The sequence below is a fragment of the Streptococcus infantis genome (assembly GCF_019929665.1).
In the GTDB taxonomy this organism is placed as follows: Bacteria; Bacillota; Bacilli; order Lactobacillales; family Streptococcaceae; genus Streptococcus; species Streptococcus infantis_H.
This window is the reverse complement of record NZ_JAHZPZ010000005.1, coordinates 1-57,671: the sequence shown is the minus strand read 5'-3', so window position 1 is coordinate 57,671 and position 57,671 is coordinate 1. Positions and strand designations below refer to the sequence as shown.

The 57,671-nt window shown below is 39.5% G+C and carries 50 protein-coding genes and 1 pseudogene (1 of these 51 running past the window's edge); 6 read left to right on the top strand and 45 right to left on the bottom strand.

The window, feature by feature from the left end; genetic code table 11:
- The 10 genes from K1I61_RS07930 to K1I61_RS07885 all read right to left on the bottom strand — a co-directional run.
- On the bottom strand, positions 1–530 hold the 5' portion of the coding sequence (locus K1I61_RS07930) for a WecB/TagA/CpsF family glycosyltransferase (RefSeq protein WP_223334654.1). 193 nt of this gene lie to the left of the window's left edge; 530 of the gene's 723 nt are visible here — the first part of the coding sequence; its start codon is at positions 528–530; its stop codon lies off the left edge, out of view.
- A 19-nt stretch (positions 531–549) separates the two neighbouring features.
- Entirely contained in the window at positions 550–1,335 is a 786-nt protein-coding gene (locus tag K1I61_RS07925) for a LicD family protein (RefSeq protein ID WP_223334541.1), read from the bottom strand.
- Positions 1,336–1,339: 4 nt separating this feature from the next.
- On the bottom strand, positions 1,340–2,710 hold the full coding sequence (locus tag K1I61_RS07920; RefSeq protein ID WP_223334543.1) for a sugar transferase: 1,371 nt from the start codon (positions 2,708–2,710) through the stop codon (positions 1,340–1,342).
- 23 nt (positions 2,711–2,733) lie between these two features.
- Complete coding sequence (locus tag K1I61_RS07915; protein WP_223334545.1) at positions 2,734–3,426, bottom strand: tyrosine-protein kinase; 693 nt, start codon at positions 3,424–3,426, stop codon at positions 2,734–2,736.
- 10 nt (positions 3,427–3,436) lie between these two features.
- Complete coding sequence (locus K1I61_RS07910) at positions 3,437–4,129, bottom strand: CspC family polysaccharide chain length determinant protein (RefSeq protein ID WP_223334547.1); 693 nt, start codon at positions 4,127–4,129, stop codon at positions 3,437–3,439.
- Positions 4,130–4,137: 8 nt separating this feature from the next.
- Positions 4,138–4,869, bottom strand: a complete 732-nt coding sequence (gene cps4B / locus K1I61_RS07905; RefSeq protein WP_223334549.1) for a capsular polysaccharide biosynthesis protein Cps4B — start codon at positions 4,867–4,869, stop codon at positions 4,138–4,140.
- Between the two features lies 1 nt (position 4,870).
- Positions 4,871–6,319 carry an LCP family glycopolymer transferase CpsA gene (gene cpsA, locus K1I61_RS07900; RefSeq protein WP_223334551.1) on the bottom strand — a complete coding sequence of 483 codons (1,449 nt, stop codon included), beginning with the start codon at positions 6,317–6,319 and terminating at the stop codon, positions 4,871–4,873.
- Positions 6,320–6,516: 197 nt separating this feature from the next.
- Positions 6,517–8,475, bottom strand: a complete 1,959-nt coding sequence (locus K1I61_RS07895) for a peptide ABC transporter substrate-binding protein (protein ID WP_223334553.1) — start codon at positions 8,473–8,475, stop codon at positions 6,517–6,519.
- Between the two features lie 160 nt (positions 8,476–8,635).
- Positions 8,636–10,603: a peptide ABC transporter substrate-binding protein gene (locus tag K1I61_RS07890; protein WP_223334555.1), complete on the bottom strand. Its 1,968-nt coding sequence runs from the start codon at positions 10,601–10,603 to the stop codon at positions 8,636–8,638.
- 168 nt (positions 10,604–10,771) lie between these two features.
- Positions 10,772–12,382, bottom strand: coding sequence for a glycoside hydrolase family 13 protein (locus K1I61_RS07885; RefSeq protein ID WP_223334601.1), 1,611 nt, complete (start codon positions 12,380–12,382; stop codon positions 10,772–10,774).
- A 152-nt stretch (positions 12,383–12,534) separates the two neighbouring features.
- Between K1I61_RS07885 and K1I61_RS07880 the strand changes: the two genes are divergently transcribed.
- Together K1I61_RS07880 and K1I61_RS07875 are read left to right on the top strand one after the other, a co-directional pair.
- The gene (locus tag K1I61_RS07880) at positions 12,535–14,019 is read left to right on the top strand and encodes a DUF1846 domain-containing protein (protein ID WP_223334603.1); all 1,485 of its coding nucleotides are present in this window, start codon (positions 12,535–12,537) and stop codon (positions 14,017–14,019) included.
- 156 nt (positions 14,020–14,175) lie between these two features.
- Positions 14,176–15,651 carry an AcpB/EbpR/MafR family transcriptional regulator gene (locus K1I61_RS07875; RefSeq protein WP_223334604.1) on the top strand — a complete coding sequence of 492 codons (1,476 nt, stop codon included), beginning with the start codon at positions 14,176–14,178 and terminating at the stop codon, positions 15,649–15,651.
- Positions 15,652–15,729: 78 nt separating this feature from the next.
- Here K1I61_RS07875 and K1I61_RS07870 read toward each other — a convergent pair whose 3' ends face one another.
- The 10 genes from K1I61_RS07870 to K1I61_RS07825 form a co-directional block, all read right to left on the bottom strand.
- Positions 15,730–16,257, bottom strand: a complete 528-nt coding sequence (locus tag K1I61_RS07870) for a hypothetical protein (RefSeq protein WP_223334607.1) — start codon at positions 16,255–16,257, stop codon at positions 15,730–15,732.
- A gap of 104 nt (positions 16,258–16,361) precedes the next feature.
- Positions 16,362–18,170, bottom strand: coding sequence for a glutamine--fructose-6-phosphate transaminase (isomerizing) (glmS, locus tag K1I61_RS07865; protein ID WP_223334609.1), 1,809 nt, complete (start codon positions 18,168–18,170; stop codon positions 16,362–16,364).
- A 273-nt stretch (positions 18,171–18,443) separates the two neighbouring features.
- Entirely contained in the window at positions 18,444–19,244 is an 801-nt protein-coding gene (locus tag K1I61_RS07860) for an ADP-ribosylglycohydrolase family protein (protein ID WP_223334611.1), read from the bottom strand.
- Positions 19,245–19,292: 48 nt separating this feature from the next.
- On the bottom strand, positions 19,293–20,801 hold the full coding sequence (locus K1I61_RS07855; RefSeq protein WP_223334614.1) for a hypothetical protein: 1,509 nt from the start codon (positions 20,799–20,801) through the stop codon (positions 19,293–19,295).
- 3 nt (positions 20,802–20,804) lie between these two features.
- The gene (locus K1I61_RS07850; protein ID WP_223334616.1) at positions 20,805–21,479 is read right to left on the bottom strand and encodes a hypothetical protein; all 675 of its coding nucleotides are present in this window, start codon (positions 21,477–21,479) and stop codon (positions 20,805–20,807) included.
- Between the two features lie 128 nt (positions 21,480–21,607).
- Complete coding sequence (locus K1I61_RS07845) at positions 21,608–21,886, bottom strand: DUF5960 family protein (RefSeq protein WP_223334618.1); 279 nt, start codon at positions 21,884–21,886, stop codon at positions 21,608–21,610.
- Positions 21,879–22,241 carry a hypothetical protein gene (locus tag K1I61_RS07840; protein WP_223334619.1) on the bottom strand — a complete coding sequence of 121 codons (363 nt, stop codon included), beginning with the start codon at positions 22,239–22,241 and terminating at the stop codon, positions 21,879–21,881. The genes K1I61_RS07845 and K1I61_RS07840 overlap by 8 nt, the downstream gene beginning before the upstream one ends.
- Positions 22,238–23,653: a Y-family DNA polymerase gene (locus K1I61_RS07835; RefSeq protein ID WP_223334621.1), complete on the bottom strand. Its 1,416-nt coding sequence runs from the start codon at positions 23,651–23,653 to the stop codon at positions 22,238–22,240. The genes K1I61_RS07840 and K1I61_RS07835 overlap by 4 nt, the downstream gene beginning before the upstream one ends.
- Positions 23,654–23,656: 3 nt before the next feature.
- A complete protein-coding gene (locus K1I61_RS07830) occupies positions 23,657–24,343 on the bottom strand; it encodes an XRE family transcriptional regulator (protein ID WP_223334624.1) in 687 nt (228 codons plus the stop codon).
- A 146-nt stretch (positions 24,344–24,489) separates the two neighbouring features.
- Positions 24,490–25,002 (bottom strand): GNAT family N-acetyltransferase, encoded by a 513-nt coding sequence (locus K1I61_RS07825; protein ID WP_223334626.1) that lies wholly within the window; start codon positions 25,000–25,002, stop codon positions 24,490–24,492.
- 125 nt (positions 25,003–25,127) lie between these two features.
- Here K1I61_RS07825 and K1I61_RS09000 point away from each other — a divergent pair, with 125 nt between their 5' ends.
- The gene (locus tag K1I61_RS09000; RefSeq protein ID WP_263284888.1) at positions 25,128–25,259 is read left to right on the top strand and encodes a hypothetical protein; all 132 of its coding nucleotides are present in this window, start codon (positions 25,128–25,130) and stop codon (positions 25,257–25,259) included.
- 40 nt (positions 25,260–25,299) lie between these two features.
- Here K1I61_RS09000 and K1I61_RS07820 read toward each other — a convergent pair whose 3' ends face one another.
- The 3 genes and pseudogenes from K1I61_RS07820 to K1I61_RS07810 form a co-directional block, all read right to left on the bottom strand.
- Positions 25,300–25,872 carry a DUF6287 domain-containing protein gene (locus K1I61_RS07820; protein ID WP_223334628.1) on the bottom strand — a complete coding sequence of 191 codons (573 nt, stop codon included), beginning with the start codon at positions 25,870–25,872 and terminating at the stop codon, positions 25,300–25,302.
- Between the two features lie 370 nt (positions 25,873–26,242).
- Positions 26,243–27,190, bottom strand: a pseudogene (locus K1I61_RS07815) (AEC family transporter).
- A 77-nt stretch (positions 27,191–27,267) separates the two neighbouring features.
- Positions 27,268–28,893 carry a malolactic enzyme gene (locus K1I61_RS07810; protein WP_223334630.1) on the bottom strand — a complete coding sequence of 542 codons (1,626 nt, stop codon included), beginning with the start codon at positions 28,891–28,893 and terminating at the stop codon, positions 27,268–27,270.
- A gap of 359 nt (positions 28,894–29,252) precedes the next feature.
- On the opposite strand from K1I61_RS07810, the gene K1I61_RS07805 reads away from it, so the two are divergent.
- Positions 29,253–29,603, top strand: coding sequence for a helix-turn-helix domain-containing protein (locus K1I61_RS07805; RefSeq protein WP_004250856.1), 351 nt, complete (start codon positions 29,253–29,255; stop codon positions 29,601–29,603).
- Between the two features lie 127 nt (positions 29,604–29,730).
- A complete protein-coding gene (locus K1I61_RS07800; RefSeq protein WP_223334632.1) occupies positions 29,731–30,609 on the top strand; it encodes a LysR family transcriptional regulator in 879 nt (292 codons plus the stop codon).
- Positions 30,610–30,977: 368 nt separating this feature from the next.
- Here K1I61_RS07800 and K1I61_RS07795 read toward each other — a convergent pair whose 3' ends face one another.
- The 12 genes from K1I61_RS07795 to pbp2b all read right to left on the bottom strand — a co-directional run bounded on the left by K1I61_RS07795 (position 30,978) and on the right by pbp2b (position 41,012).
- Positions 30,978–32,027, bottom strand: coding sequence for a DUF389 domain-containing protein (locus K1I61_RS07795; RefSeq protein ID WP_223334635.1), 1,050 nt, complete (start codon positions 32,025–32,027; stop codon positions 30,978–30,980).
- Complete coding sequence (locus tag K1I61_RS07790; protein WP_001253404.1) at positions 32,024–32,347, bottom strand: potassium channel family protein; 324 nt, start codon at positions 32,345–32,347, stop codon at positions 32,024–32,026. Before K1I61_RS07790 ends, K1I61_RS07795 begins: the two co-directional genes overlap by 4 nt.
- Before the next feature lie 13 nt (positions 32,348–32,360).
- A complete protein-coding gene (locus K1I61_RS07785) occupies positions 32,361–32,702 on the bottom strand; it encodes a hypothetical protein (RefSeq protein ID WP_000397556.1) in 342 nt (113 codons plus the stop codon).
- Positions 32,627–32,929 (bottom strand): TMEM175 family protein, encoded by a 303-nt coding sequence (locus tag K1I61_RS07780; protein WP_004240734.1) that lies wholly within the window; start codon positions 32,927–32,929, stop codon positions 32,627–32,629. The genes K1I61_RS07785 and K1I61_RS07780 overlap by 76 nt, the downstream gene beginning before the upstream one ends.
- Positions 32,930–33,282: 353 nt before the next feature.
- Positions 33,283–33,675 (bottom strand): 30S ribosomal protein S9, encoded by a 393-nt coding sequence (rpsI, locus tag K1I61_RS07775; RefSeq protein WP_002893764.1) that lies wholly within the window; start codon positions 33,673–33,675, stop codon positions 33,283–33,285.
- Between the two features lie 18 nt (positions 33,676–33,693).
- Positions 33,694–34,140 (bottom strand): 50S ribosomal protein L13, encoded by a 447-nt coding sequence (gene rplM / locus K1I61_RS07770; RefSeq protein WP_002876943.1) that lies wholly within the window; start codon positions 34,138–34,140, stop codon positions 33,694–33,696.
- Between the two features lie 158 nt (positions 34,141–34,298).
- A complete protein-coding gene (locus K1I61_RS07765) occupies positions 34,299–35,006 on the bottom strand; it encodes a YwaF family protein (protein WP_223334637.1) in 708 nt (235 codons plus the stop codon).
- Between the two features lie 122 nt (positions 35,007–35,128).
- Entirely contained in the window at positions 35,129–35,740 is a 612-nt protein-coding gene (locus K1I61_RS07760; RefSeq protein WP_223334639.1) for an NUDIX hydrolase, read from the bottom strand.
- Positions 35,727–37,100, bottom strand: a complete 1,374-nt coding sequence (locus K1I61_RS07755; protein ID WP_223334641.1) for a UDP-N-acetylmuramoyl-tripeptide--D-alanyl-D-alanine ligase — start codon at positions 37,098–37,100, stop codon at positions 35,727–35,729. The genes K1I61_RS07760 and K1I61_RS07755 overlap by 14 nt, the downstream gene beginning before the upstream one ends.
- A 53-nt stretch (positions 37,101–37,153) precedes the next feature.
- Positions 37,154–38,197 (bottom strand): D-alanine--D-alanine ligase, encoded by a 1,044-nt coding sequence (locus K1I61_RS07750; RefSeq protein WP_223334643.1) that lies wholly within the window; start codon positions 38,195–38,197, stop codon positions 37,154–37,156.
- Positions 38,198–38,362: 165 nt separating this feature from the next.
- Positions 38,363–38,959, bottom strand: coding sequence for a recombination mediator RecR (gene recR, locus K1I61_RS07745; RefSeq protein WP_000966747.1), 597 nt, complete (start codon positions 38,957–38,959; stop codon positions 38,363–38,365).
- 10 nt (positions 38,960–38,969) lie between these two features.
- Positions 38,970–41,012 carry a penicillin-binding protein PBP2B gene (gene pbp2b / locus K1I61_RS07740; protein ID WP_276530038.1) on the bottom strand — a complete coding sequence of 681 codons (2,043 nt, stop codon included), beginning with the start codon at positions 41,010–41,012 and terminating at the stop codon, positions 38,970–38,972.
- 192 nt (positions 41,013–41,204) lie between these two features.
- Here pbp2b and K1I61_RS07735 point away from each other — a divergent pair, with 192 nt between their 5' ends.
- Positions 41,205–42,056: a MurR/RpiR family transcriptional regulator gene (locus tag K1I61_RS07735; protein WP_223334647.1), complete on the top strand. Its 852-nt coding sequence runs from the start codon at positions 41,205–41,207 to the stop codon at positions 42,054–42,056.
- Between the two features lie 113 nt (positions 42,057–42,169).
- Here K1I61_RS07735 and K1I61_RS07730 read toward each other — a convergent pair whose 3' ends face one another.
- The 10 genes from K1I61_RS07730 to K1I61_RS07685 form a co-directional block, all read right to left on the bottom strand.
- Complete coding sequence (locus K1I61_RS07730; protein WP_223335814.1) at positions 42,170–49,312, bottom strand: alpha-L-fucosidase; 7,143 nt, start codon at positions 49,310–49,312, stop codon at positions 42,170–42,172.
- A gap of 312 nt (positions 49,313–49,624) precedes the next feature.
- Positions 49,625–50,509, bottom strand: a complete 885-nt coding sequence (locus K1I61_RS07725) for an ROK family protein (RefSeq protein ID WP_049494263.1) — start codon at positions 50,507–50,509, stop codon at positions 49,625–49,627.
- 15 nt (positions 50,510–50,524) lie between these two features.
- On the bottom strand, positions 50,525–51,442 hold the full coding sequence (locus K1I61_RS07720; protein WP_006149428.1) for a dihydrodipicolinate synthase family protein: 918 nt from the start codon (positions 51,440–51,442) through the stop codon (positions 50,525–50,527).
- Positions 51,443–51,605: 163 nt separating this feature from the next.
- On the bottom strand, positions 51,606–52,256 hold the full coding sequence (locus K1I61_RS07715) for a YesL family protein (protein WP_006152862.1): 651 nt from the start codon (positions 52,254–52,256) through the stop codon (positions 51,606–51,608).
- A gap of 19 nt (positions 52,257–52,275) precedes the next feature.
- The gene (locus K1I61_RS07710; RefSeq protein WP_004250815.1) at positions 52,276–52,728 is read right to left on the bottom strand and encodes a NanQ anomerase/TabA/YiaL family protein; all 453 of its coding nucleotides are present in this window, start codon (positions 52,726–52,728) and stop codon (positions 52,276–52,278) included.
- Positions 52,729–52,984: 256 nt separating this feature from the next.
- Entirely contained in the window at positions 52,985–53,824 is an 840-nt protein-coding gene (locus K1I61_RS07705) for a carbohydrate ABC transporter permease (RefSeq protein WP_004250812.1), read from the bottom strand.
- 16 nt (positions 53,825–53,840) lie between these two features.
- A complete protein-coding gene (locus K1I61_RS07700) occupies positions 53,841–54,707 on the bottom strand; it encodes a carbohydrate ABC transporter permease (RefSeq protein ID WP_053092415.1) in 867 nt (288 codons plus the stop codon).
- 235 nt (positions 54,708–54,942) lie between these two features.
- Positions 54,943–56,262 carry an ABC transporter substrate-binding protein gene (locus K1I61_RS07695; RefSeq protein ID WP_006149425.1) on the bottom strand — a complete coding sequence of 440 codons (1,320 nt, stop codon included), beginning with the start codon at positions 56,260–56,262 and terminating at the stop codon, positions 54,943–54,945.
- A 116-nt stretch (positions 56,263–56,378) separates the two neighbouring features.
- Positions 56,379–57,077, bottom strand: coding sequence for an N-acetylmannosamine-6-phosphate 2-epimerase (locus tag K1I61_RS07690; protein WP_223334651.1), 699 nt, complete (start codon positions 57,075–57,077; stop codon positions 56,379–56,381).
- 291 nt (positions 57,078–57,368) lie between these two features.
- On the bottom strand, positions 57,369–57,671 hold a 303-nt coding region (locus tag K1I61_RS07685; RefSeq protein WP_223335813.1), incomplete at its 5' end, for an SIALI-17 repeat-containing surface protein.

Sequence of the window (57,671 nt, the reverse complement as noted above, 5' to 3'; positions counted from 1 at the left end):
AAGACAGAATTAACACCTTGATCCATAAATTTTTGAATGATGTATTCTTTCTTGGGAGAGGTAATCCCAACAAAAACAAAATCAGGATTTTTCTCTCGGATATCTTCTTGAATACCGTATTCATCTTCTTCAGAAAAATAACCATTACGATATCCAAGGACTCGTAAATTTGGATAGTCTTTCTTAAAGATTTCTAGCATGTCTATTAAAACTTCTTCCTTGGCACCAAAAAAATAAACCGAATAAGACTTTTCATTGGCCAACAAGAGCAATCTTTGCATCAAATCAATCCCAGCAACTCTCTCAGGAACTTGATAACCCAAAAAGCGGGAAGCAAGAACAACTGAAGCTCCATCTGCATTAATAATCTCAGAAGCGTTCACTATCTTTTTAATAGATTCATCTGTTTGACATTGATTAATTTTGTCTGCGTTCACCCCCATTAGATGGAGTGGCCGTTGCTCAAGAACAAATTTTTCAACAGCTTGGACAGTTTCGTCCATTGTTAAGGGGTCAATTCTGACCCCCATTAAATTAAAACTATTCAATTTAATCTCCCCACGTAGACTCAAAATGACCCTTCCGTTCAGCTTCTTTTGGTAGTTGCATGTAATCACCATATATTTTTGTCAAATATTCATCAGGATTTGCATGACAACTAATTTGTAAGTTTTCAAACTCTAGTAATTGCGGTTCCCCGAACACTTCTTTTCTTGCGAGTTCTCGCTCGCGGTAAGAACCTAAGACATTTCCAACCATGGTACTAGTCTCGTAATCATATTGTTTAATGATATTTTGTAATTTTTTATTAATTTTTGAAGTGTTTAAGAGCTTATTTAATTTTAAGGCTTTGGAAACTTTCACAATTGCATTTTCGAACAAGCCTCTATCTCTTTCATGCAAACGATCGATGACAGAAATTTTAGACAAGGCACGATACAATTTTATTTTATTCGTATGCAACCAGTACTGGATCCCATCTTCTGGATAACCATCTAAGGGAAAGATATCAATAAAGGGACTACACCATTCATTGCCAAATTGAATTTGGATTGAAGTATCCATAATCGAAGTATTACCTAGATTATCGTCGTGAAGTCTTAAAATAACACTTTCAGGAAGCTCTTGCTCACAGATTGACAAGAATTTTTCATAATCTTTTCTGGGCATTCCTAAATCCATATCATCATCCCATGGGATAAATCCTTTATGACGAATGGCACCGAGTAATGTCCCACCCAAGGCGTAATAACGCAAATTATGTCTTTTACAAAGATCGATATAACTTTCTAAAAGAGTTAACTCTCCTAATTGAATTTCTCTCACTTTATTCATAGAATCATTTTGCTCCATCTCTCATCAGCACTACTTTTATTGTTTTTAATAAAATTTCAAAATCTTTCCAGATTGTCCAATCATCGATATAGGCCACATCTAGTTTGACAACATCATCAAAGTTGGTAATTTCACTACGACCACTAATTTGCCACAAGCCAGTAATTCCTGGTTTGAAACTCAAACGACGTTTTTGTTCAGGTGTGTATTTTTCGTATTCGTCCACTGTTGGAGGTCGAGTTCCTACTAGGCTCATATCACCAATCAACACATTCCAAAATTGGGGCAGTTCATCCAAACTTGTCTTTCGAATAAAGTGTCCAATTTTGGTAACACGAGGGTCATTGTCCATCTTAAACATACCACCCTGCATGGTATTTTGATCCATCAATTGCTGCTTGATTTCTTCCGCATCTACTCGCATAGACCGGAATTTATAAAAAGTGAAATGACGACCATTTTTCCCTATTCGAGTTTGAGAAAAGATTGCTGGTCCACCATCTTTTCGAATCATTGGAACAAGGACTATGCTTACTAGTCCACAGATGATTAACCCAACAATTGCCCCTAAAATATCAATAATTCGTTTGGCAACTATGTGGCTTGGTTTATATAAGTTTGTAGAAAAAGTTACTACATTTAATCCAGCCATCTCATGGATCTGTTTATTTCTACCTAAATTCTTATCAAAGGCATTTAAATTTACAGTAACATCAATTCCCATTGTTTCAAATTGTGAAATAATGCTACCGATATCATAATCCTCACTAGGCAGGTTCACAAAAACTTCGTCCACAACCTCATGAGTTGCATAATTAATGAGATTTTCTCGAGGAATAACCGTTACTTTATCATGTTTGAAATCCGGTTTGTCTAGTACACTCACAGCGACAAGTTTCCCACCGACATCAGTTGCACTCAACAACCGATCTATCACCTTTTCAATTCGGGATGTCGCAGTAATCAAAATAATTTTACGACTCCCTTTTAAATTGTGATTAAAATGCACCCAATATTTTTTGATAACAAAACTCAGGATATAATTAAACACTCCGTACAAAGATAGGAAGTAAATCATACCACGCCTTGAAATAACAAATTGGTCTTTCAGGAAAAAACTAGAAAAACTAATCAGCAATGCAAAAAAGATGATGTATTTTACTATCTCTATCAATTCGACGGATTGACTGCGTTTAAAAAAATCCTTTCCGTAGCCACTGATATAGAAGGCTGCAAAATGAAGAAAATACAGAACAAAAACCGTTTTTGCAACAATTTCTGTTTCAGATACAGAGATTAGTATATAAGCCAATATACTGACTAGTATACTCTGCAAAAACGCTAGAGTTACGTTGTAGAAACCCCTTCCTTCCATTTTTTACTCCCTTTTTTTCCTACTTATTTCTTCCCGTATGAACCGTAGTTCCCGTATGAACCATATGAACCATATTTTTCAAGCTGAATATTAAATTTATTCAGAATAACTCCTAAGAATGGTGTTCCTGTTTGCTCTAGCTGATCTTTAGCTTTCTGAACTTCTCTCCGTTTTGTTGCAGAAGCTTCAGTTACCAGGATAGAGGCATCACATTTTTGTACGATAATAGCCGCATCAATGACAACACCGATAGGGGCTGTATCCACAATGATATAGTCAAAGTATTTGCGTAAAGTCTCAATCATTGCTTCAAATTTGTCACTTTGAAGAAGAGCAGTCGGATTTGGTGAAACAGCTCCTGATTGAATGACAAACAAGTTTTCTACGTTTGTTTCACACAAACCATGAGATAAATCTTTGGTTCCTGATAAGTAGTCTGTCAAACCTGTAATTTTTTCTCGAGATTTAAAGACACCTGACATTACCGAATTACGAATATCGGCATCGATAAGGAGTGTCTTATAGCCTGCACGCGCGAATGCCCAAGCTATGTTGGTTGAAGTAGTCGACTTCCCTTCTCCAGGTCTAACTGAAGAAAGGGCAATCACTTTGAGACCATCTCCACTCAACTGGATATTGGTCCGTAGTGCGTTATAATACTCCTCAGCTTTTTTTACAGAGTGTAATCGTTGTTCTGATAATTCTAACTTTACCATATTTCCCTCTTTACTTTAATTTCTCAAGATTTGGAATAACACCTAAAAGTGAGATGTGCATCACTTCTTCGATATCTTCTGGACGCTTCACTCGATCATCCAACAATTCAACTAAAAGCACGATAATCGTGACGAATCCTACACCTGCTATAGTGGCAATCATTGTATTGCGACGAATGTTTGGAGAAGATGGTGATGTTGCTGGTCTTGCTTCTTCAAGTGTCGTTACATCTGACACTCGTGTTACAGAAATAATTTTCTGAGCAGCTTCTTCTCTGAGTGCATTGGCAATACGACTTGCTTCCTCAGGATTGCCATCTCGAACCGAGATAGATACAATACGAGTGTCTGCTGGAACTGTTACTGAAACTTTTCTTCCAAGAGTTTTTGCATCCATAGTTAATTTTTGGTCGGCCACTACTTTTTCAAGAACATCCTGAGAGAGGATGATTTCACGGTAGTCTTTTACCAAGTAAGCACCTGCCTGTAGGTCTTGATTCGTCAAACCTGGCTTATCTGCTTGGTTACGATTAACAACATAGATACGAGTAGTACTAGTATACTGTGGCTTAATCACAAATGAGCTATAAGCAAAAGCTGCTAGACCTGCTACTAGTGCAGCTAAGACAATGAGGAATTTTCGTTTCCATAGCACTTTTACCAATTGAAATACATCGATTTCAAATTTATCTTGTTCTTTCATCATTTCTCCTAAATTAGTTGATCATTTATTATTTTTGATGGGTTTGTTTCAAAAAGTTCACGAGCTTTCTCTGCTCCGTATTTTTTAGCAATGAGATCATAAGCTTCACTCATATAAGGCGGTCGATTATCCAAATTGTGCATATCGCTAGCCACTACATGTACTAAGTCCTTGTCCAAGAAGTACCTAGCACGCTTTTTCATAAACTTGTAGGTGTCTCCGAAAAGCCGCGGTTTTAAGACACTCGAGCTATTAATCTGCATATAGCAGCCCATATTGATGAGCTCTCTTACTTTTTTCTCATCGTTTTCCAAGGTGTGATAGCGCTCAATATGAGCAACCACTGGTGTAATTCCTAACATGAGAACTTTAGTCAAGGCGCTATGAATATCTCTGTAGGGTGTATTCATGCTAAACTCGATTAAAGCATAACGAGTGTCATTGAGTTTTGGGATAATATTCTGTTCAAGTTTTTCTAAAACATCGCTAGAAAAGTAAATCTCAGCTCCGTACACGATATTCAAATCTGGTGCGATTTCTTGAGCCAACTGTTTAACTTCGCTAAAATTAGCTGCAATTTTGTCTTCTGGTGTTTCAAACATTCCTTTTCTACGATGAGAGGTGGAAACAATGGTTCGAACACCTTGTGCGTAAGCTTCCTCTAAGAGAGCCTTGCTCTCAGCTCTATTTTTAGGTCCATCGTCAACATCGAAAACAATATGTGAATGAATATCAATCATCTTATTTTCCTTCCATGGTATCTTTAATAGCCGTTTTAACAGTTTCCAAGCTTGTTGGGTCGATTTCTAACATGTAAAGATTGCTATCTGGCATAGCGTAAGACGGGAGACCCATACGACCAGTTCCTTTCAAATCTTGATTAGTAACGGTATATTTTCCTCCACTTGCCAACTGAGTGTTGACAAGGCCTACCATTGTTTCTGGCGGCATATTGGTCTGAATTGAATCCTGCAAGCTCTGAATAATACTGTCATAGTTTTTCAGGGATTCTGCCGAGGTTAATTTCTGGATAATCGCCGCAATGACTTTTTGTTGGTTACGGCCGCGATCCCCATCACCATCCGCAAGCGAATAACGCTCACGTACAAATCCTAAAGCTTGTTCAGAATCCAGATGGACATTGCCGACCGGGAAGTGGTATTGCCCATGACGCGATGTAAATTCTTGGTCATTATAGACGTCAACGCCTCCAAGAAGGTCAATCAATTTCAAGAACGAAGTAAAATTAAGGCGGGCATAGTAGTTCAAGTCGATACCATAAAGATTTTCTAAGGTATGGATAGAAGCATCTACACCGTAAATCCCCGCATGCGTCAATTTATCGTTTTGGTTGTTTCCACCATCTGCAATAGGGACATAGGCATCTCGAGGAGTTGTCGTCAAAAGAATCTTCTTAGTATCTTGATTCACTGTCATGATGATATTGACATCTGAGCGCGAAACTGAACTAATAGGACCATAGGTGTCAATCCCACTGATGTAGACATTGAAAGAATTTCCTGTAGCCACCTTAGGCGCTTCCACTTTCTTGGTCAAATCCTTGGTGTAGATTTTCTTGATCTTCTTAGCGTGGTCAGGATATTCCTGCTCAATCAGATTTTCAAAAACACTGTTTAAGACGATTGCTTTGGTTTCTCCATCTAACAAGCTCTTATAGGCCGCTAGGTAAGAAGACGCTTCTTCTACTGTCAATTCCTTGTTTTGAGTTGTTTTAATGTCATCTATCAATTTTTGAATATTCTCAGCATCTGATCCTGTTGGAGCAGCTACACTAGAAAGTTGAGAAACGTTATTAATCTCACTGTCTGCTAACACCGCCACACTTATAGAGTAGCTTGAATAATTTGAAGTTGCGTTAAATTGATTGGCAAGTCCTACAAATCGATTTACAGCTACTAAAGCTACAGAGCTAAATAAAATCGAGAGCAATAGGACTATCAAGGTGAACACCTTGGCTTTGCGTTTAACTATCAACAAGAGGGATAATAATGCTATGAGCACTAAAACTACTGCCAAGATAATATTGAAATAGCTGACTGCTAAAATTTGATATTTAAAAATCAAAAACAATAAAAAAGAAGCTAGAACAGCATAGATTAGCAACAAACCAATGTTTAAACTCTGCTGAAACTTGCTAGATTTACTTTTTTTTATGCGTCTACTTTTCATGGAACACCTCTTCAAAACATTTTAATTCAATTATATCACAAAGTACCTCTAAAGGCTATCTACATTAGTCAAGGAAACGTTTTATTTTGAAAATGTATTTAGTTAGTGTATATTTATTAGCGCTTTTACTACATTTTATGTTTTCAAAAAACAGCTAAAATAAAAAAATAGAGCTCTTAAAAAGCTCTATTTTTTTATTATTTAACGTGACTTTCGAATTCTTTTTGACTCTTTTCGACTGAGTTTTTACGTTCTTGTTCCCATTTGGCTTTAGCTTCGTCAAATTGAGCAGTTGTTACGACTTCGGTTTGCAATTTCATGTACTTATAGTTACTTCCAGTACCTTTGATTCCGACAAGTGAGTAAGCTCGTGTAAATGGTGTCACACGTGTTACTGAAGCTCCACCACCGTTTGACACAACTGGGATTAGAAGAGAACTATCAATCAACCAAGCTTGTGCCTCTGCGTAGTTTTCATAGCGTTTAGCTACGTCTGTGTTTTCTGCATCTGCTGCTTTCAATTTTTGAGTATATTGGTCCAATCCTAGACTAGTAATCTTAGCTGTGTCCTTACTTGGATCAAGTCCTAAAATCTTGAGATAGAATCCATCCTCAGCATTGAAAGGATTGAGGTAAGTTGAAGGATCTTGGTAGTCAGCTGACCATCCATCCAAGTTCAAATCATAGTCATGATCTGCAGGAGTTGGTGCTTGAACTGTTGCATTTGTATAATCATCTGTTGACAATTGGATAACATCAACCACTACATTTTCAGAACCGAGCGTTGATTCGATTGATTGTTTGATTGAGTTTGTTCCAGAAAGCAAGGTCTTGTTAACCTGGTCTACAGGCAAGTCCAAATGAATTGGGAAGCTCACACCTTGAGCTTCTAATTCTTTTTTAGCTTCAGCAAACTTAGCTTGCGCTTTTTCTTTGTTGAAATAACCGTCTTGAGCATCTTCAAGATTCATATTTGACCATTGTGTGCCATAGTTGACCAATTTTGAAGCAACTGTTTCACCAAAAGTCTTGTCTCCGACTTGTACGAAAGTTGGTGGCACAAGTGTGTTACGGAGGGTATTTTTCGCTGCTTCTTCACCATTTGATTGTGCTGAGTAGGCAGTACGATCGATGGCAAAGTTGATCGCTTGACGGAAATTTTTATTTAAAATCGCAGCTTGGGTAGCTTGTTTTTGCTCATCACTTGTTTTTGCAGTATGGTTATAAGCACCGCGGTTGACGTTAAAGTTATAGTACCAAGATGTCGCATCTTGCAAGCTATAAACGATATTGTCCTTGTATTTTTCCTTGGTCTTAGCGAAGTTTGAGCTGTTTGGATAAACACCTGCAGATGAATAAGCACCACTTTCAAAGTTACGAATTGTCAAGTCTTGGTCTGAACCATCAAAGTAGGCCAATTTTACCTTTTCAATCGTTACTTTTTCTTGGTCATAGTAATGTGGGTTTTTCACATATTCGATAGAAGACTTAGATGTAAAATCTTTTAACAAATATGGTCCGCTATAAAGAATGCTATCTGGTTTCAGGGTTCCGAAGTCTTTACCTTTAGAAGCAAGGAATTCTTCGTTTACAGGGAACAAGATACTGTTAGTTGTCTTAGAGTTCCAGAATGGTTCTGGTCGTGTCAAGGTATATTGGACAGTATAGTCATCCAAGGCTTTGACACCAACATTTGAAAAGTCAGTATTTGCGCCTGTCACATAATCATCTAATCCCTTGATTGAGTTCTGAATCAAATCGAGAGCTTGACTCTTGTTATTAGCTGCATACTTGATACCTGTGACGAAATCCTGCGCTTTAATTGAAGCATATTCTTCCCCATCAGCAGTGAACCATTTAGCATCCTGACGAAGCTTATAAGTGTAAGTCAAACCATCCTTTGAAACACTCCAATCTTCTGCAAGAGCAGGAATGAGATTTCCATAATTGTCATTTTCAAGCAAACCATCTACCAAGTTGGTTACAACAGCAGTATTATCACCAGCGTAGTCCAACAGGTAGTTAAAGGTTGTTGGGTCAGCACCAAAGGTAGACGAGTAGGTTTTAGCATCTGTCGCTGTTTTACCACATGCCGTCAATAAGACCGCCGCGGCAAGCGTCAACCCCGCTCCAATCAGTCGTTTTTTGAGTTTCATGATTCATTTTCTCCTTGTATGTTAGGTTTTATGACATATAACTATTCTACCAAATTTCGCCCCAAAAGTAAAGTTATTTAATTATTTGCCCTCTCGTCAGTATATGAAAAAAGAAAGAAACCCCGCATAAAATCAGGATTTCTTTCACCGTTGTTTAAAATTATTTAACGTGGTTCGCTAACTCTTTTTGATATTTAGCATTTGTTTCAAGTTTCTCTTTTTGCCATTTCTTGAGAGCTTCTTCGTATTCTTTAGTAGTCACAATATCATTTTGCAACTCTAAACCTTTGAATACAAACGGATCTCCCTTGATACCAACTTGAGAGTAGGCTTTCGAGAATGGTACTGTACGACTAACTGTAGGAGAACCTCCTGAAGACGCTACAGGGATGAGGAGTGAGCTATCAGATACCCAAGCCTGTGCTTTGGCATATTTTTCATAGCGTTTGTTAAGGTCGGTTGTTTCTGATGCTGCATCATCCAAGAGTTTCTTGTACTCATCAAGTCCAACTTGAGCCATGACTTCTGAATCTTTACCTTTTGTGATACCCAAGTGTTTAAGGGCAGAACCCTTCTTAGCATCCAAGATATTTAGATAAGTAGCTGGATCTTGATAGTCTGGTCCCCAACCAGTTCCATTCAAGTCATAGTCTTTTTGAGAAGGAACCTTGGCTTGAGAAGTAATACTCATTTTCTCATTATCTGTCATTTGAAGCACATCGATGACAACATTTTCAGTTCCAAGTGCTGCTTCGACAGATTGTTTGAGGGAGTTGGTTTGTTGAACAGCAATGACATCTGTTTGTTCAACTGGAATATCCAAATGAATTGGGAAGGTTACGCCCTTGGCTTGTAATTCTGACTTGGCTTTTTCAAAGGCAGCTTTTGCTTTTGTTGGATTGTAAATAGTGTCTTTACCATCTGTCAAAGCTACATCTTTCCACTGGTCTCCATATGTTACCAATTGTTCTTGAGCCAATTCACCGAAGGTCTTTTCACCGACCTGAACATAGTCATACGGTACAAGACTGGTACGGATAATCTTGTCCGCTCCTTCTTCACCATTCATCTGAGCAGAATAAGAATGACGGTCAAGAGCAAAGTTGATGGCTTGGCGGAAGTTTTTATTAAGAAGCGCTTCTTTTGTAGAAGTCTTTTGCGCTTCATCTGTCTTAGCTGTTTTATTGTAAGACTGGCGATTCACGTTGAAAGTAAAGTAATAGCTAGTTGCTTCTTGCGGGCTATAGACAATCTTATCCCCGTATTCTTGCTTAGTTGAGTCAAAGTTTGAACTTGTTGGGAAGAGACGAGCTGTTGTATAGGCTCCTGATGAGAAACTACGAATCAACGATTCTTGGTCAGAACCATCGTAGAAAGTAAGTTTGACGTGGTCAATCTTAACATTGTCTTTATCCCAATAATTAGGGTTCTTTTCGTACTCGATCACTGATTTTGAAGTGAAGTTCTTCAAAATATATGGTCCATTATAGAGAATACCTGAAGGTGTTGCTGCACCATAATCTTTACCTTGAGAATTCAGGAATTCTTCATTAACTGGGAGCATAGTCGCTGTTGTTACCTTGGAATTCCAGAAGCTTTCTGGTTTGTTCAAGGTGTATTGAACAGTGTAGTCGTCAATTGCTTTAACTCCAACTGTTGAGAAGTCATTGCTTTCACCACTAACGTATTCTGCCAAGCCTTTGATAGAATCTTGGATAAGAGTTAGACCATCTGACTTACCATCAGCAGCATGCTTCAAACCAGTCACAAAGTCTTGAGCCTTGACCTCAGCGTACTCTTCACCTTCAGAAGTATACCATTTGACACCTTTACGTAGCTTGTAAGTGTAGGTCAAACCGTCTTGCGAAACCGACCAGTCTTCAGCAAGAGATGGAATCAAGTTTCCGTATTTGTCATTTTCCAAGAGTCCGTCGACCAAGTTAGCGATGACGTCTGATGTTGAACTTTTACTTGTAACGCTATAATCCAATGTTGATGGATCGATGGCATATACGTATGAAAATGTTGTTGGAGCGTCTGCTTTTTTCTCTGTCTTTCCACAAGCCGCTAAAAGAAGAGCTGCACTCATCGTTATCCCTGCTACTGCGAGCAACTTTTTCGATTTCATCGGTATTCTCCTTTAAAATACTATTTTTCACCATTATACCCTATTTTTTTATAAAAGCAAGGGTTTTAAGGGTATTTTTTAGAAAATTCAAAATAATATTTTTTTAAGAAATTTCTACACTTATTTTAGAAAAAACTCAAGCATCTTGGATACTTGAGTTTTTTAGGTTTAATTGGTCAATTCGACACAGAATGCATCCCAAGAAGCCAGTGCTAGTTGCTCGAGATTTTCTTGAATCTCGGTGTTAGCAACTAAGATTGATTTGAGAACCCCATTAAAGTGAAATTCTTGTTCTTGATTTGAGAGGTTAGCTACTACTAGGAAACGGCGTTCCCCGTCCTTGCGAATATAGGCAAAGACTTTCTCAGCCGTTTCTAATAATTCAAAGTCAGCTTGAACCAGCCAGCTATTTTCCTTGCGAAGCTGGACTAATTTTTGGTAGGTATAGAAGATAGAGTTTGGATCATCTAAAGCAGACTCAACATTGATAGCATCATAGTTTGGATTGACTCCTAACCATGGCTTCGTGCTTGAAAAGCCAGCATAATCTGTAGCATCCCACTGCATTGGCGTACGAGCATTGTCACGTCCAATCACACGAATACTATCCATAATTTGTTCTAGCGGTACACCTTGTTCTAGCGCCTCTTTGGCATAGTTGATAGATTCAATATCTTCTACTTGCTCCAAACTTTCAAATGGGAAATTGGTCATACCGATTTCTTCACCTTGATAGATATAAGGCGTCCCCCTCATCAAATGAAGTAAAATCGCAAAAGCTTTAGCTGATTTCTCACGGTATTGCTCCTCATCCCCCCAAATGGAAACAATGCGTGGAAGATCATGGTTGTTCCAGAATAGGGAGTTCCAACCATCTTCCACTCCGAGCTCTGTTTGCCACTTGTTGAAAATCTCTTTTAATTTCCCTACATTTAACTCTTTTTGGTAATGCCATTTAGGTTGACCTTCCTGATACTGAAGACAAATATGTTCAAACTGGAAGACCATAGACAACTCTTGACCTTCTGGGTTCGAATAACGCTTAGCCTCTTCTGGATTTGCTCCCCAGGCTTCACCAACAGTCAACAAATCTTTATCCCCAAAGGTTGCCTTGTTCATCTCCTTGAGATAAGGGTGCAACATAGGACCGTTGCTCACGATTTTCTCATCCGGAATCTTTCCAATCATATCGATTACGTCCATGCGGAAACCACCGATCCCCTTATCAATCCAGAAATTGATCATCTCATAGATTTTTTGGCGGAGCTCTTCATTTTCCCAATTGAGGTCTGGTTGTTTCTTACTGAAAAAGTGTAGGTAATATTGACCAGATTTTTCATCGTATTCCCAAGCAGAACCACTAAAAGCAGACGTCAAATCATTGGGCTGGTCTCTCCAGATATAGTAGTCACGTTCGGGACTTTGAGGATTTTCACGCGCTTCGATAAACCAAGCATGCTCATCGGATGTATGATTGACAACCAAGTCCATGATGATTCGAATGTCTCGTTTTTTGGCCTCAGCGATCAGCTGGTCCATGTCTTCCATGGTTCCAAAGATAGAAGCGATGTCTTGGTAGTTGGCAATGTCATAACCATTATCATCCATTGGACTGTCATAAACTGGTGAAAGCCAGATTGCTGTGATTCCTAGCTTAGCTAGATAGTCTAACTTGCTAGTTATTCCGGGTAAATCACCAATTCCATCTCCATTACTATCCTTGAAACTTTTAGGGTAGACTTGATAGACAACTGCATTATGCCACCATTTTTCTTGCATCTTCTTACCTCATTATTTTAATAATCTATAGTCTATGATAGCGCTTTTTCAAACTTAGTGCAAGCGTTTGCCTAATCTTTTTAATTTCTTTTTTGACTCCGTAGTTTCCTATCTTCCAATTTTTTATTATAATAGAAGTCAGAGGTAAAAAAATGAAAAAACAAGCTTTTAGTTCTGAAAAATATCTAAACTTACAACGCGACCATATTTTGGAGCGTATCAACCAATTTGACGGCAAGCTCTACTTAGAGTTTGGGGGAAAAATGTTGGAAGATTTCCACGCTGCCCGCGTCCTTCCTGGATATGAGCCAGATAACAAAATCAAACTCTTGCAAGAGTTGAAAGAACAAGTTGAGGTTGTCATTGCCATTAACGCTAGCAATATCGAGCACTCAAAGGCTCGTGGTGACTTGGGTATTTCGTACGACCAAGAAGTGCTTCGCTTGATTGATAAATTTAACGAATTAGGTATCTTTGTTGGCTCTGTCGTTATCACTCAATATGCTGGTCAACCTGCAGCAGATGCCTTCCGTAATCAATTAGAGAAAAATGGGATCGACTCTTATCTCCACTACCCTATCAAGGGATATCCGACAGATATGGATCACATCATCTCACCTGAAGGTATGGGGAAAAACGACTATATCAAAACTAGTCGTAACTTGATTGTCGTGACAGCTCCTGGACCTGGTTCAGGTAAGTTGGCAACTTGTATGTCCAATATGTACCACGACCAAATCAATGGTATCAAGTCTGGTTACGCTAAATTCGAAACCTTCCCAGTTTGGAACCTGCCCCTTCATCACCCAGTCAATTTAGCCTATGAGGCTGCTACAGCAGACCTGGATGACGTTAACATGATTGACCCTTTCCATCTCCAAACTTACGAAAAAACAACAGTTAACTACAACCGTGATATTGAGATTTTCCCTGTTCTCAAACGTATGCTTGAACGTATCTTGGGCGAGTCTCCTTATGCATCTCCAACCGATATGGGTGTAAATATGGTTGGTTTTGCAATTACTGATAACGATGCGGCAATTGAAGCATCAAAACAAGAGATTATCCGTCGCTACTACCAAACCGTTCTCGACTTTAAAGCTGAAAAAGTTACTGAGTCTGCTGTCAAGAAAATCGAACTTCTCATGAATGATCTCGGCATCACACCAGCCGACCGCAAGGTCGCTGTTGCTGCTCGACAAAAAGCCGAAGAAACAAACGGACCTGCTCTAGCACTTGAGTTACCTTCTGGTGAAATTGTCACTGGTAAAAACTCGGAACTCTTTGGTCCAACAGCTGCTGCCTTGATCAATGCTATCAAAAAGTCAGCGAATATCGATGCTGAAACCAAGTTAATTGAACCAGAAGTGGTGAAACCAATCCAAGGTTTGAAAATCAATCACTTAGGTAGTCGCAATCCACGTCTTCATTCCAATGAGATTCTCATCGCTCTTGCAATCACAGCTATGCAGAATCCGGATGCAGACCGTGCTATGAAAGAACTCGGAAATCTCAAAGGAAGCGAAGCTCATTCTACTGTCATCTTAACGGACGAAGATAAGAATGTTCTCCGTAAATTGGGAATTAACGTAACCTTTGATCCATACTACCAATACGATCGTTTATATCGTAAATAGATTGAAGACTCGTAGAACTTCTTATCAAGTATCACCCCTCTTCGATAGATTTCGACTCTCTCTTAAGGGGTGACTTTCTTTTATGCAAGAATTCTGACAATCTCCGGTTATCTTCTTTTCTAATTATTCTAACATTACTTCGGGAGTTTATTTATAATGAGAGAACTACTCAGCCAAAAAGAGCAGAGACAATTAAAGATTTTAGAATATTTGTTTGAAAATCCTGACTGGATTTACCTAGATGATTTATCTAAGATTATTGGCTACAACGCTCGTATCATCAAGAGTGATATCAAGGATTTACGCGAAGTCTTCCCTGACTTTGATATCAGACATTCAACTGCAGGGATTATGATGGTGAATGTACAAAATAATGGTATCGAGCGAATCTATCAATATTTTTTACAGACATCTGATTATTTCCAAATTTTAAAAGCTTTCTTCCTCTTGGACAGACCTTTTACCTATGAACATCTTGCCGAATCTTTGGATATTTCTCTTCCTTCTTTGCGTAAGAAGGTTGCGGATATCAATAAGATTCTTGATGGAACCTATCGCTTTAAGCTCAAGGTAACCCCTATCTCTATCATTGGCGATGAAAAAGATATTCGATTTTTCTTCTCCCAATATTTCCACGAGGCCTATAGCTTTTTAGAATGGCCCTTCACAGAAATCAAAGAAGCAGACATTGATAATTTTGTTTCTTTCTTTATCAATTTGGCGAAATTCCCTGCAAAATATCAAAATCTTTACCAAATCAGAACGCAGGCTACAGTCGATTTGCACCGAATGAAGAGAGGCTATTTTGTTCGTTTGCCAAAACAAAGTACTTCTTGGTTGAGCCCAATCTACGACCAGCTTGATGATTTCCAACAGCAACTGCAAGAATTGGCCCAAGGCCTCAATGTTGAAATTACACCAGAGAACCTCAATCAGATTTTTAGCCCTTTTGCAGAACCTGCTCTCTTCTTTACAGTTGAAGATTTCCTAGCTGCCCGTCAATCTTACGAACAAGTCGATCGTTCCTATCATGCTGCACGAGACATTCTAGACAACTTGACTCGAAGATTTGGTGTTCAATTTTCAAATACGGATACCTTGATTTGGAACTTACACAATACTGCCTTGCTTGAGAGAAGAGAAATCAACTCCGAATCGATCATTTCACAAAATAAGGATTATACGCTTGGAAAAATTAAAAAATTCTTCCCTAAATTTTATGAAGCAACTGTCTTTGAAATGATGCGATACAAAAACATTATGGGACAAAAGGAGAAGACTCCTGCCCTTTCTCACCTGATTTACACCCTGTTTACCCACGCTGAAGGGCTTACAGATCAATTATTTGAACATAAAAAGAAAGTCAAGGTCTTAGTTCTGAGTGAGTATGACTTTGCCCACCCACAATTCTTGATTTCTCTCTACGAATTCCATACTTCAAATAACATCCAGTATGAAACTTGGGATAAAGAAACCCTTAACATCGAAGAAATCATGGATAGTGACTACGATGCTATTATCACTAATTTTGATATCAAAGGCCTCGAAGACATGCTCGTCATTAATATCAGTCGACTATCTATCCTGCAAGTTGTCAACGAACTCAATAAGATTTCTATGCAAGATTTATAAATTTAAAAACCTCCTAGAAAATATCTAGGAGGTTTTTGTAAATCTATGTTTTCTCTAAAGAATCATGAACCAATCACATTATTCAAAATCAACAGTATTATTCTTAATCACAAGCTTGGTATGAGCTGTTATATATTGTCGGTCAAGGGTTGTTGTAACTTCCCCTTCACCATTTATAATATGCCAAGCTCCATCTTTATGAACAACCATAGCAACTTCTTGTTTGTTTTTATCTTCATTCTTAACAGCCAAGGCATAGGCGTCATCGACCCCTTCTAGCAAGAGTTCTTTGTTGCTACTGAGTGTCAGTAGATAATAGGCTCCGTCTCGAACACCAATATCGTATTGTTGATTCACAAATATGGTTTTGTCGTAGCTAGGTCTTGGTTCAGAAGTTCCTAATCCATTTCCAAGGATACCCTTAAAAGTATCCTTTTGCTTTTCTGCCTCAGCCTGTTCTTGGGATTTGATAAATTCCTGAACTGCAGCAATCTTTTCACTCTCTTGTTTCTTTGAAGCTCTCATTTGATGAATCACTACAGTCCGAATCAAAAATGAACTTGCAAACAAGAGTCCTATGATAGATGAAATTTTCCCCTTTTTCATTTCCGCTCCAATCTCCTTATACTTCACTATTAACTACTTTTCTATAGTATAACAAGATTTTGCTAGGTTGACAAGAAATGTTGGAATTCAGCAACAGGACTTCCTTATTCTACCGTTACAGACTTAGCAAGGTTCCGTGGTTTGTCCACATCAAGTCCACGGTGAAGGGTTGCAAAGTAAGCGACTAGTTGCGTTGGTACGACCATTGAGATTGGTGAGAGGTAAGGGTGAACGGTCGTAAGAACGATATCGTCTGTATCTTTGGCAACATTTTCTTCTGCGATTGTAAGGACCTTAGCGCCACGCGCTGCCACTTCTTGGATATTTCCACGAGTGTGGTTGGCAAGGACTGGGTCTGACAAGAGAGCTAAAACTGGTGTCCCCTCTTCAATCAAGGCAATGGTTCCATGCTTGAGTTCTCCAGCCGCAAAACCTTCACATTGGATGTAAGAAATCTCTTTGAGCTTGAGACTGGCTTCCATGGCTACATAGTAATCTTGGCCACGTCCGATGTAAAAGGCGTTGCGTGTTGTTTCAAGAAGGTCACGAACCTTAGCATCAATGGTTTCTTTTTCTGAAAGAGTTGATTCGATAGACTGGGCTACGATAGACAACTCGTGAACCAGATTAAAAGCTTTGGCTTTTTCGTTGCCATTTGCTTCACCAACTGCTTTTGCAAGGAAGGCAAGGGCTGCGATTTGGGCTGTATAAGCCTTAGTTGACGCTACGGCAATTTCAGGACCTGCGTGAAGCAACATAGTATGGTTGGCTTCACGTGAAAGGGTTGATCCTGGCACGTTTGTCACTGTTAAGCTTGGGATGCCCATTTCATTGGCCTTAACCAAAACCTGACGGCTATCAGCTGTTTCACCAGATTGACTGATAAAGATGAAGAGTGGTTTCTTGCTGAGAAGTGGCATACCATATCCCCACTCAGATGAAATACCAAGTTCAACTGGTGTATCAGTCAATTCTTCAAGCATCTTCTTAGAAGCAAATCCTGCATGGTAAGACGTTCCAGCTGCAAGAATGTAGATACGGTCTGCATCTTGAACAGCCTTGATGATAGCTGGATCAACCACTACTTGACCAGCCTCATCTGTGTAAGCTTGAATCAACTTACGCATAACAGTTGGTTGCTCATCGATTTCCTTGAGCATGTAGTAAGGATAAGTTCCCTTACCGATATCAGACAAATCAAGTTCAGCAGTGTAGCTAGCACGCTCACGACTATTTCCATCATAGTCTTGAACTTCAACGCTATCAGCTTTCACAATTACCAACTCTTGGTCATGGATTTCCATGTATTGGTTGGTCTCACGAATCATGGCCATGGCGTCTGAGCAGACCATGTTATAGCCTTCTCCAAGACCAATCAAAAGTGGTGATTTGTTTTTCGCCACATAAATAACATCTGGATTTTCAGAGTCGATCAAAGCAAAGGCATATGAACCACGGATGATGTGAAGAGCTTTTTTGAAGGCTTCAAGTACTGACAAGCCGTCTTCTTCTACAAATTTCCCAATCAAGTGAACAGCGATTTCTGTATCCGTTTGTCCCTTGAAGTGGTGACCTGCAAGGTATTCTTCCTTGATTTCAAGATAGTTTTCGATCACCCCATTGTGGACCAAGACAAAACGTCCTGTCTCAGAGCGATGTGGGTGAGCGTTATCTTCTGTTGGTTTTCCGTGAGTGGCCCAACGAGTATGTCCGATACCAGTTGTTCCCTCAACCCCAGCTGTCTTGGCAGACAATTCTGCGATACGACCAACAGCCTTGACCAAATGGCTTTCAGGACCACCTAGAACAAAAATTCCCGCAGAATCATAACCACGGTATTCGAGCTTTTCAAGCCCTTGAATCAAAATATCAGTTGCATTTGTGTTTCCAACAACACCAACAATTCCACACATAGTATATACGACACAGGCAAGCTGTGCTTTCTCCTTATCGAAATTGGTATAGTCTGATTTTCTGTTTTTAGAATCAGTGAAAACAGTATATACTTGTTTCTTTCACTTGTCAAGAATAAAAATTGGTATAGCTCAATTGTTTTTAAACAGCAAACAAAAAACCATTCAAGAAATAGCTCTTGAACGGCTTAGAAATATAGCTAATCAATTGATATCCATACCCTGTCTAACACTAGATATCATAGTTTATCTTTTCTCACTCCTCGCAGCCAATTATTTATTAGGGTGGATGGGATAGGTGCTTTCAAAAGTATCCACTATCTCTACTAAATGATCATCCAAATAGGCCATAGCTTGATTTCTGATTGGAGCAGGAATTCCATAGTAGGCTTGCGCAAGACCTCCACAGATAGCAGCGATGGTGTCGCTATCTCCTCCGATGGAAATAGCATTTCTGATAGCATCTTCAAAATCTTGTGACTTGAAAAAGGCTTGGAAAGCCTGAGGAACCGAACCTTGACAAGTCACATCAAAGCTATAGTCCTCACGAATTTGGTCCAGGGTAAAGTCCATGGAATAGTAGTTTTTATCGATGTAGTCTCTGATTTCATGGCGGCTAGAACCAGTTCTAGCCAAGAAGATAGCTACTGCAACTGCTTCTGCACCTTTTAGTCCCTCAGGATGGTCATGACTCACTTCTGTCACTGCTTGGGACAAAGCCTTTGCCTGCTCTATGCTATCTGCCGCGAAACCGACAGGGCTAATTCTCATGGCAGATCCATTCCCATAACTCCCATAGGGTTGAGGATCATCTGAAAAGATCCAGTAGAAAAAATGACCGCCATAGCCACAATTTGGATATTGTCTCCCTATCTCTTGCATGTATTTCACTGCATTTTTCGAGAGTTGACCCCAGTCTTCCCTACTAGCCAATATGGCTTTAGCAACCGCCAAGGTCATGATACTATCGTCGGTCGGACAAGAATCCTGGGTGAACAAATCAAACTCTTTACTTTTATGATTATCCGCCTCAAATCGGGAACCAATAATATCTCCAATAACTGCTCCTAGCATAAGCTACCTCCTAGAAGTTTTTCTAAAGATTTCTATCACGTTAAATAGTTACATATAACCAATACAATTTACACCAATCACTCCTCGTCTTAGGAATATCGTATGAAGCTTCTCATATTCAAATTGTTCATATTCAAATTTCTCATATTCAAACTTCTCGTATTCAAACGGTTCGTATTCAAACTTTTCATATTCGAAAATTTCAATTCCTATTTCTTTTAATACTTCTTCTGGCAACTCGTAATCTTGATCTACTAAACCAAATAGAGTAAAGCCTGAATCGACACAAAATGATAGTACTGGATTGTATATTGAAGAGTAAATTACAGATCCAGCTATCGATCCTACAAAACTACCAATCATGTATCCTAACACAGGAATTTCAATTAGTGATTGACTTGCAGCTCCCATAGATAAAGCACATGTTGTTACAAACATTTCTTTGATTAATTCATTAACCATCTCAGCTCTGCTCATGTTTCCAGTAGTGACTTGATACGAATTTTTCATGGAATTCATCACTAATACAGTCACTGCTCCAACAATTGACGGATCAATAGATTTCATTGCACTACCACATAATCCTGCCTTACAACTTGCTGTAATTGATGCTGACACTGTACCTCTTACAAATCCTTCGCCTGCACCTGTAATCGCTGCAAATCCTATCTTTTTGAATTGACCTTCTTCAACTTCTCCATTTTTAATTAGGTAAGCTACTGCATTCCATATTTCAGGAGCAACTCTCAATGCCATTGATATTGTTGCTGCAGTTAAGCCAGCTTTATATGCCTGTTTCAATATATCGGCATACTTAATCAACTCTTCAGTAGTTAAATGTAAGTTCTCAGGATTTACTCCACCCTCTTTAGACAATCTTGCAAGTTCTCGTGCTTCCTGTTCCGACAAAGCAATCGATTCATTCCCCATATTGTCTGTAACTTTATCATTCAGTAATTTGAGAGTCTCTTCATAGCGATGAACTTGCTCTGGTCGTTTTGCAGCTTCTTCTCTTATTTTTCGTTCTAAAAATAAAGTCGCTTCTTTTAACTGGTCTGATGGAATTACTCTGTACTGCCCTGAGTAAATCGGATCACTCAAAACTGTATCTGCTGAATATCCTCGCTTTTCTAAATATAATTCTAAGCCATCTTTGCCACCCTGAGATTTATATTCACTGAAACGATTAAAAATACTTTTTGATTGCTGGATGGCACTAGATGCCCCATCCTTATAATATTTTAAGCCAAATTTAGCATCGAAGTTTACTCCCGTAATGTCAGCGGAACCAAAATCATGGCTACGATCGACTTGTACTCTGTTTTTTGAGGAATTAATAGCTGCATTAATGTTATACGATCCAGCATGCCAAAATTCAGCAACATCTCCCTTTAATGTATTTACAAGTGCACCACTTGCTTTGAATTCATCTAGATTATTCACCAGCTTCTTTATCTCTGATTCTACAGCGTTTACATAATGTACTCCGGAAGTATGTCCTATAAAATTACCTACGTTCTTTTCAAAGAATTCATATCCCTCTCTAAAACCATCCATTCATCACCCCTCCAAGAACTCTGATAATCCATCCATGTATAATATTAAAGTCAAAGCTCGGAATTGTTGGTCAGTAATTTTTCTCTGCTCCTCTGTTGTTGTAATCCATTTTGTAGCTTCTGCAATCGCATTGACTGCATCCGCTGCAATAGCTGGGGCAGAACCTACTAGGAAAGAAAATAGGGTATTTCCCACATTCGAAATAACATTTGGAATATCCCCCATAGCGCCTACCGCAGCATCTATAGCTTGTTCTGGTAGAGATTTTTTAAATTCGATAAGTTCAAATTCTGTTTTATAATTTCGACAAAGCTCAATAAATTCATTATAGTCTTCCGGATTATCTATAGTTTTTGAAATAATCATCATCCCACGTTTTCCTAACCAACCATATTTCATTCCATATTTGTCAAATTTTACATGCATACTGGATATTTCATTCTTACTTGCCTGATTTTCACCAATAAAAAGCACATGTTCATTAGAAGAAATTGTAGACATATTATCTAAATAGTTTTGTTCTAACCAGACACTCACTTTAATCGCATCATCTTTAGTTCCCACAATTACATCATCCTCGTCGTCGTTAGCGCTTACAAGTTGGCGCAAATAATTAGCATACCCAACTGTATTATCATTACAAACAATGATTAATTTTTTTATATTTTGTTCAAACATAATAATCCTCCATATTAGCTGACATTTTTGTCAATTTGTATAATTTTACAAACCTATTATATCATATATATTATTCAATATTATATAATATAAAAAATCTTCAGTAAAAGATGAAGATTTTTCGTTTTCTAGATACAAAAAGTATAGCTAAAACCTCTAACTGCTTTATTTTCGGACATCTTCACCCTAAAATAAAACCGATGCTCCCTACCGTCCTTGGCATTTTCCTTATTCAAGACAAAATAGTTCTTTTGGTTAATGGCCATGGTTCGCAAAATGTCGTCAATCAAGAAAGTCAGGGGAACATTCATGGCAGAGTATTTTTGGAAATCTTCTTCAAAGCGGATATAATCATCTGAGAAATAATCCATCTGCAGTTTGTTTTCATATAACTCTTTTCTAGTCATAAACTTCCTCCTGATACAGTTGGATGGCGAGAATATCATCTACCCTTATTAATCGATAGCCTTCATCCGTTCTAACAGAGATTTCTTGAGGAGATAATTCTATTACTTCACCCAATATCGAGCTTTTATGATTTTTCTCCTTGACCATAAAAGAGCCTTTTAGTCGTCCGACGTAGAGCTGGGAAAGTAGCAACAACTTCTCGACTGGATTCAAGTCTGTTGATAAATCGACACGATTTTTTTCTGCACTGAGTGAACTGGTATGCTCCGATAGAAAAAAGCCCATCCACTTCTGCATGCCTGGATCTTGATAGTCCCTCGCGGATTGAAAGGGCAAATAAGAGCGATCAATCATTTTAGTCCATCTAATCCTCCAGCAGAGTGCCCTCCGATGAGCTTACTTCTGGCAATACTTCTCGATGCATCCTCTAAGGCAGTCGCCTTCAAAAGAGAAGTAAAGCCGAATTGTTCTCGAATGGAATCAATGGCAGTCTGGAGCCTTTCTTCTTTTTCTAGCTTGTCAACATCATCAAAAAGGGAAATCATAGCAAAGGATTCATCTACAAATCCTGAATAACTAACAGCAACACTCCTGATGGCTCCAGAAGTATATTTGCTATGGAATAATTTCAGTACATAGCTGACCAAAAGACTCGTACTGTTGGTCGGCTCCACCTTCATCTGGGTATGGATGGAGCGTTTTTGTTCCTGCTTAGAAAACCCAAGATGTATAGAAACCACCGTTGTCTTTTTCCCAGCCCGTCGAAGCCTGATAGCCACCTGTTCAGCCATCTCTCGAAGGATAATTTCGATGTCTCGCTGCTTGACATAATCTCTCGGTAAAATTTGCGAATTGCCTAAGCCGTGAGATTTGGCTTTATAGGGCTTGTGAACATTACTCTCGTCTATTCCATTGGCATGAAACCACAAGCGAAGGCCAGCTTGCCCAAGTTCTTTCTTCAGGACATCAGGATTGCTATTGGCTAATTCCTTAATCGAATAAATCCCCAAACTATTCAAGCGCTTCTCCATCCGATGCCCAATCCCCCAAAAGTCGGTCATCTTTGGAATGGACCAGACCTTATCTTCCACGTCCTGGTAAGACCAATTGGCTCGCATAGTCGGTGTGTGCTTGGCTTCATTATCCAAGGCCAACTTAGCAAGCAGAGGATTGGCATTCGACATACCGACTGTCGAGTAAATCCCGGTCTGTCGCCAGATATCTCTCTGGATACGAGCCGAAAGCATGTCTAGCTTATCTTTGCAAGAAATCTGCTGATCTGGGACAAAATAATTGAGCGAACTGGTTAGATCAATAAAGCCTTCATCAATTGAATAAGGATAAATATCATCTGGACTGCCATAATTCTGGAAAATGCGCTGAATTTCCATGTTGACTGCGATATACTTATCCATCCGAGGAGGAACAATGACAGTCACCCGAGCCCAGTCTTCGATAAATCTCACATAGGTTGGGTCTGTCCGTAAGCCTTGTTTTTTGGCATTACAGTAGGAAAATTTACGCGTCTTGATATCAAAGGGCAGGTCATAGGCACGGCCAACATTTGCTTTTCCAAAAACCTTTTTAAACATAGGCGAGGAGGCAAGGATAAGCCCAACAGAATTATCCGCCCGACTCATGACACAAAGGGAGGTTTTAAGGGGATGGAGTCCTCTTTCTACACACTCAACGCTAGCATAAAAGGACTTCATATCGACAAAGGCAATATCACTTTTGGGCTCTCTGGAATAATCAAAGTAGCCCATAGACTATCCCTCCATGGGTATAAAGTTCCCAACGATAATGCCTACAATCCGCGGATCTTCTTCGTAAGAGATGTGAATATCCTTGTATTTAGGATTGATGGAGACCAAACGCAAGCCATCCTCTTCTCGATAGACCCGTTTGATATAGGTCTGGTTATTGCAAACCACTGCATAGACAGCACCATCATAATCAAATCCGGTTTCTCGAATCAGAGCTACTGAACCATTTTGATATTTGGGTTCCATGGAATCTCCAGAGACCCATGAAGCAAAATCGTGAGCTAGTTCTTCATTGAAATAAACCGTATCGAAATTTCGATCATCATAAACTGAAGCCCCAATCCCAGCCGACATGCGTTCATAGACATGATACTCGTAGAGTTTTTCTGAAATAGCAGTCACCTTCTTGACTTGTTCTTCTTGAGCCAAGTTGCGAGCATAGACTACCACCTTTTCTTTTCCTTGATTGGAAAGGCTGTTATAAAGACGGACAATTTCGATTTGAGTAAAATAGCCTTTTGGTACTTTTAAAAGATCTTCTAGTTGAGCAACCTTCTCTTTAGAAGGCTCCTTTACTCCACGTTCCCAGGCTGAATAAGCCTGAAAACTAATGCCAAGCTTCTCTGCAATCTCTTTCTGTGTTAATTTTAGCTCTTTTCTCCGAGCCTTGAGTTTTTCTGGTTGGTACATGATTTACCTCCTAGCATGATGTTTTCATCGTAAGTTGACTATATTTTTTAAATTCAACCATTTTGGTTTAGTTTTATTATATAAAAAAAGTAGACGAATGTCTACTAGAAATGTTGAGGTTTGGCAAACGGCTGGTAATGATGATGCTATAGATTCCTTATCTCAAATACTGCCGTATGAATCCACTCGTTATGCATTTGAAAGTCATTCTCTATGATTCTACTAAAGGTAAAACCATTTTTTAAAAGCACTCTCTGAGAAGCCAGATTGTCCCTTGCCGTCCCTGCGATAATCTTATGTAAACCATAAGTAGTAAAGGCCTTTTCTAAAACGAGTTTAACCGCTTCACTTGCATAACCTAAATTGGTAACATTTTCTCCAATCCTATATCCAAGTTCTGCTGTTTTTCTATCCTTTCCTAAAACACTTAAATTGATTCTTCCAACCATAGTACCTTGTGCATCTCTAATAAGATGCATGTAGACATCCTGATTCTCTTGTTCCCTTAACAATTCCCTTGTAATTTCTTTAAAACCTTCTGAATCAAAATAGGTAACTGGTCTAGGAGGTAAATTCCGCTCAAAATACTCCCGATTTTCTTTTTCAAAAGAATAAACGTCTATGCTATTTTCTTCAGACATCAGCTCTAAACTTATCATTGTAAAGCATCTCCTATCATTCTCTAAATTCAAATGTACTCATGTTCACACAAAGTGACATTTACAGCATTTAAAGAGTTATCTTAATTTATTCATATCGTATCTACATTATAACACAACATACTATGAAGAAAAATAATACCCGTCAAGGTCCTCATAAATTCCAACATCTTGCTAAACAGGCTGGAACGCCTATGGAAGCTATTTCTGAAGCATACTTGATTAACCTTCATAACATGATCACAACTCATAAATAAAGAAGAAAACCATCTCAAATTTGATGAGATGGTTAATCATTTAGTCTACTTTATAAAAAACTTGTTCTGATCTGGTTGGAGCAGCTTGACCAGCAATAAGCCTATTTTTAGTTAAATCAGTATCTAACCCAGGCATAATAAGTCCAGCAGGATAAATACTCATTCCATAGCCTGAGATACCATCTCTAATGCTGAATTCAATCGTTCCATGGCTACCCATGCGCACTTTTTCAATATTTCCACTGTTTACTAGTCCATTTTTATCGAATGTAAACTCTTGCCCGAGTCCATTTCTCCAAGTTCCAACTAGAGTCGAGAAATCTCCATTTAGAATGGCTTGCTCATCTATTTTTTGTGATCTAGCATTCGTTTGCTCTTCTTGTGTCGAGAGTTTTTCCTCAGTAGTCGTAACACTATCTTGAGTAGTCGTTGAACTAGTGGTTGTTGTACTAGTCGCTGTCGTACTAGTGGCAGAAACCTGTTCTGTTATAGCATTTACTGCTTCTACATCTTGCTTCTTATGATTAAAGAAGAACACAAAACTTATCAGTACTATAGCATTTAAGCAACTAAACAGAATCAAAATCCAATTGATGCCTTTTCCTATTTTCATTTATAACTCCTTTAAATTATTCGTATTTAATTATATCATACTAAACTCATACTAGGAAGAAATTGTATAAGACAAAGACTAGTGGTGTGATTTTTGGGGGTAAACTCTATTGAGAATTAAAAAAGAACACCCCGAAAGGTGCTCTTTGTAAGTATAGTCATTCTTTCGAAGAACGTTTACTAAATTGTGATGCTTTACGAGTTTTTTTCAATCCTAGTTTGAAAAGTCTGGCTTTTAGGACAGCTCAAAAGTGCTCAATAGCAACCGTCAGAAGAGTTTCTTCTGATTTCAATTTCAATAAATAAAAATTTATGTATCTAAAATAGTGCAATTTCTTAACGCAAAACTTTCAATCCTATCCTCTTCCTCCTTATCCTAACAAAGTTTGTAATATTGGAATAACAACGATAAATAGAACCGTACTCAGAGTCACCACATTCGTAGAGAATTCCACATCTCCTTTGCCCTGATTAGCAAGGATTGGGAGAACAGCTCAAGCTGGTGTAGCGGACTGAATCATAAAGGTCTTAAATTCTACTGTCGCCATATTTGGTGCAAAGAACTTCAATACAAGAAGCATGATTAGAGGAGCTAGGATAAAGCGTCCAACTAAAGTGACAATTGTATCTTTATCAAAAGTAATAGTATTCAAACCTGCCTTTGCAAGAACGATACCAATATAAATCAGAGATAGGGGAGTGACGATATTTCCAACATAGGTTAAGGTATTCGTTGCGAAATCTGGAATAGAGATTCGGAGAATCAAAAATAGCAGAGCCACAAGAAAACCTACAAGCGGAGCTGGTAGCAATTTCTTCCAGTCAAATTTACTTGTCTCCTTGCTTTGACCCGATTTACTGTCACTCGTCATCAAATACACGCCCAATGTCCAGGTGGAAATCGTGTTGGTGATATAGTAAATTAAGAAATATGGAAGAGCCTGATCCCCAAAAAGAGCAACGTTTAAAGGTAAACCAATAAAAATAGTATTGGCATTCACAAAGGTATTCATCATGGTTCCTCGCCGTCCTGGACGAACCTTGAAAACCACAACTGCAATATAAGCTACGATATAGCCCAAGATAAAGGCCACAAATGTATAAAGGAGACCTCCAGAAAGACTGATTAGTTTATCTAGTGTTAGGTATTTCATCACCGACACAAAGATTGACGCTGGCAAGGCTACATTCATGATCAAACGAGATAGGTTAGGCCCAAAGGCATCTCCAAACCATCCCTTCACCTGAAGAATATACCCCAAAACAATAATAGCGATAATCGGAATGATACTCGTAATCGAGGTTAAAAAGAGTGACATAGGTATCCTTTCTAAATTACTTAAGTCCACAGCCCATACAAATCTGTCGCTAGCAAAGGATAGACAGCAGCAGTGAATTATTTATACTCTGGATACCACTTCAAATCACGAACTGCTTTGGCCATATCTGTTTCCTTAGCACGTGCAAGACCTTGCTCTTGTGCTTTTTTAGCGACTGCTTCTGCTACTTTAATAGAAACATCTGCTACATACTTGAACGGTGGCAAGACAGGAGCTCCTGGTTGGCCTGGATTGACAATACCACTCAATGAATGAGCCGCTGCTCCGATCATTTCATCACTCAAAAGACTTGCTTCAGAAGCCAGCATACCTAGACCAAGACCTGGGTAAATCAAGGCATTATTGGCTTGACCAATCACATAGTCGACACCTTTATAAGAAACTGTATCAGCAGGAATTCCTGTTGCGACAAAAGCTTTGCCATCTGACCATTCAATCAAATCTTTAGCACTAGCTTCAGCTAGTTTGGTTGGATTTGACAAAGGGAAGATCATCGGACGCTCTGTATTTTCACACATAGCCTCTACTATTTCTTTAGTGAAGGTATTAGGCTGAGTCGAAGTTCCTACAAGAATGGTTGGCTTCACAGTTTTCACTACTTCAAGCAGGTCAGTCAACTTGTCTGCGTTACTAAAGTCAGCACGTTTCTTAGCAAACGGTTTTTGCTCTGGTGTCAAGTCATCCATGTCATCAAAGAGAAGACCTTGTTTATCAACCATAAAGAAACGTTTATAGGCTTCTTCTTCAGAAAGACCTTCACTCACCATTTCACGAAGAACACGAGCGGCAATTCCTGCACCCGCAGTCCCACCACCATAGCAGAGATAAACTTGATCTGTTAATTTTTCACCACTAATATCCAGCGAACCAAAGATACCACCCAAGGTAACGATTCCTGTACCTTGAATATCATCATTAAAAGTTGGAATTTGTTTCCGGTATTTTTCAAGAATATTGGCAGCATTCGAGCGGCCGAAGTCTTCCCAGTGAAGGTAGAGTTTAGGAAAGAGACGTTCTGCTGTTTGAACAAATTGGTCAATGAAGTCGTAGTAACGATCTCCGCGAACCCGTTCGTGACGATTTCCTAAGTAATTAGGATTGTTACGAAGTTCTTCACGGTTAGTCCCTGCATCGATAACTAAAGGAAGGACCACAGAAGGATCGATTCCAGCAGCACCCGTATAGACCATCAATTTCCCGACAGAAATATCGACACCATTTGTTCCCCAGTCACCGATTCCAAGGATTCCTTCTGCATCTGTTACAACAATGAGGCGAATCTCGCGATCCCCGGCAGCATTTTTCAAAGTGGCTTCAATATTTTCAGGATGATTGATATCAAGATATCCCGCATATTGGGGATCTACAAAGAGGTCACTATAGCCTTCAATGGTATCTGCAATGGTTGGATCGTATACAATTGGATTGAATTCCTCCAAATGGTGAGAAAAGAGGTAATAGAAAAGAGTTCGGTTGGTATTAAAAATTTCCATTAGGAAAAGACGCTTTTCCAAATCATTGGCTTTTGTTTGCATTTGCGCATAAGTTTGCGCTGCTTGTTCTTCAATCGTTTGAACATACGGTGGCAGTATACCAATAAGACCTAGTTCCTTTCGCTCCTCTAAGGTAAAGGCAGTACCTTTATTGAGGAAAGGGTTGTTTAAAATATCATGTGCAGTCATAGTGCAACCTCCTTTTTACTTCTATTATACCACTTAAAATGAATTGTTCGGAAAACTTTGTTGTTTAAAAAATACGATTGTATCCGCATATGTTATAATGAGTCTACGAGAACAATTTTCTAATAAGCTCTTTTATAGTTAAAACACCATTATTAATGACACTTTAAGTTGTTATATTTTATAAAGTTATGAACTTATAAAACTCTCGATGATCACTCTTTCCTAAAAGTTTCGAGTAAAAGAAACTAATCATACAAATTGGCAATCCGAATTAAAATAAATATTATATAAGTTTGTTATACAATACTTTGTATTTTTTAAGATGTTTTTTTGTCATGCAAAACTTGTATTCTATTTATATGACCAATAAAAACTATTTACAACAATATATTTCCCAAAAAGTGAAATATTTTCGAACACAGAAAAAAATGAGCCAGGAAGAACTTTCGGAACAAGCGGGGCTCGGGCTTAAGTATATCAATCAACTTGAAAACCAAAATGTGAATCTGACCATTCACAGTCTTGAAAAAGTGATTGTCGCCCTAAAGATGACCCCAGAGGAATTTTTCAATTTTGATAGCCTTGAATCAACCTCTGATAAGACCGACAATCTTTCACTCAAAAGAATCAACATGAAGATTAAACAGCTCCCTATTGATAAACGAGAAAAGATGTTGGTCATTTTTGAAAGTATCTTAGATAACCTTTGATATCCCTGACTCACTTACATTTTAACCGGCGAATACTCGTATAGTCAAATTGTAGGATACGGATAAAAATTATTTATCTGGTGATTTCCACTTATTTTCCTTCTCCAACTAATGAAAGTGAGCCCATATGAATTTAAAAGATCTACAATATTTTTATGACCTCTGCCAGCTTCAATCCTATACGGAAGTAGCAAAACAACACAAAGTCAGCCAACCATCTATTTCTTATGCCATCAAGCGCTTAGAGGAATCTTTTAATTGCAAATTGATTCACCATGATCCTTCACATCGTTCCTTTAAATTAACTTCTCAAGGGCAAATCCTTCTAAAGCATACAGAAAAGATTTTACCCGAGGTCATTTCTACTCGCAAAGAAATCAATCGTTCCTTGGCCCAATACTCTACTGTAGGATTTCCTCCTATTATCATTCAGTATCTCTTTGCTGCCTTAAACGAAAAAGATAAATTCGATTTTTTAAAAAAAGTACGCCCTATCCGCGGTGGCTCCGTAGAGTTATTAAATCTTCTCCTCAAGGGAGACCTTGATGCAAGCCTACTCGGCTTGATTGAACCACTCAATCATCCCTCAATAGAGACACATGAACTCTTTCATAAAGAACTGTATGTCGTTTTATCTAAGAACCATCCTCTTGCTACTGCTCCTTCCCTCGCTTTTGAAGATTTAGTAGATCAATCCTTTATACTTTTAGACGAACACTTTGTTCACCTGAAAGCTTTTGAACTCCTTAATCAAAAGTATCAAAACAAGGCAGAAATATTCTTTAAGAGTGACGACATTGTCATCATTAAAGAACTTTTAAAGAAAGGGGTTGGCCTTAGTTTACTAGCTGATATCGCACTTTCTGATGAAGATGATGATTTAATAAAAATCCCTCTAATACCAGAGGACCAGATCACATTTACAGTTTATTATGCTTATCTCAAATCAGCTACACTGTCATCAGAATCAGAAGCCTTATTTAATCTCATTAAATCATATGAATAGAAAAAACTCTAACTATCAACTACCTGATAGCTAGAGTTTTTTTAAGACCTGGTTTGGAAAGTATGAATTTCAGTTGGACTAAAAACAGCGTAATATCAAGACTTTTCTCCGCTTTTATAAAAGCGTTTTTCCAATCAAATTCAACTAATTTTATCTAAATGGTGTGGATTTTACCCCCAAAATTACAGAGAATGGAGCTGATAAACACTAAACGTTCACACCATTAGTTAAATGATTTTTTTCATCATTTTTCTTAGATGATAGAACTTCTAATTTATTTCTTATTCAAGCAAAAACAACCTGCTATAAGTAAGAAAGAGGAAGATACAAGAAAAACACGGCGTAAAAACCGATTCAGTTCATTGTCCTCAATCCTTGTCTGCTTCATTTTCTTTTACGAGATCGTTTTGTGAATCTTTTTCAGAGAGTTTTTGATCAATATACTTGTCAATGTTTTCATAAAATTCCTTGGTCGCTTCACTATCTAATGTTGGCGAGTTCTGAACTTGATTCACTTTCAATTGAACAGATTGAATACCGTAAGAGGCTTGTTTTTGGTGGAGTGTTTCTAATTCTTCTTCTGAAATCGGATCTCCAACAACCGTCAAGACCAATTCATTGTTACTTGACTTGTAGACTTGATTAATAACCGTATAATTGGCGAACTCTTTTCCTACAAACTGTTTGACCCCTTCTTTGCGCGCTTGTTCTATTGTCAGAGTAACTGCCGAATAGCTAGCTGGAAGAATCAACAATACAATCAAAGAAATCAAGCCAATTCTCATTTTAATGCTCAGCTCTTTAAATGAAGTTAAAGGAGATTTTCTCATCAAAATTCTTGTTCCAACAATGTTGGCTAGCATGATAAAGACACAGTTGATCAAGAAAAGATAGAGAGCCCCCAATAAAAATCGTACATTCCCATTAGCTAAACCATAGCCAGCAGTACAGATAGGCGGCATCAAAGCTGTAGCAATGGCTACTCCTGGCACGATATTGTTTGCTTCTTTTTTCCTTGAACCGATCACACCAGCAATCCCACCAGCAATAGCAATGAGAACATCCCAAATGGTTGGAGAGGTTCGTGCGATCAACTCGCTACTTGCATAAGACAAGGGAGAAATCCAGAAATACAGAGTCGAGACAAGCAAACTGACCAACACTTGAGTCAATAAAACCTCTAGAGATTGCTTGATTAAACGCGTATCAAAAATAGCTAAACCGAATCCCAGTCCAACAATCGGTGTCATGAGAGGTGAAATTAACATGGCTCCAATAATAACAGCTGTTGAATTCATATTTAGACCGATAGAGGCAATAAAAATTGCACACATCAAAATCGCTGTATCTCTCAATCGAACATGAAGGTCATCGTATAATTTCTCACGGTATTCCCGTGTTGAATAATTGGCAGTCATTTGTCCTCTCCTCTTTCCTTATTTAAATCGGTATAATAATTAATAATAACAGCTGATAAACAGCCAAAAAATATGAGCCCATAAATCGTCAAGAAGACACTGGTAATCCTTCCAATCAAGGTCACAGCTAGGAGATCCCCGTAGCCGACAGTCGTCGAAGTCACAAAAGCATACCAAAGACCGTCTCCGTAATTTGTGATAGCAGGTTCAACTAGGAAAAGCACGCCTCCTGACCCAAAAACAAAGGTCACAAAACTCAGAGCAAACCGAGTAAAACCCGTAACCTGTATAATATGCCATAACATTTTTAAACGTCTCATTTGTTCTCCTTATTCATACTAGCTCCTGACCGAGCCGTTTTTTCCAATAATCAAAGTGAAGATAGGACATGATCTCCATCAGAGAAAGATAGACAAACTGATAGATCTGATTTAAGCTGATTATCAACTGATATTGTTTGAAAAATGACTGGAAGAAAGACCAGATATGACTGTCTTGAATCAGTCCCTTCTTAACATCAGACAGGATATTAGCTAAAGCTCCCAAGGACTGAAACGGTAAATCCTTGACATTTATATAGATCCGGTCCACCACATCATTCAGACTGGTATCTTGGATGGCATGAAATTCTCCAAAGAGAACTCCTGCCGCTCCAAGAGTAGAAACAAATTCCACCAAATAATTTCTGAGGAAATTTTCTCAACCTTTTCCCATAATGTGTTTAGTGCCATCCATAACGATCCCAACCAGAAAAAGGAAAGAAAACAAGCAAAGAAATTTTGCCGTAAATCCCAAAAAGCTTCAAGACTTGGTGTTGTTGGTTTTTCTAACTCTAAAATCAAGATGGTCATAATAATTGCTAGAACAGCATCTGTCAATACAATTAATCTGTCTTTCTTCATCGGATTGCATCCCCTTTCTTTTTTGTAACATTCTATCTTATCGCATAATATTGGATATTCTTTCATAATCCGACTACAAACAAAAATAAACCAAAAAGTCTGTCCCTATTATGCTATATTTAACTCTAGAAGTATTCATCCATCTAATTAATAAATATATCATATTTCACAATAAATGAATACTATCAAAGATTCATCCCCTTTCACTTCATCATTTAGTGTTGCTTAGATTTATCAAAAACAACCAAATTTGTATTAATTTCAAGTATCACCTAGTTACAAAAATTTGGGGTGAACAGAAAAAGCATCCCGTATTTTTGATACGAAATACTTTCAATAAGTTTAAATAAGTTTTAACGTTTACTAAATTGTGATGCTTTACGAGCTTTTTTCAAGCCTGGTTTCTTACGTTCAACTTTACGTGAGTCACGTGTAAGAAGTCCTGCGCGTTTCAATGAATCGCGGAAGTCTGGGTCTACTTGAAGAAGGGCACGAGCGATACCGTGACGGATAGCTCCTGCTTGACCAGCGTATCCACCACCTACAACGTTAACGAAAACGTCGTATGAACCTGCAGTTGAAGTAACTGCGAATGGTTGGTTGATGACCAAACGAAGGTCAGCGTGTGGGATGTACTCTTCAACATCTTTTTTGTTAACAGTGATTTTACCAGTTCCTGGAACAAGGCGAACGCGTGCAACAGCGTTTTTACGACGTCCAGTACCTGCATATTGTGCTTGTGACATACTTTATTGTTCCTTTCCTTAGATAAGTCCTGAAATATCAAGAACTTCTGGTTGTTGTGCAGCGTGAGTGTGCTCAGCTCCAACGAATACTTTCAATTTCATACCTTGAGCGCGGCCAAGAGTATTGTGTGGAAGCATACCTTTAACTGATTTCTCGATCAAACGTACTGCATTTTTAGAACGAAGTTCACCAGCAGAGATTGATTTCAATCCACCTGGGTGGTTTGAGTGAGTGTAGTAGATCTTATCAGTTGCTTTTTTACCAGTCAATTTAACTTTTTCAGCATTGATAACGATTACGAAGTCACCTGTATCAGTGTGTGGTGTAAATGTTGGTTTGTTTTTTCCGCGAAGTACGCTAGCAACAACTGCTGAAAGGCGTCCAAGAGGTACATCAGTTGCGTCAACAACGTACCATTTGCGTTCTACTTGGCCTGGTTTAGCCATGAATGTAGTTTTGTTCATGATTTCTCCTATATGAATATCGTTTTTGTTTACAGGGCGGATGTTCCGGTCCGCGGGGTATTTGAAAGGTTCCGGGGCCTTACAAATGGGGTAAACAATACCGCCTACTATTGTATCAAAATTCTCAGATAAAAGTCAAGCGGTTGGGAAAATATTTTTTATTTCTGCCAGATTTTCAATCTTCTTTCTGCCTTCTCCTGAGTGATGACTTGAAAACCTTTAGAGAAGAGGAAAATAGCACAAGCCAAAAATAGAGTGACAATGATATAATTAACCACAAGACCATGGTCTCCCACCAATGGTGGTTTTGTCATAAAACCGTAATCTCCACCCGTTAATAAATTGACTATAAAAATCAAACCATTGAGTAAAGAGGTCAGTATAAGAATACCTTTGAAATCCAAGAGACGAGCATTGTAGTTGTTTAAAAGATAAATCAAGGAATTCCCAAGAAGGGCTAGATGTCCGAAAATAAAGGACAAAATAACGATGTGTGGGAAAGAGTAAGCGTCTGGGATTGGATAAACAAAAGCTGCAATCGTCCCGAAGGTTCCAAGCACAGCAAAGTACTGTTTGACTCTAGAGACACCTGGAAGCAAGAGAACTACAAACATGGCTAATCGACAATGATAAAAAGGCAAGCTTTCTGACAGCGGGAACTGATTAATCCAATACCAGCTGTATAGCGCGATTAACTGAATTGCCTGTATAATCTGGAAAAATCGTTGACAAACCTTATTTTCACGATAGCGATAAGCAAGATAAATTGTCAAAAACAGTAAGGCAAATGTACTTGCGTACCAAGTAAATCCAAATTGGGGTGGCTCCGTCGCCTGGGTGGTAAATAAAGCATCCCAAACATTCATATAATTTTCCTCATTTCCATATAAGCCATTCTCTTACTTGTCTCTATAGATCCTAGCTTACATTTATTTCTTATAATTTTGTGTTCCAAAGAAGCTATCGGCCTTAAGATAAAGCAAAGCTTCTAATCAATATATTGTTCCCGCTCACCCTGATAAACCTGCCATAGAATATCCATTTGTTCCTTGGTTATTCTTTTTTCAGATAAGGGAGGGAGAGCCGAAATGTCAAAAAATCCTAATTCAGCAACTTCTTGATTTTCTTGAAATTGTCCATCTAATAACTGACAGTCAAAGACGAACTTTGCATACTGCTTGTTCTGAAGTTGAAAGCAGTTGGTATCAAAAACTGCCAATAAAGAGCCTACTTCTGCCGAAAATCCTGTTTCTTCCTGAACTTCTTTTCGGATATTTTCCTTGGGAGAATAGCCTACCTCACCAAAGCCACCAGGTAAGGCCCAAGTATCCTCTCCTTGTCCTCTAACCAAACAAATCTTCTGGTCTTGAACAATCCAAGCTCGCACATCCATCAAGGGAGTTGCATAGCTAGCTGTTGGTTTTAAGATCGCAGTCAATTCCTCTTGATTGAGCTCTGTTTGATCCTGTAATAGGCTCCATAAAATCTGACGTAAATCCTCATAACGTTCACGGTCAAAGGGGTCCTTTGTATAGGTCAAACCAGTATCAGTGATAGCCAACATCCTCTGTATATTCTTAGCAAAATCAGTTGCACTCATTTTCTAAACTTTCTACTAGCTTAGCTAGATTCATAGAATTCGAACCTTTAAGCAGAATCTGGTCATGTGCACCAAGACTTTCCTTGACCTGCTTGACCATGGCTTCAAATTGGTCTTCCTCAGCTGTTTTCTTGAAGTAGTAAACATGGCCGATGGGGAACATTTGACTGGCTAATTGAGCCAATTCAGCAATGTCTTCACCGTAGAAAATAACAGTATCAAGGACATCTGGTGAAATGCTCAAAATCATCTGATTATGGAGTTGAACAGACTGGTCTCCAAGTTCTTTCATATCTGCCAGAACTGCGAGTTTCTTGCCACCTTCATTGGCTGGAATGGCAGAGAAAGTTTCTAAAATCAACTTCATAGCTGTTGGGTTAGCATTGTAGACATCTGACAAGATATCTGCTCCATTGGCAGCTTTTTTCCACTCGGTACGATTGCGGGTCAATTCAAGATTTTGGAAGGCTTGACCAATTTGCTCCTCAGTCACTCCTTCTTGAAGAGCTACATAAGATGCAATCATGGCATTGGTCGCATTGTATTTACCAGTTACTGGCAAATCAAGGGCTTGCTCCAAGAAATTAGCCTTGAAGGTTAAGCTATCCTTGCGCTCAATCAATTCTGTAATTTCGAGTTCTGCACCTGGGCCAAAACGAACCACTTTTTGGTCAGCAGGTAGATAATCTTCTACAATTGGATCAGCCGGTACCAAAAGTAAGCTACCTTTCTCCATACCATCAGCGATTTGCAATTTCCCTTTGGCAATCTCTGAACGGTCCTTGAAGAAGGCCAAATGAGCTTCTCCTACCAAGGTCACAATAGCTGTCTTTGGATGAGCTAGTTCAGATAAGAGATGGATATCTCCTAGGTGATCCTGTCCCATTTCCAAGACTAACTTCTCAGTATCATCTGGCATATGAAGAACAGTGTAAGGGAGGCCAATCTCGTTATTGTAGTTCCCTTGCGTTTTGTAGGTTTTGTAACTTGTAGAAAGCAAATGAGCCAACATATCCTTGGTAGTAGTCTTCCCATTTGAACCTGTAACAGCAAAGACATCGACACCTGTCTTTTGAAGGTAATAGGCCGCAAGTGCTTGAAAGGCTGTCAAGACATCATCTACTAAAATGTAAGGATGACCTTCTACTTCCTTTTCTGACAGGGTTACAACAGCGCCATTTTCAAAAGCTGTCTCTATAAAGTCATGACCATCACGCGCCCCCTTTAGTGGCACAAATAAATCTCCAGGCCCAATCAAACGACTATCAAACTCAGCCTTGACTAGCAGGTTATCCGCATAGCCTGTCACATCATTTTTTGCATCGAAGGCACGCGCAACTTCGTGAATCGTAAGTTTCATGTTTACTCCTTTAAAAAGGGGCAAGGAGTCCTTCCCCGCCCTTATGTCTGTCTTTACAATAGGTGCGCTTCACGCTTGTCAAAACTCTCTTTAGCAAGATCAACTAAACGTTCAATTAATTCTGGATAAGAAATTCCCATATTGTCCCAAAGCAATGGATACATAGACCATTGGGTAAATCCTGGCATAGTGTTAAGCTCATTTAGGAAAACTTCTCCCTTATCTGTATAGAAGAAGTCGCAACGTGATAAGCCAAGTCCACCAATAGCACGGAAGGCTACTTCTGCATTTTTACGCATGACTGCTACTACATCATCACTAATCTTGGCTGGAATATCCATAGTAATCTTGTTATCGATGTATTTTGCTTCGTAATCATAGAAGGCTACATCCTTGACAACTTCACCAGGAAGCGTGCTCTTGACATCATAGTTTCCTAAGAGGCCAACCTCGATTTCACGCGCATTTACTCCCTGTTCTACCAAGACACGACTATCGTACTTGAAGGCAAGCTCGAGAGCTTGGTGGAGCTCTTCTTTAGTTTCAGACTTAGAAATACCGACACTAGAACCCATATTTGATGGTTTAGTAAAGACTGGATAGGTTAATTTTTCTTCAACTTCAGCAATCTTAGAAGCCAAGTCATCCCCTTCAACAATGGCTACGTAAGGAACTTGGGCAATTCCAGCGGATTCCAAAACACGTTTGGTAGTGATCTTATCCATAGCAAGGCTTGAAGATAGGATATTACAACCGACATAAGGTATTTTCAAGACTTCTAAGAAACCTTGAACGGAACCGTCTTCTCCCATCGGTCCATGAAGAACTGGAAAGACAACTGCTCCTTCTTCGTAGATGGCACTTGGAGCAACTTTCTTGTCCCAATCAATCGTTTCATTAGTCATGAGGCGTTCATCTTGACCAGGAGTTTGGCTGAATTCTTGGGTTTTGATGAAATCACCAGACTGGCTGATAAAGAAGGTTTTGACTGCAAAACGGTCATAGTTAACCGCACGCATGACACTCTCAGCTGACAATACAGAGACTTCACGTTCTGCACTGCGTCCACCATATAATAGAATAATTGTTTGTTTCATATGATTGTCCTATTTCTACTAGAATACTCGCTTTTTAGTATATCACATTTGTTTATTTTTTTAAACTTGAATAGCAAAAAAGAGACTGTATTAAAAATAAATCCAGTCTCTTAATTTCTTGAAATCTTTTCTACTAACTAATTGCCTGTTCTATATCCTTACAGACTAAAGTTCGGTACGATTTTCGATGGCTCTTAGGAGCGTTACTTCGTCCGCATATTCGATATCTGCTCCTACTGCTAGACCTCGTGCTAGACGAGTAACCTTAATCCCTGCAGGTTTAAGTAGTCGAGAGATATACATGGAAGTCGCTTCACCATCTGCTGTTGCATTGGTGGCCACGATAACCTCTGAAACTTCGCTATCCATGAGGCGTGTCATGAGACTTTTGAGATTGATGTCATCTGGACTAATCCCATTCATAGGTGAAATGAGACCATGTAGGACATGGTAAAGCCCATGGTATTCCTGGATATTTTCCATAGCAGCAACATCTCGGCTATCCTCCAGAACCAGAATCGTAGACTGGTCACGGCTAGGATCGGTACAGATAGAACAAGGATCGTCATCTGTCAAGCGCCCACAAATAGAGCAATAGGTCAATTCTCGCTTGGCTGCAAGAAGATTTTTTGCAAATTCATTGACGTCATCATCCGACATCCCAATGGTATAAAAGGCCAGTCGGGTTGCTGTCTTAATCCCGATACCCGGAAGTTTAGAATAACTGTCAATCAGCTTAGCTATAGGTGTTGGGTAAAGCATGGCTTCCTTTCTAGTTCATTGGATGGTGTTGGTTGTATAGATTGATAATGTCGCGAGCAATCGAAGGTCCGACACCATTAGTTAGATTCGTATTATGCGGGAATACAACTGCGACTGCAATCTGCGGATTATCGGTTGGCGCATAGGCCACAGCATTAGTGTTGTTGGCTTTCTGACCACCATTCACGTAACTTTCGGCTGTACCAGTTTTCCCACTGATGGAGACTGCTGCACCATTTGAAAAGGCACGACCTGTCGTAAGAGCACTTGTCCCGTGCGATACTTGGTAAAAGCCTTGTTGCAAGATAGACATATCAGACTCAGAAATATTAATCTTATTCATTTCTGTGCTGTCCGTTTGCTTAATGAGTTCTCCCAAACCACCTTGTTCGTTGTTGTCGTAGACTCCTTCCACGATATGAGGAGCTAAGCGGACACCATTATTGGCAATAGTTGCCACATACTGAGCTAACTGCATCGGTGTGTAGTTATCAAACTGCCCAAAGGCATTATTTAGATAGTTGGCCAAATCGTAGTCTTTAGGAATAAAGCCTGTTGACTCATCCGGTAGGTCGATTCCTGTAGAAACTCCTAAACCATACTCACCGAAGGTTGAACGAAGTTTTCCCATGGCAGATTCGAGACTGTTGGTTCCTACTGTCATATTCGGCTGATAAGTTTGCCCCATGATTCCAAGAGCAGTTTGGACCATGTAGGTATTGGATGAATACTCCAAGGCCTCAACTGCTGTAATCGGGAAAGAACCATAATAAGGGGTATACCAGGAATTGATCGGCGCAGAACCTTGGAAGACGATTGGTTGATCTGTCAAGGTTTGATTTCCTGACAAGACCCCATTTTCCCAACCTGAACTGATGGTAGCTGCCTTAACGACAGATCCTGGTACGAAGACATTGGTGACAGTTCCGAGTGAGTCTGTGGTCAGTTCTCCAGTCTCTACATTGTGCTTCATTCCTGACATGGCTAATACAGCACCTGTCTTAGGATTGAGGGCTACTGCATAGACACCTTCAGAATATCTGGCTCCACCATTTGCAAGTTCTGAGTTGAAATAACTCTTCAAGAGACTGTCTACGCTATCTTGGAAGGCCAAATCAATGGTCAATTTGATATTTTTACCCTTGCTTCCTTCTTCGATATTTTCTACACTCTCCATGTCTCCGTGCTTGTCCAAATGGATTTCCTTGACGGTACGTTTTCCTTGCAAGACTTCTTCGTATTGCTTTTCAAGATAGGAAGTCCCAACACGGTCATTGAGTGAGTAACCTTTTTTCAAATAAGCGTCCACTTCTTCTGCTGGAAGACCAGATTTTTCACTCGAAACACTTCCAACTATAGATGAAAGAGAAGTTTCTAAGACTTTTCGGTCCCATGAAGTAGAGATGGAAATACCTGGCAATTCCTTAGATGCAGAAGCAATCACAGCTACCTGTGTATCGCTCAAAGGATCCGTTTGAATATTTCCTGTCGCAAAATTTTCTACTGCATTGAGCTGACTAAAGATATAGATTGCCTTCTTTTCATCCTCTGAGTAGTTTAATTGACTGGAAGTAATACTCTCAGCAGCGTTGTTATAGAGTTCAGATTCGGAAAGTTGATTGCCATCTGAATCATATCGTTTATCTTTTGGAAGAGCTTCAACTGTCTTCTTATAAACTTCAGCATCAGCCAAGTAGTAATCAGCCATTTGACGGTCCGTCAACTCTGGAGAGGTGACTGTGACATAGGTCAACAATTTTTTAGAAATATCCTTCAAATCAGCCGCAGTCATCTTGTTGCTTCGTGTAAAGGAAACAACTTGCTTAACGGTGTTTTGGACTAAAGGTTTTCCTGTTGCATCATAAATTTCTCCACGAGCGGAACCCATGGTTACTCGAGTTTGGCTAGCAGAAGCGAGTTTGTTTTCATAAAAATCCTTATGAAGAACTTGCATATAAAGCAAACGACCAATAATTGCTAAAAAGAGCAAAATGACGATTGCAAATAACAAATTAAGCCGTATCGGTATCGAGTGGCTATTGAATTTTCTCATACACATCAATCTCATTTCTAATCAAAATCACACTCTTCATTGTACCATAATTTAGGTAGAAAATTATGGAAAAAGAAAAGACTTTTCCTTTTTGGTCCAAAAAGTATTTTCTATGATATAATGGAGGTAAGCGCTATTTTATTTGTTAGATTTGTCAAAGTAATTTTGGCAAATAGCTATAAAAGGAGTTCCATGAATAAGCAAGATATCTCTACGATTATCGACCTTCACTTTGAAGAAATGACCGATTTAGAGCAAGAAATTGCCCGCTATTTTCTGCAGGCAGACACCATAAATGATGATTTATCCTCTCAACAAGTCACGCAAAAACTTCATATTTCCCAGGCGGCGCTCACTCGTTTTGCCAAGAAGTGTGGTTTTAAGGGCTATCGAGAATTCATCTTCAAATATCAACAACAAAAAGACACTCTTTCTGCTCCTCAACAGGATATGAATCCTTTGACTCAACGAGTTCTCAGAAGTTATGCAAATGTGCGAGAAATTTCTCAAGGATTGATTGACGATGAGCAGTTGGAACGTGTAGCTCAGATGATTGAGCGATCAGAACGCGTGTATTTTTTCGGAACTGGGAGTTCTGGTCTAGTCGCACGTGAGATGAAGCTACGTTTTATGAGATTGGGTGTCGTCTGTGAAGCCTTAACAGATCCAGACGGTTTTGCCTGGACGACTAGTATCATTGATGAAAAATGTTTGGTCTTTGGTTTTTCCCTCTCAGGAACAACACCGTCCATCATCGATAGTTTATTAGATGCCCAAGATATGGGAGCTAAGACAGTTCTATTTACAAGTTCACCGAATAAGGATACTCAAGCATTTACAGAAACTATTTTGGTCGCAAGCCAAAACCAAGCATCTTATATTCAACGAATTTCTGCTCAGATTCCAATGCTGATTATCATTGATTTACTCTACGCTTATTTCCTAGAGATCGATCGCGAAAGTAAAGAAAAAATCTTTAATAGCTATTGGGAGAATAATAGACTGAATGGTTATCGTAGAAACACAAGACATAGAAAACCCTGAAATTGAAAACCATTCAGGGCTTTCTGTTTGGAATAACTTCATCAATAAAAGGGAGTCCACTACGGGACTCCCTTTTTTTAGTGTTTAAAATACTTTCTTTGATTTAGTCTCTGCTAATCCTTCATCTCTTTTTTGAAGAAGAATAGCATTATTCCTGAAACAAGAGTGAGGGCAGGCAAGAGAGCTGAACTTACTTCTTCTCCTGTTGCCGGCAACTGTTTGCTTGTAGAATCTGCTACAGTTCCCTTAGCCTCTGCTAAAGGCTTATCTTCTCCCATAGGTTGTGGAGCAGGAGTTTCTACATTTGCTGGTGCACTTGGTTGAGCTGCATCCTTGTACACTACCGCATAGACACCTAGGTGTGGAGCTACAAATTCAAGTGCTGAACCTTTCTGTTCAAACTTCACTTCCTGCAATTCTCGATTTGCATTCATGGCATAGACATTGGCTACATCAGACGCCACAGCAACTTGAACAAGGGCTGCACCTTTCAATTGAACAAGTTCGCCTTTCTCATTCTTCAATTGAATTTGATAAGCATCGAAACGGCGACCTTCCAAGACCTGATCAGCAACCTTATCGACCTCTAGAACAGAACCACCATTGAGGTCCCCTTCTCGAGCAATCAGTTTCAAGTTTGTTGATGAATCTTTCAAGACCTTCAATGTGCTATCAGTTGATGGACTTTCTTCCTTAGTTCCAACTTCGACGATGCGATTTTGGGCTTCCTCACGTTCAACCTTAACAACCTTACGGTTGTCACCATCGACTTCTACATAAGTCGTTACTTGTCCGTCTTTTCCTTCAGAAACAACTCGTTCCTTACCTTTAGCTAAATCAGCATTCTCACGGCGAACAGTCTTGAAGGCGATTGGTTCTTTCTCTACTTTTAGATTTGGTAGGTTAAAGTCCAGGTTCATAACGCCTTCTGTCGGCATAGCAGTTCCTTCTTGAGTACCTACTTCAACGATGCGGTCTTGAGCTTCCTCACGTTCAACCTTAACAACCTTACGATCGCTGCCGTCAACTTCTACATAAGTCGTTACTTGTCCGTCTTTTCCTTCAGAAACGACTTGTTCCTTACCTTTAGCTAAGAGAGAATTTTCACGACGAATAGTGTTGAAGGCAATCGGATCTGTCGTTACTTCAAGGCTTGGTTGAGTTACACTCAATTCTTTAACACCTTCTGTTGGAAGATTTGAATGTTTCACTTCCTCTTCTGGCTTACTTGGTTCTTCTGGTTTGCTTGGCTCTTCTGGCTTACTTGGTTCCTCTGGTCTTGCAGGCTCTTCTGGAGCTGGTTCCTCTTTTGGAGTTGCTTGAAGCTTATTGATGGATACCAAAGCGTCTTGCAAGGCCTTATCTACTGCATCCTGAGTTTTGGCTTCTTCAATAGCAGCTAAGGCTTGTTCTGCTAGTTCAACTAGTTTCTTCTTAGCTTCCTTGTCATCACCCAACTCAGCTGTTTTACTTTTAATGGCTTCGGACAAGCTTGCCATAGCTTTATCGTAGTCAAGCTTAGGCTCTACTGGTTTGCTTGGTACCTCTGGCTGTGTTGGTTCTTCTGGTTTTGCTGGTTCTTCTGGTTTTGCTGGTTCTTCTGGTTTTGCTGGTTCTTCTGGCTTGCTTGCCTCCTCTGGTTTTGCTGGCTCCTCTGGTTTTGCTGGTTCCTCTGGTTTTGCTGGTTCTTCTGGCTTGCTTGGCTCCTCTTTTGGAGTTGCTTGAAGCTTATTGATGGATACCAACGCGTCTTGCAAGGCTTTTTCAACAGCATCCTGAGTCTTAGCTTCTTGGATAGCCGCAAGAGCTTGTTCTCCAAGTTCAACGAGTTTTTCCTGAGCAGCTACATCATCGGCAAGTTCTGTTGCTTTTTTCTCGATAGCTTCAGTCAAATCTGCAATCGCCTTATGGTAGTCAACTTTAGACTCTTCTGGTTTTGATGGCTCCTCTGGCTGTGCTGGTTCTTCTGGTTTTGATGGTTCCTCTTTTGGAGTTGCTTGAAGACTGTTGATAGATGCCAGAGCTGCTTGCAAGGCCTTATCTACCGCATCCTGAGTCTTAGCTTCTTGGATAGCTGTCAAGGCTTGCTCTGTTAATGCAACTAGCTTCTTCTTAGCTTCCTTGTCATCACCGAGCTCAGCTGTTTTTCTTTCAATCGCTTCGGTCAGACTTGCCATAGCCTTGTCATAGTTAGGCTCTTCTGGCTGTTTTGGTTCTTCTGGAGCCGGCTCCTCTTTCGGAGTTGCTTGAAGACTGTTGATAGATGCCAAAGCTGCTTGCAAGGCCTTATCTACTGCATCCTGAGTCTTGGCTTCTTGGATGGCTGTCAAGGCTTGCTCTGTTAATGCAACTAACTTCTTCTTAGCTTCCTTGTCATCACCAAGTTCAGCTGTTTTTCTTTCAATCGCTTCGGTCAGACTTGCCATAGCCTTGTCATAGTTTGGTTCTTCTGGCTGTTCTGGTGTTGGCGTATCATCTGTGCCATAATTTTCTTCCTTATCAAGGATCGTTTGCAAAGCTGCTACTGTCTTCAGAACTTCTTGTGCATTGGCTTCACTTGCTGAAAGTTGCTCAGATAATTTATCCAAGTTTGACTTGAAGGCTTGACGTGCCTCTGGAGTATTCTTCAAGCTTGTCTGGTCAAACTTAACCAACTCATCCTTCCAGTTCTTCATGGCTTGGATTAACTCTGCTTTGGTATAAAGAGCACTACCTTCACCATGAGTGATGAACTGGTCAACTTGGATACCAATATTTCTCGTAGTATCATTACGTTTTGGATCCAATTGCAAGGTTACAGCATGCCAACCTTCTTCGAGTCCAGTCAAACGAACAAGAGTCTGACCACCTTGACGAGTAGTAGCTGTACCACTGAAGTACTTCTTACCGTTGTACTCAGAAGCATTACCTAGGCCATCTTGATACTCGACTTTTCTACCGTCTAACGTCACCTTGTAGATACCATGTCCTGGATCCACATATCCTTTGATCTCAAGACCTGTTCCGTAGAAGTAGGCTGTTACGCTGGCATTTTTCTTCTGCTCTTCTGTCAAACGTCCAAATGACGCCCATGATTCTGTATTTTGGTATTTATCAGCTGAGTTCGTTTCATGGTTCCAACCTGGACTATAGTCAAGCTGAGTTGCCTGATCGTCATAGCTTGTTTGGTCTTTTATGAGCAATTCTGCCTTCATCACTCGAATAGTAGCTTCTGAAGCAAAACCAAGAAGGGCATTGTCAGAAACGCTAGTCATTTTCACTTTGAAGTCAAAGATTGAATCAGCTTGCTCTGTAAAGTCGATCGTTGGAATCGTGATTGTTTTCTCAGTTTCACCATCTTGGAAAGTCAGGTCAGCAGTTGTGTCCTTGTACACTTTACCATGAACCCCTGTTCCTGGTTCTGTTACAACATGGACTGTTGCTGTTCCTTTGCTACCACCAACACGTTTAATGGTTACAGTAACCGGTTGACCTTTTTGAACTTCATAGGTCGTTTCTTTCATCTCAAACATACCTTTACCAGCATTGTTGAGCGTGTAGATACCTTCCGTTGCAATAGGCTCGCCAGTCTTATTGACAAGCTTGATAGTATGTTCACCTGGAGCCAAGTCATCTGTTTCATAGACCATCTGACTACGCTTGCGAGCTGCATTTTTGGTTTGTACGTCTGCAACCTTTTGACCATCCACGTAAACGGACATTTCACCGTGGTTTGGATCAACTGTAGACACTACATATGCTTTTGTTCCAGTGAAACGGTAGGTTACACTAGCATCTTTTTGGTTAGTCCACATAGATGTTCCGCGGACGCCTTCAGATTCATCATACCAAGTTGTATTCTCTTTATCAGCAGTTGTATTTGAATGGTAATCTAGTCCTAGAGGGTAACCATCTGTCTTCTCGATACTGCTTGGTGTCTTATAAACAGAGAAGTTTGTCAAAATTGGAGTCGCTTGTGCACCAGTAATGGTTACACGAATCTTTTGTGCCTCTACTGGTTGACCTTGGATAAGACGACGATAGCCAACAGTCGAACCTTCACCGTATGGTACCCAACGTCCATTAAGTTCAACTTCAACCTTGAAGCCAGAGATACGTTGACCCTTAGCGATATCTTCTTTGAGTTCGACTACGTCAAAGCGTCTCTTTTGTCCAAGATCGACAGTAAATTCACCTGTCTTAGCATCATTTGCTAGTGCCCAGCTCGTATCATCCTTACCATCTGTCAAATGACTTGCTTGATACAAGTGATTCTTACGAGTAGAGCTTGCAGTTACAGTTGCACCCTTAGCGAAGTCAGTCGCATACATTTGATCCAAGGTTGCTCGGAATTCTTGCAAGCGAGCCACGTCTGCATCTGCGAATTTACCTTCTTTATTAGGTGGAATATTGAGGAGAAGTGGCGTTCCACGACCAACAGACTTGAAGTAGATATCCATCAAATCTTTGATTGATTTTGGCTGTTGATTGTCATGGTAGAACCAACCTGATCGGATAGAAACGTCTGCTTCACCAACTGAGTACATATCTCCTTCTGGATCTCCATGGTTAAGATATTCATTCTTCACATCATCAGTGATTTTAGCTTTCTTGACCTTATGCCAAACTGGATCTCCTGCGATACCACGTTCATTACCGATCCAACGGACACTTGTCGGTTGAGCAGAGAAGATAGCGATATCTCCTTCAGCTTCCTTGATGTACTTGAACCACTCATCAAAGGTATACGTTACTTTTTGAGCTCCGCTACCACGCGCACCGTCCATCCAAACTTCGATGAATTTACCTTTGTTTCCGTATTTAGGATTGCCAAGGATTTCCTTGAGTTGGTTGAGGTAGTATTCGTTGTACTCTTTCTCAGTTGCAACATGATATTTAGGATGGTTGGCATCCCATGGTGATAAGTAAACACCCATATTCATGTCATACTTAGTTGCTGATTTAGAGATTTCTTCGAGAAGGTCACCCTTACCATCTTTCCATGGACTTGCAGCCACCGTATGGTCTGTATATTTAGATGGATAAATCACAAATCCGTCATGGTGTTTTACAACCATGATTGTTCGTTTGAATCCAGCATCCTTCAAAGTCTTAATCCACTGATCTGTATCAAGGTTAGTTGGATTGAAGTACTGAGGATTTTCTCTACCGTTCCCCCACTCAGAGTTGGTATAAGTATTCATACCATAGTGGATGAAGGCAGCCAATTCTTCCTTGTGGTAGTCCAATTGAGCCTTGCTTGGAAGTGGACCGTAAGCAGCAATTTCTGTTTCTTCATCTTTTGGATCAACTACTGGAGTTACAGGAGTTGCTGGTTTTGGATCTTCAATCTTTTCGTATTCAAAAATAACTTCATTCACCCCTTTATGCTTGATAGTTGCTTCTTGACTTGCATTTACTGCACGATAACCTGCAATTTCTTTGGCTTGGAATTTATGAACAAAGGAAACATCGTATTCTTTACCTTCGTTATTATCCACATCTGCAGTTGTCAACTCTTTATCAGAGTCTTTTAAGCGATAGTGAACCTCAAAGGAACCTTTGTTCACTTTATAAACCACCTTGATGACGCGAGTTCCTGCAGGAGCCTTGCTCACAACACTATAATCATCTTCCCAAGCGTCTTTCAATTGTTTATTGACAGCTTTGCCATCAATCGATACAATCTCATATTTTTCTTTATTCTTCTTGAAGAAGTCAGTCTTTTCAATTTCTGTTTTATAGTTATAGTTGAATTGAGCACCAACTTCTGCCTTATCTACAAAGGTATCGTTTTCTTTGACTGGGTTATCATTTTGGTCCACATGCTCGATAACTACACGGCCATAGTCAACGCCTTCAAGGAGAGTTGCTACACCACTTTCATCGAATGAATATTTGTTTTCACCGATAACTGCTGTCTTATTTCTTAACATTTCTCCCTCTGGAGTAAAGTAATAACGGCTACCGTTATCGCCTTGATACCAGCCTTTAACACCGTATTTATCAATGATGCCTTTAGCCCATGCTAGTTGTTCTGGAGATAGAACTAGACCTCCACCGAAGCGGTCTTTTTCAGCAATGTTCGCATTATCAACAGTACCACGTTGGTGGATCCCAATGACCTTACCATCACCGTTGATAATTCCACCACCAGAAAGACCTGATACAGAAGTCAAACGATAGGTAACACCTACTGTTCCCTTATCATCATACTTTTCAGTATCTCTAACGACACCGTCTGCCTTATACAATTGACCAGGTACAATTGGTTCCTTCAATTCTGGAGAAGTTGAATCTGTAGGATAGCCAATTGTGCTCACAGGTTCTCCAGCTTTGTATTCCCGATGCTCTGCTAACGGAGTAAAGGTTGCTGCCTTATTTGGACTTGCAATCTGTACTGGAACTGGAGCCACAACCAAGGCTAGGTCATTCTTGTATCCTTCACCAAACTTATCTTTATTCCAGAAATGAATATCCTTTTCTTGGAACAAAACAGTTTTTCCTGAAGTTGGCAATGATCTTTCTTTTGGAGTATTAGAACCAACATTGTAGTAGAACTTAGCAGTATCACCACCTAAGATATTACCAGCATTGGTTTCGGCATCCTTCTTCAAGAAATTGTGAGCGACTGTCAGCATGATATTTGGAGCCACAAAGATACCTGAACCTGAATTGAGGTAACGCTGAGTTCCACCGTCTGCTAGAGGTGAACTGTAGATTGTGTAAATCATGGTAGCCGATGTAGCTGGTTGCCCCTCATAATTGATATGCTTAAGGTCTTGGCCACCATTGATAATGGCTCTATTTTCTTTTTTGCCTTCAGTTGTACTTGCTTCTTCAGCTTTTAAAATACTTTTAGTTTCAACTTTCGGGCTATCTTTTTCTGATACAATCGCTGAACTGTCAAGTTTCTTCACTGGTGTATCAGGATAGGCACGGTCAGGAATTTCTACTGGAAGTAAATCTCCAGCCTCTTCAGTAGTTTTAGTTTCTTCTGTTACTTTTTCTGTAGCAGGAGCTGCTTGTTCAGCAACTTCTTCTTTTACAGGACTCACTACTTCTTTAGTTTCCTTAACTGCTTCAACTTTTTCTTTATCGACATCGATTACTTCTTTGGCCTGACCTTCTACTTCCAGTTTTGGCTCTGTCACAACTTCGTTAGCGGCAACATTTCCAGATGCAAAAAAAGCCAGTCCAACTGCCACAGAGGCTACACCAACCGTTAGTTTACGAATACTGAATATACGACTTTTTTCTAAAAAATACTGTTTCATCAAATTCTCCTAATGAACAAAAGCAGTCAGCTACTGCAAGAGCCCAGTTTCTGCTGGCGACAATTCTATTTCTCAGTGCTACTTTAAAACTCTTCTTCCTCCCACTCTTATCTTCTGTTTAGATTCATTTTTAGAAATCGCTTACATTTTTCTGAATAAAAAAATGACTTGATTTTACAACCGCTTTTTCGAGATTTCTCAGTATAATAAATATACTATATTATCCCAAGAAATGCAAGGGCTTCCAAAGTTTTATTAAAGTTTTACCTAGCTTTTTTCCTGCCAAAAAAACCCTAAATTGGCAAAGCCAATTTAGGACTGTTTGGTTCTGAAATGATAATAAGCACCGAGCATGCCAGCAGTATTTTGATGGTGGGCAAATTCAAGTCGAGTCTTGTCTGCCAAGCTTGGAACAAGCGAATCTTTCAAAGCCTTACGGATTTTTGGTTTCAAAATTGCTTCTTGCCCCATGATACCACCACCAAGGATGACAACTTCTGGATTGGCAACATAACAAATATTTGCGAGACCCTTACCAAGGTATTCTACCATGCGGTCAATTCCCTCCATACAGAGTTTATTGCCTTCGGTAGCTTCTTTGAAAATTCTGCGACCGTTCCACTGTTCCACTTCATCTCCATGTGCATCAGCCACATACTTAACAAGAGCTGTCGTAGACGCTAAATCCTGGAAAGCTCCATCCTGCATGTGCAGATAACCAACCTCACAGGCAGAATTACTAAAGCCATGGAAAACTTGTCCATCTATGATCAAGCAGCCACCGATACCAGTCCCAATCGTCAAGCAAAGGGTAATATTTGCACCCTTTCCTGAACCAGAGACAGCTTCAGCAAGCCCTGCACAGTTAACATCATTTTCAATTTCACAAGGAATGTTAAAGCTTTCTTCGATTTCCTTTTTAAATTGGGTCCCGGCATAATTTGGAATCTGTGGACCAGCGTAGAAAATCTCACCCTTATCAGGATCAACCATTCCCGCAGAGGAAATGGCTACACCTGACACTGGTCCTTTTTCTAGATAGCTAGCTACGATATCTTTTGTTTTCTGTAAGATGTGTGGACCACCCTTGTGAGCCTCAGTCGCTACTTCGTTAGTCTCTACAAGTTGTCCCTCTTGGTCAATTAAACCGTATTTGATATTAGTTCCACCAATATCAATTGCAACGTAATTAGTCATAAAGCCTCCTATTGATTAGAGGAAACGCTCCTTAGTTTCACGAATCAATTGAGCAGCTGCTTCTACAACTGGACGATCTTCTTCGGTCACTGGTGTAAGTGGAGAACGAACTGATCCGATGTTAAGCCCTTCATTGATTTTCAAGACTTCTTTAATCACACAGTACATATTCCCATGAGCTGCAGTCAATTTACCGATGATAGCGTTGATAGCGTATTGCAATTCACGCGCTGTTTCTAGGTCTTTATCCGCAATCAATTGGTTGAGTTTCAAGAAGAGTTCTGGCATAGCACCATAAGTACCACCGATACCAGCTTTTGCTCCCATGAGACGTCCGCCTAGGAATTGTTCGTCTGGACCATTAAAGACGATATGATCATCACCACCAAGACTAACAAAAGTTTGGATATCTTGAACTGGCATTGAAGAATTTTTAACACCAATGACACGTGGGTTTTTCAACATTTCTGTGTAAAGACTTGGAGTCAAAGCAACACCTGCCAATTGAGGAATGTTGTAGATAACATAGTCTGTATTTGGTGCTGCAGCACTGATGTCGTTCCAGTATTTAGCAACTGAGTACTCAGGCAAACGGAAGTAAATTGGTGGGATTGTTGCAATAGCATCAACACCCAAGCTTTCTGCATGACGAGCCAATTCAATACTATCTTTTGTATTGTTGCAAGCTACGTGAGCAATGATGGTCAATTTACCTTTAGCAACTGCCATAACTTCTTCCAAGATCAATTTACGGTCTTCTACACTTTGGTAGATACACTCACCTGAAGAACCATTAACGTAAAGTCCTTGAACACCTTTATCAATAAAGTATTGTACCAAGGCACGAGTACGTTCTGGGCTAACTTCACCCGCATCATCATAACATGCGTAGAAGGCAGGAATGACACCTTCATATTTTTTTAAATCTGACATAGATTTCTCCTAAGATTTCTTTTTTCTGCTTTGAGCAGATGATTTTTTACTATTTTAGTATACACCTTGTAAAAAGCGCTTTCAATACATCTTAGCCACTTAGATTTTAATTTCTATTCATCTCCCATAGCTTTTCTTGTTTGAAAGTAGTTTCATATCATTTTCAATCTGCTTGATATTTAGCAAACAATTTTTCCATTAATCCAGCTTGGCAAAAGGCAAGAAGACCAAAGCCAAAGAGTAGAAATGCTGAACCACCAAGCACTAGAGTAAAGCCTGATAGATAGAGAAGCATAATGATTAACAAAATAATTGCAAGCATCAAGAAGAACCAAACGAAGTTAAAGCTGACCAAAAGCAAGCCCTTTTGAAGCACTTCTTTCCAAGTTAATTCATAGCGTGCAGCAATTGGATAGCTAGCCAACATAACTAGGGTTAAAAATATCAGAATTCCCAAGCAAATAGCTTTAATAAGCTGAAAGGCAACACCAGTTTGACTCCAAAATAGTGATAAGTCAATCACACTGATCAAAAAGATTCCTAATTCCAGCAAACCTAACTGAAAACCTAATTTCAAATTTTGCTTGAAGGCTCTAATATAGATTTTGAAAACAGGAATACGACGGCTGTGCTTCACTTCAAAGATTGTCTGATAGAGACTGATTTTAGCTACTCCAATAGTCACAATAGGCAGACAAGACACAACAAAGAGTAGGTTAACCGTCACGATATCTAAAACTTTCTCGCAAAAACGCATCAGAAAGTTATCCGTATCGAATGCCGCTTTTATCAATCCAGATCCTTTATGTGCCATTGTTTCTCCTCCTAACTGACTAATCGATTAAAATTTTAAATAAATATTTGCGAACTTTATCTTCCATACCTGCATAACCGTTAGGCTGATGAGGTTCTCCTGGGAAGAAAACTGCAAAATTGTGATATCCCAACAAGAGTGGGTATTGTTCGTGACAATGAACAAAGCCAATATCGCTAGCTTCATCAAAGGCTACAGCCTCATCTTTGATACGAGAACCGTAGCTAGAATACTCATGTCCTTCAACTAACAAATGCAAGTCTGCATAGTTTTTGTGGTGCTCAAAGCGATCATTTTCTTCTTTGTTGAGAACATTTTCCTGTACAACTAAGAAGACCTTATCTCCATCAATATCGTATTTACCTAATTCAAAGTTATCTTTACGATGCTCATAGAGATAATCGATGGCCTTATCGAGATTTGGATGAATTCCCTTGTAAAAGCTAATGTTTTTTAAATCATCAAAAATCATAGTAATTTCCTTTACCTGATTGTTATCTTCAGACACAAAATGTCTAGCCAGTAAGTTTATAAGTGTCTAACAAAACTTCATGAAGTAAGCAACTCCTATCCATTTTGTAGACACTTATAATACTGTATCGTTTTCAATAAATAGATTTTCCTATTCTCAATTAAAATTGAAGAGCAAACTAGGAAGCAATCCGCAGGCTGTACTTGAGTACGGCAAGGAGTCGCTGACGTGGTTTGAATTCAATTTTCGCAGAGTATTAACCTTTAACGGCTCCCATAGTAATCCCTTGAGTGAAGGATTTTTGGAAGACAAGGAAGACTGTTACGATTGGCACCGCTGCAAGAGCAGCCCCTGCCATGATTAATCCATAGTTGGTTGCCATTTCAGCCTGCATGGTTGCAACCCCTAGTGAGATGGTCAAGTTGTTACGAGATGTCAACATAACCAACTGCATGAAGTAGTCATTCCATGTATTGATGAAGGTAAAGATTGCAAGAGCTGCAAATCCTGGTTTCACAATAGGGAAGGCTACGCTCCAGAAAGTACGAATCTCACCACATCCATCGATTTTAGCAGATTCGAGCAATTCTGTTGGAATGTTTTCACTGAACTGTTTCATGAGGAAGACCCCAAATGGCCATCCGATCAAAGGCAAGATAACCGCCCAAAGAGTGTCATGGATTCCCATGAAGTTGACGATACGTACCAATGGTACAAGGACAACTTGTTTTGGAAGAGCCATGGCAGCGATAAAGATAGCGAATAGAATGCGTTGTCCATAGAAGCGTTTCTTAGCCAATACATAACCTGCTAGGGATGAAGTTGCACAAACCAAGAACATAGTTACCAATGAAATGAAGACTGAGTTCCACATCCATTGCAAGGCTGGGTTTTGCACCATCAATTGTTGGAAGTTCTCCATTGTTGGAGCTTTAGGGAACCATTGTGGTGGAATCATAATGGTATCTGGTTGTGATTTGAATGCACCTGTCAAAATCCAGTAGAATGGAAAGATAAAGAGTACAGTCAATAAAAGCAAGAAGATGGTTGAAATAACAGTGAAGGCTGTTAAAGGTTTCTTTTGTGTAGATTGCATAGCTGTCTCCTTTCTATTAATATTCTACGTCGTTTCCAAGTACTTTAAATTGAACAAAGCTGACAATTGCGATCATAACTGCCAAGAATACACCAATAGTATTGGCATAACCATACTCAGTCAATTGGAAGGCTTTTTCGTAAAGGTAGTACATGAGTGTACTTGTTGAGTAGTTTGGACCACCGGAAGTCAAAAGCTGAATCAAAGCGAAACACTGGAATGAGTTGATTGTTGTAATGATTGCGATATAAAGAGTTGTTGGAAGGAGGCTTGGCCATTTAATCTTCCAGAAAACTTGTAACTCAGTAGCTCCGTCGACACGTGCCGCTTCAACAAGAGAGTTGTCAATATTACCCATTGCAGCGATGTAGAGGATGATTGGTTGACCAACTGATGTTGTCAAAAGAATAATCATAATCGCCATCAAAGCCCAGTTTTTGTCACCCAACCAAGAAATGTTTTGGCTAATGATATGGCTTGACTTAAGCACGAAATTCAAAATACCTGATAGAGGATCATAAATCCATTTCCATACAACCGTTACGGCAACACTACCTGTTACAACAGGAAGGAAGAATACGAAACGATAGAAGGATCTAGCAACTGCATTTTGTTGGTAAGTTTGTGATGCCACAAATAGTGAGAATAGTACAACGACTGGTACAGATCCGATAACTAAGATTACGGTATTAATCAAAGATTTTGTAAAGACAGGGTCTTTAAACATGCGGATGTAGTTGTCAAGTCCCACAAACTCAAAGCTAGTCATCGAGTAGTTAAAGAAACTAGTGATGAATCCCATGATCATTGGAGCTAGGACAAAGACGGTAAAGAAGATTAATACTGGTGCTAAGAAAGCATAAGAAACAATTGTTTCTCTCATGCGAATTTTATTGACTTTCACAGTTGGCACCTCACTTTCAAATAGTTTTTGTTTTTTTGATTGTCGTCTGACATTGATGTAAAATCAAAATGAAATTTTTTCCAAGAAAAGCCTATGTAAGAACTTCATTTTAATTTTGACCTGTCAGTTCCTTACATTTTTTAAACAAAACTCCCCCTTTTCGTACACAGATGTGCACAGGGAAAAGGGGGTGATTTTACTTTTTATTTAGGGCTTATTGTTTAGCTGCTTTTTTGATTGTTTCATTCGCTTTTTCAGTGAATGTCTTCAAAGCTGCAGCAGGTTGTTCGTCACCGTTAGACACTGATTGCAACATTGGGAACCATAGAGTTCTCATTTCAGCAAATCCGTCGATTGTGTTGTAGTATGGAGAGTAGTATTGAGTCCAACCACTGATTGTTTCCATACGTTTGTCGTCGTAAAGTTTTCCAAATGAAGTACGAACTGGGAAGGCACCTGTACGAACTACGTCTTTAGGACCCCATTCTTTATCATCAGCGATGAATTGGATGAATTTCTTAGCAGCAGCAACTTTCTTTTCATCTTTGTTGTTAAATACTGCAAATCCGTTTACAAGGTACTCAAGAGCTGGTTTGCCTGAATCAGATGGGAATGGAACTTCTACCACTTCAACTTTACTTGCTTCCAAGAGTTTAGCTTGGATACCGTTTTGAGCTGGTGCCCAAAGGATTGTGTATGATGTTTGACCGTTTGCAAAGTTTTGGATGTCTGCTCCACCGTCAAATTGTGAACCGTTGTTCAACAGACCATCTTTAATCCAGCTAGTTGCTTTTTCAAGACCTTTGACGAACTTAGGATCGTCAGTTGTGTATTTAGTAACTTCTTTGTCTGTTACAGAACCGCCGTAAAGGTTAGCGATGAAGGCACGTGTTCCTTGGTCTCCCCCTTGACCAGAACTGAACAATGAACCTGGAGTGTATCCTTTGTCTTTAAGTGCTTTCAAGACTTTTTCAAAATCATCTGTTGTCCAACCTTCTTTAACAAGGTTAGCTACACCAGCATCTTCCAACATTTTCTTGTTCATAGCCATGTAGAATGGTGCAGAACTGATTGGATACATGTATGCTTTATCGCCAGCTTTACTTGCTTGAATGATGTTTTCATTGTTAACATCTTTAACAAATTCATCTGTAAAGAGGTCATTCAACTCAGCTAATTTACCATTTTTACCGTAATTAATGATACGACCTGGTGCATCGAAAAGTACATCTGGAGCAGTTCCAGCTTCAATAGCTGTCGTGATTTTTTCTGGACCAGATTTGAAGTCGATTGTTTCTAGTTTAACTTTGATATCTGGGTTTGCTTTTTCGAAAGCTTCGATGATAGATTTTTCATAAGTTCCAACACCGTCACCAGATTTTTCTTGGGTGAAGACTGGGAAAGCCCACCAAGTGATTTCAGTTTTTCCTGCATCACTTGCAGCGTCTTTTTTAGCGTCTGATTTGCCACAAGCAGCAAGAGATAGAACAGCAGCACCCGCAAGTACTGTACAAGCTAGTTTTCTAAATTTCATTAGTATTCTCCTAAATGATGATGTGCGTATCCGAAACGGATAATGAGTATTGACAACTTTGTATACGTTTACATTTTGTTTTACGAATCAACCACTCTCCTCGTGTTTTAATTATCTTATTTGAGACCTGCAACAAATCGTTCCGTGATCTCTTTTGGTCTAGTAATAGCGCCACCAACTACGATGCCTCGCACTCCGTAACCTAGGATTTGCTTAGCCTGTTCTGGTGTATGAATTTTTCCTTCTGCGATGACGTCTACACCTGCATCGCATAGTTTCTTGATGAGTTCAAAATCTGGACCATCCACTTTTGGACTATAAGATGTGTAGCCTGACAAAGTTGTTCCGACAAAGTCGATTCCCGCCTCAACTGCTGTTAGTCCTTCTTCAAAGGTACTTGTGTCAGCCATCAAGAGTTGGTTTGGATATTTTTCTTTGACTTGACGGATAAATTCTTGAATCTCTAGGCCATCATGGCGTTCTCTCTTGGTACAATCTAGAGCGATTACCTCAATATCTAGAGCTGCTAGTTCATCAACTTCTTTCATAGTAGCTGTGATGAATGGTTCCTGTGGTGGATAATCACGTTTGATAATTCCGATAATCGGAAGATTTGTGACCTCTTTGATTTCCTTAATATCCCGAACACTATTTGCTCGGATACCGACTGCTCCACCTTGCTCAGCCGCTTTGACTAGCAAGGGCATTACACCTCCCGCTTCTGTATAAAGCGGTTCGTGAGGAAGTGCCTGACAAGAAACGATGATTCCATCTTTAATCTGCTCAATCAAAGCTTCTTTACTGATCTGTGGCATCCACTTTCCTCCTTTTCTTTTTTCTTATGAGCCTATTATATATCATTTTTAAAGCGCTTTCAATAACTTGTACTAGAATAGATTGAAGTTTCAAAACAATTTTATGAAACAGAATCTCCTGAAAGTAGTTTCAGAGAGAAAAACCCGAATTATAATCGCCTTCCGTCCGCTTATTTCTACTAGGATCTTCGCTTTCTACAAATAAAGAGCCTGTAACGAATGAACGTTACAGACCCTTCTAATATAAGTCTAAACTTTTTTTATAGAGACTTTTTAGATTCAATGTTACCATTAATCTTCTTTTTTCTTAGCCATTCCAAACAAGCCGAGAAGCATTCCAACCATTCCCACAGATACTAGAGGAGTTGAAACCTCACTTCCTGTTGCAGGGAGAGTTGGTTGTTGTGGTTGAGCTGCTGGAGCTTGATATGTCTTGTCTTGCTGTGCTACTAAAGTGACAAGCGGTTTTTCTTCAACCTTATATTCCGAAAGTTCGTTTTTGGCTGCTTCGACTGCATTTACTCCGCCTGTGAATTCTGGAAGCTCATTCTTGAGCGCTTCAACTGCGTTTACTCCGCCTGTGAATTCTGGAAG

Coding starts and splice junctions, on each gene's coding strand:
- K1I61_RS07925 (WP_223334541.1), bottom strand. CDS start 1,335: ATGAATAAAGTGAGAGAAATTCAATTAGGAGAGTTAACTCTTTTAGAA.
- K1I61_RS07920 (WP_223334543.1), bottom strand. CDS start 2,710: ATGGAAGGAAGGGGTTTCTACAACGTAACTCTAGCGTTTTTGCAGAGT.
- K1I61_RS07915 (WP_223334545.1), bottom strand. CDS start 3,426: ATGGTAAAGTTAGAATTATCAGAACAACGATTACACTCTGTAAAAAAA.
- K1I61_RS07910 (WP_223334547.1), bottom strand. CDS start 4,129: ATGAAAGAACAAGATAAATTTGAAATCGATGTATTTCAATTGGTAAAA.
- cps4B (WP_223334549.1), bottom strand. CDS start 4,869: ATGATTGATATTCATTCACATATTGTTTTCGATGTTGACGATGGACCT.
- cpsA (WP_223334551.1), bottom strand. CDS start 6,319: ATGAAAAGTAGACGCATAAAAAAAAGTAAATCTAGCAAGTTTCAGCAG.
- K1I61_RS07895 (WP_223334553.1), bottom strand. CDS start 8,475: ATGAAACTCAAAAAACGACTGATTGGAGCGGGGTTGACGCTTGCCGCG.
- K1I61_RS07890 (WP_223334555.1), bottom strand. CDS start 10,603: ATGAAATCGAAAAAGTTGCTCGCAGTAGCAGGGATAACGATGAGTGCA.
- K1I61_RS07885 (WP_223334601.1), bottom strand. CDS start 12,382: ATGCAAGAAAAATGGTGGCATAATGCAGTTGTCTATCAAGTCTACCCT.
- K1I61_RS07880 (WP_223334603.1), top strand. CDS start 12,535: ATGAAAAAACAAGCTTTTAGTTCTGAAAAATATCTAAACTTACAACGC.
- K1I61_RS07875 (WP_223334604.1), top strand. CDS start 14,176: ATGAGAGAACTACTCAGCCAAAAAGAGCAGAGACAATTAAAGATTTTA.
- K1I61_RS07870 (WP_223334607.1), bottom strand. CDS start 16,257: ATGAAAAAGGGGAAAATTTCATCTATCATAGGACTCTTGTTTGCAAGT.
- glmS (WP_223334609.1), bottom strand. CDS start 18,170: ATGTGTGGAATTGTTGGTGTTGTTGGAAACACAAATGCAACTGATATT.
- K1I61_RS07860 (WP_223334611.1), bottom strand. CDS start 19,244: ATGCTAGGAGCAGTTATTGGAGATATTATTGGTTCCCGATTTGAGGCG.
- K1I61_RS07855 (WP_223334614.1), bottom strand. CDS start 20,801: ATGGATGGTTTTAGAGAGGGATATGAATTCTTTGAAAAGAACGTAGGT.
- K1I61_RS07850 (WP_223334616.1), bottom strand. CDS start 21,479: ATGTTTGAACAAAATATAAAAAAATTAATCATTGTTTGTAATGATAAT.
- K1I61_RS07845 (WP_223334618.1), bottom strand. CDS start 21,886: ATGACTAGAAAAGAGTTATATGAAAACAAACTGCAGATGGATTATTTC.
- K1I61_RS07840 (WP_223334619.1), bottom strand. CDS start 22,241: ATGATTGATCGCTCTTATTTGCCCTTTCAATCCGCGAGGGACTATCAA.
- K1I61_RS07835 (WP_223334621.1), bottom strand. CDS start 23,653: ATGGGCTACTTTGATTATTCCAGAGAGCCCAAAAGTGATATTGCCTTT.
- K1I61_RS07830 (WP_223334624.1), bottom strand. CDS start 24,343: ATGTACCAACCAGAAAAACTCAAGGCTCGGAGAAAAGAGCTAAAATTA.
- K1I61_RS07825 (WP_223334626.1), bottom strand. CDS start 25,002: ATGATAAGTTTAGAGCTGATGTCTGAAGAAAATAGCATAGACGTTTAT.
- K1I61_RS09000 (WP_263284888.1), top strand. CDS start 25,128: ATGAAGAAAAATAATACCCGTCAAGGTCCTCATAAATTCCAACATCTT.
- K1I61_RS07820 (WP_223334628.1), bottom strand. CDS start 25,872: ATGAAAATAGGAAAAGGCATCAATTGGATTTTGATTCTGTTTAGTTGC.
- K1I61_RS07810 (WP_223334630.1), bottom strand. CDS start 28,893: ATGACTGCACATGATATTTTAAACAACCCTTTCCTCAATAAAGGTACT.
- K1I61_RS07805 (WP_004250856.1), top strand. CDS start 29,253: ATGACCAATAAAAACTATTTACAACAATATATTTCCCAAAAAGTGAAA.
- K1I61_RS07800 (WP_223334632.1), top strand. CDS start 29,731: ATGAATTTAAAAGATCTACAATATTTTTATGACCTCTGCCAGCTTCAA.
- K1I61_RS07795 (WP_223334635.1), bottom strand. CDS start 32,027: ATGACTGCCAATTATTCAACACGGGAATACCGTGAGAAATTATACGAT.
- K1I61_RS07790 (WP_001253404.1), bottom strand. CDS start 32,347: ATGAGACGTTTAAAAATGTTATGGCATATTATACAGGTTACGGGTTTT.
- K1I61_RS07780 (WP_004240734.1), bottom strand. CDS start 32,929: ATGAAGAAAGACAGATTAATTGTATTGACAGATGCTGTTCTAGCAATT.
- rpsI (WP_002893764.1), bottom strand. CDS start 33,675: ATGTCACAAGCACAATATGCAGGTACTGGACGTCGTAAAAACGCTGTT.
- rplM (WP_002876943.1), bottom strand. CDS start 34,140: ATGAACAAAACTACATTCATGGCTAAACCAGGCCAAGTAGAACGCAAA.
- K1I61_RS07765 (WP_223334637.1), bottom strand. CDS start 35,006: ATGAATGTTTGGGATGCTTTATTTACCACCCAGGCGACGGAGCCACCC.
- K1I61_RS07760 (WP_223334639.1), bottom strand. CDS start 35,740: ATGAGTGCAACTGATTTTGCTAAGAATATACAGAGGATGTTGGCTATC.
- K1I61_RS07755 (WP_223334641.1), bottom strand. CDS start 37,100: ATGAAACTTACGATTCACGAAGTTGCGCGTGCCTTCGATGCAAAAAAT.
- K1I61_RS07750 (WP_223334643.1), bottom strand. CDS start 38,197: ATGAAACAAACAATTATTCTATTATATGGTGGACGCAGTGCAGAACGT.
- recR (WP_000966747.1), bottom strand. CDS start 38,959: ATGCTTTACCCAACACCTATAGCTAAGCTGATTGACAGTTATTCTAAA.
- pbp2b (WP_276530038.1), bottom strand. CDS start 41,012: ATGAGAAAATTCAATAGCCACTCGATACCGATACGGCTTAATTTGTTA.
- K1I61_RS07735 (WP_223334647.1), top strand. CDS start 41,205: ATGAATAAGCAAGATATCTCTACGATTATCGACCTTCACTTTGAAGAA.
- K1I61_RS07730 (WP_223335814.1), bottom strand. CDS start 49,312: ATGAAACAGTATTTTTTAGAAAAAAGTCGTATATTCAGTATTCGTAAA.
- K1I61_RS07725 (WP_049494263.1), bottom strand. CDS start 50,509: ATGACTAATTACGTTGCAATTGATATTGGTGGAACTAATATCAAATAC.
- K1I61_RS07720 (WP_006149428.1), bottom strand. CDS start 51,442: ATGTCAGATTTAAAAAAATATGAAGGTGTCATTCCTGCCTTCTACGCA.
- K1I61_RS07715 (WP_006152862.1), bottom strand. CDS start 52,256: ATGGCACATAAAGGATCTGGATTGATAAAAGCGGCATTCGATACGGAT.
- K1I61_RS07710 (WP_004250815.1), bottom strand. CDS start 52,728: ATGATTTTTGATGATTTAAAAAACATTAGCTTTTACAAGGGAATTCAT.
- K1I61_RS07705 (WP_004250812.1), bottom strand. CDS start 53,824: ATGCAATCTACACAAAAGAAACCTTTAACAGCCTTCACTGTTATTTCA.
- K1I61_RS07700 (WP_053092415.1), bottom strand. CDS start 54,707: ATGAGAGAAACAATTGTTTCTTATGCTTTCTTAGCACCAGTATTAATC.
- K1I61_RS07695 (WP_006149425.1), bottom strand. CDS start 56,262: ATGAAATTTAGAAAACTAGCTTGTACAGTACTTGCGGGTGCTGCTGTT.
- K1I61_RS07690 (WP_223334651.1), bottom strand. CDS start 57,077: ATGCCACAGATCAGTAAAGAAGCTTTGATTGAGCAGATTAAAGATGGA.